The sequence below is a fragment of the Rhodohalobacter sp. SW132 genome (assembly GCF_003390325.1).
Taxonomy (GTDB): domain Bacteria; phylum Bacteroidota; class Rhodothermia; order Balneolales; family Balneolaceae; genus SW132.
Genome location: NZ_QUOK01000001.1, coordinates 1 through 57,671 on the forward strand (window position 1 = coordinate 1; position 57,671 = coordinate 57,671).

Below are 57,671 nucleotides of genomic sequence, written 5' to 3' on the forward strand. Positions count from 1 at the left end.
TTTTTGAAAATCGCCTGAACAATCTTCGCGAGCGCATTCTGGATCAGCGCCAGGAGGTGTATTCCGGGCTCGATCTCAGTTTTAAGGCAGAAAGTGCCGAACTCATTCGTCAGCGCGCACTTCAGGCACCTCGTCAAATTTCCACCAATGAGGCAAAAATTCCCCAAATTCCGTTACAAGTTTATCAGTATCGATTTCTGGATGAAGATCAAACTCCATACCTGGTCACGTTTATCGAAAGCGAACCCCGTGAGGCGTTTATGATCGATTTCTCCAGAAACAGACCCGATGATATCCCCTTAGCAAGCTTACTTCGTTCAGATTCCGTGAATGTACTCGTTCCACAGTATGTCCTGGAGCATAGTCTGCAATCGTATGATTCCAGCTGGCTGATTGAAAATATAAAGTCGGATGAAGCTCCGTTCAGGATTCTTAGAAATGAATTTCTGCCCGGTGCACTTACCGTTTTCACATCACCGCACAACAAACGTGGTCAGCGTTCGGTTTCTGCGGAATTAAAAAATATCGACCCGAATTCACAATCTGCCGCTCTCGATACACCCTATCCGAAAAGCACCCGCGGACTCGGAAGTATTCATTACCGTGAACCTGAGCCGCTTTTGGCAAACCCCGATTCACTTCAGCTTGCGGATCTCGTGCTGGGATATGATCTGCGTGAAGAACCATCAGACCACTTCTTACCCTTCACTGTTGCCAATAATCAAACCATTCCATGGCAGGAAACACTTGTACTCCATTTTGAAGTGTATAATCTCGCTGTACAACCCAACGGTTTCTCGCGGTTTGAGCTCACCTACCGTATTCTTCCGATTGATGAGAGCGGGAAGGTTCTCACCGATCAAACCGAGTTTATTCTTACGCTAAACTTTACAAGCGAAGAAAATCGCCTCACTGAAGATCTTGAAATTGAAACGGCAGATCTTAATCCCGGCCTCTACCAGCTGCGTGTTCAAATCACCGATGTACATAACTCGCAGACGATGAACCGTACCACCCGGTTTGAAGTATTGGAATAAGCGTACTATCACCTCATTTTTCAGAATATATGAACATCTTTACCATCATTATCCTGGCCGCAATTTTGATCGATTTTACGCTGGGAATCATCTCAAACCGCCTGAATCTGAAGGCGCTGAGCCGCGAACTCCCGGATGAATTTGAGGATGTTTATGATGAGCAGACATATGCAAAATCCCAGGAGTATACACGCGTAAACACCCGGTTTGGCTTTCTTACCGGCACCGTCGACTTGCTGCTTTTGCTTGCATTTTGGTTTGCAGGCGGCTTTAACTGGCTCGACCAGTGGGCGCGAGGATTTGAATTTGGTGTGATCGGCACCGGCCTGATTTTTATCGGTGCGCTGGTTGTTGCTAAAATAGTCATCTCCCTGCCGTTCAGCGTCTATTCTACCTTTGTGATTGAGGAGCGATTTGGTTTCAATAAAACAGACGGCAAAACATTTGTGATGGACCGCCTGAAAGGAATGATGCTCTCTCTGCTAATCGGTGCACCGCTTTTGGCCGGAATTATCGCCTTTTTTGAATATGGAGGTACCTGGGCCTGGGTTTATGCCTGGCTCGCAGTTACGGCTTTTTCCCTGGTGATGCAGTACATAGCCCCCACCTGGATCATGCCGCTCTTCAATAAATTTGAACCGCTTGAAGATGGAGAGCTTCGGCAGGCAATCGAAGCCTATGCCGAAAAAGTAGATTTTCCGCTGCAGGGCATTTATGTGATGGACGGATCCAAACGATCATCGAAATCAAACGCATTTTTTACCGGCTTTGGAAAAAATAAGAGAATCGCACTTTTTGATACACTGATTGAAAATCACACTACGGAAGAACTGGTGGCTGTTTTGGCTCACGAAATCGGTCATTATAAAAAGAAACATATCGTAAAAAATATGGTGATCAGCACACTCCATACAGGGATCATGTTCGCATTGCTCTCCATTTTTCTGCAGGTGCCCGCGCTGTTTGATGCCTTTTTTATGGAGGAGATGAGTGTATACGCCGGTCTTTTGTTCTTTGGCCTGCTCTACTCACCGGTTGAGACACTGCTCGGTATTTTTATGCAGATGATGAGCCGTAAACATGAGTTCGAAGCGGATCATTATGCGGCATCCACCACAGGCCAGCCGGAACAGATGGTGAACGTGTTGAAAAAACTCTCAAAAGATAATCTGAGTAATTTAACTCCACATCCATTTTACGTATTCCTGAACTACTCCCATCCTCCGGTATTACGGCGGATTGAATCGATCCGGAGATCCGGTTAAAACATTATAATTATGCAAAACCTTCAGGAACCACGTTCTTATCGTGTCATCGACAAAATGTTGCATGGACATCGAATGTGTAATTAATATCGAGTTTTACTGGATCAGGATATGATACAAGGTTAAATCAACCGATTATCTATTTTGAATAGCTCACCCTTTCGATGGCAATAGTTTTGCCGATTGTAAATTAAAAGTGGTTCCGTATATTGGCTCACAATATTGGGGCCCATTGCATTATAGGTTTTAGATTATTGAGTTCTCCATCTCATAACATAACGGATGATTTTTGGATGAAGAAGCTATTTTCAGGCTTTTTAACAGTTCTTCTATCTGTTCTTTTCCTTAGCTGCGGAAGGGAAGAGGTACCACCGCCACCTGATACCGATTCTGAAACGCTCAACCAGCTTTTAAACGGTGCTCCTTTTAGCCGTATTAATCTGCATGAATCGGGTGCTGATACACTTATGTTGCCGGGCGGACAAGTTGTAGACCGTTTTCCAATTGGAGGAGAAACCCGCAGATTCAGAGGCCCGGACCAGGTTGTTGTACATGGCGAACAGCTTGTTGTGTTGGAGTATACCAACCCAGAGCTTTATGTGCTGAATCGAGAGGGAGAATCCATCCGCATTTTGAATAGCGGGGATCAACTTAGCAGACCCACAGCGATTATGAGCGACGGGACCAATCTGTATGTCTATGATGATGATGAGAAAACACTGGCACGTTTTGATTCACAGCTCGAATATCAGGAGTCAGTATCTTTCCGGAACCCGTATTTTATGCCCGGATCCGTTGGAATGAACCGCTCATACATCCTGTATCAGCCTGATGAAGCAACCGGATTTCGCGTTTCAGAAACGGACAAAAAGCTGCTTACAGTTGTTCGGAATGATCAGGCGCACACAACGGCAGAAGAACTGATGCCGCGTATTATTCCTTCCGGCAAGCAACCCGGCGGATTTAACAACCTCACTTTTTCAATCAATCGTGAAAATTCCATTGTTGCTGCATATCCGGCGCTTCCATATATCTTTATCTTCCATGAGTTTGAACACAGTCACACCATTCTATTTGATGAAGAGCCTTTCGCCGCAATTGAGAACCCGCCTCTTTCGCCATTTCAGCCCGTTATGGGGGAAGCTGTAAGTGTCCGCAGTTTGATTGATTATCTCCATATTACAGATCATGGAGATGTTTTGGTTTTCAGTCAGGGTGAGCTATTTCATCTGAAAACCGAAAAATCTGGGACCTACACACTATCCTCACGATACGTGCTGGTTCGGGGTGATACAGGCGAGAGAATCAATTCGCTGAGCAGTATCAGCAACGTTCCCGACGATCCTGACCGGTTTTATGGAACCGGCGATGGAATACTTTTCGGCCTGATTCTGCCCGGATGATTTTATGTGTTCCCCGGGCAGTAACCGGCAATAACAAGTATGTTATTTGAACTTTTTAAACACTACGATACCGTTGTGGCCGCCGAATCCGAATGTATTGCTCATCGCAACATTCACATCTTTTTCGATTGAGTCGCCAAATACAATATTCATACTTTCCGGTACCTCCGGATCGCGGTTTACTGTATTTATCACACCGGGAATCACTCCATCCGTAATCGCCTTGATTGATGCGATAGCCTCTGCCGCTCCGGCTGCTCCCATCAGGTGACCGGTAATCGACTTGGTTGCCGTAATACTGAGATGATCAGGGGTGTCACCAAATACTTTTTGAATGGCTTTGATCTCGCTGATATCGCCTACCGGAGTAGAAGTTGCGTGCATATTCAGGTGATCCACATCTTCGGGATTCAATTCCCCATCCTTCAGTGCGCGTCTCATCCCTTCTGCCGCTCCAAGTCCTTCGGGGTGCGTTGCTGTAATATGATAGGCATCGGCGGTCATAGCTGCACCAGATACTTCTGCATAGATCGTTGCACCGCGGGCTTTGGCGTGTTCGTATTCTTCAAGGATCAGAGTACTGGCACCTTCGCCCATCACAAATCCGTCGCGATCGGTGTCAAACGGCCGGGATGCGGTTGCGGGGTCATCATTTCTTGTACTCATCGCTTTCATCGCTGAAAAACCTCCAAATGAAGCCTCCGTGATCGGCGCCTCGGAACCTCCGGTAATAATCACTTTCGCTTTACCCCACCGGATGTAATTAAACGCATCCATAATTGCGGTGTTGGATGTGGCGCATGCAGATACAGTTGAGTAGTTGATGCCCATCAATCCATATTTCATGGAAATCATGCCGGCGGCCATATTCATAATGAGGCGGGGTACAAAAAATGGGCTGAATCTCGGTTCAAAATCATTGGCTGCGTAGTTCCGGACTTCTTCCTCGAATGTTAACATTCCGCCCTGACCGGTCCCCCAGATTACACCCGTATCAAAAGGGTCCATAGAATCGAAATCAAGCCCTGAATCTTCCACCGCTTCTATAGTAGAAACCAGTGCATATTGGGTGAAGGGATCGGTTCGCTTTATCTCATTTCGATCAAGTTTTTCTTTTGGGTTGAACTCTTTCAGTTCAGAGGCAAAGTGAGTGCGAAATCTCGAAGCATCAAACTTCGTAATTCCGGCTGCGCCGCTTTGCCCCTCTTTTACCGAATTCCAAAAATCGTTTACATTATTACCTACCGGTGTAAGAGCACCGAGACCTGTTACGACAACTCGTTTCATTGTAGACGTTTAAATTTTTTATAGCTGTTACTGAAATCTTTTTGAAAGATAAGACAGAAATGAGTGGTATTGAAATTGTGCCTTACTCAAACAGTGCAAAAGTCAACGGTGGTTGCTGAGAGAAATTTGTTCCGGATCAGATATTATAATTTGTGGCAGGTTGTTATGCAGGCGTATCGTTCCGCTAATGCAAACGGAACGGTTTAAAAAAAACTCTTCCGGAGGAGAACGGAATTTATGTCTGTCTGACCCGAAGATTACCCCTGTAAACGCCGGTTCAGGATAGGGTTTGTCCAGGTTGAGAAACGTCGGGGTGCCATCAGACTGCGTTATATAGTCAGCCGAGACCACAGTTCCGCATACTTCAGCAGGTGTGCCGATGTGTTCCCCGGCCTCTAAAGCAGAGATAGTTATTCCCGGCTCTGGCGGTGCTGACCCCGGATCTATAATGCGTGATAAAACCAGGGCCAGTACCAGCACCAGCGCTACCAGCGGCAGCAAGTACGGGATTGATTTCCGGATCTTCTCAATCAAACTTCAATGGTTACTTGCCACGACTCATTAATATACCAACTACCATAACCAGCGCAGAAATGACTATCGGTATCCAGTCGCCGGTACTCACTGCAACATCAGCACCCAATACTTCAAAAGATTCTGATTCCTGCATATATTCGTATGTGAAAAAGATTACACCCACTAAACCACCAATTGAAAGTATATACCCAAGTATTTTCATTTTTCCTGATTTTATTTAAAGGTTAACAGTAGTATAAGTTATTCAAATAAAATAAGTTTCAAGAATTTTATACAGGTTAAGAATCATTTTTAAAGACCAAAGTTTAAAGGTCAACCTCTTCTTTCGTACCTTTCACGGCTTGATTAAAAAAAATAACCCCATTTAATAAATTTCTTTTCTAAACCGATATGAGTATATCAACCCGTTTTATCGCTTTCTTTTTTTCGTCTGTATTTTTTCTTGTTTCAGTTTCTGTACTTCAGGCACAGGTATTGAATGTTGAGAGTTTCCGCACCCAGGCCGACGCTGATACCACAGCCGCCTGGAACGGAGAAACCGTATTTGATGTGAGTCTGAGCAAATTCAACGAGCAGGTTTTTAAGCTGGGCAACGAGACCAATGCCGCCTATTTCACTGGAAAGCACCGCTATCTCTTTTTAACCAGTGTGGAACTGATCAATGTGGATGGTTCGAGCGTAATCAGCAACGGTTATTTTCACCTGCGCGGCACATTTGTTGAGCAGCGCCGGTTTTCACCAGAAATTTTCACACAGTTTCAATACAATGAAAATCTTGGCCTGAAAGAACGCTTTCTGGCGGGTGGTTCAGTTCGGTACAGGTTTCTGAACCGGGATGATATTCGCGGGAGCGTGGTAACAGGACTGATGTATGAACACGAAAAGTGGGGCACCCAGGAACAGCCTAATATTGTGAATGAATACATCAAGAGCACATCAAACGTCGCTATCCGGGGACAGCTGAGCGAAACCACCCAGCTTTTAATGATCGGATACTACCAGGCCAGGCCCGATCAGTTTCTGAAACCCCGTGTTACGTCAGAGAATCAGCTTAACATGAGAATATCACGCCATCTCACCTATCGCGTTCGATTTACACTTACCTACGATACTGAGCCCGTCATTGATATTCCAAACCTCACGTATACACTACGCAACGGTTTGATAATCTCTTTTTAGACCCAAACCCTATCAACGACATCACAGGCCCCGACCGGCGATCTCCTGTTTTGCTCGGCGAGGCCTATTATCAATGATTAAATTTCATCACTTCCTCCCCTCGTTTCGGTGCTCTGCACCGAAACGCTTACCCATAAAGCTCTGCTTTCTCTCCTCGTTATGGGCGGCATCACTCTTTGTGAGACACAAACCCTGATTAGTCACATCGCGTACCCCGAGCCGCGATCTCTGCCAGATCGCTTGGTTTCCAATCCAAATATGAGCTAAACACCTGAACTCTCAATCAGAGACTCCTTTTTTTCTTTTGAGTACTGTTTAATCTCGTATTCCCGTACGCACGCGGCAGAACGATCAGGAAGCTCCTCCATGTACACCATTGCCTTCGGTTTGTGTGCTTTTAGGTATTTAGCCCCCGTACCCTGCCTGTGTTGGTGCCATCGTCGGATGACATGATTTGTACTGCCGGTATAAAGGCTGCCATTCGTACATCGAATAATATATGTGAACCAGGTTTCTTTCATTTGATTGTGTGGTCGGGTCTTTTCATTAACATCGGGTATAACCACGATGGGGGCAAAGGATTTTTGCAAAGGTAACAAAGGAAGAGTTATTCCATGTCTCTCCTCACAGCGTTCCTCGTTCCGGTGCTCTGCACCGAAACGCTCGCACGTAAAGCTCCGCTTTTCACAATATCAAAGATACCGCACCGTGGCATAATACAATTTATTATCTGAAATCTATCACCTCAAACCTCCTCACGGCGCACTCGGCCCTAAAATCACCGCATTCAGGAACAGGCGATCCGCACCCCGCCAGTAACCGCGGAAGTTGATATCTTCAGCAAAGGCAATGACGCGTCCGGAGCCGACCCGCTCCTCATATGCAAAGACACTGCCGGGGGTTCGTTCAAGATTCTCATCCCAGGCGTGGCCTGAAAGTTTCGATTCGCCTTCTGAAACCAGAATCGGCGTATTTCGGCGGGGTGTTGGAGCGCCTTCGGGTTTTGTATAGATCCGGCTGGAATTGATCAGCGCAGGAAATCCATACGAATATCCGGATGTGAGCCAGTTTTCCTCATCCAGATCCGTCTGAAAAAATGCCCCGGGAACCGTGACTCGCTGAGCATCTTCATTTTCTTCTTTGTCGTACCAAGTGGTTAATTCGGTAAGTTCAAGTTGATTTCGCACGAAATCCGTAGCCGATCCAATGGCCACCAGTGTTCCGCCGTCACGAACCCATCTCTGCAGGCGGCTAATTCCATCCTCACCCAGCATTTCAGCAAACTGACCCGCACTTGAAATCTCGGGAAGTACAATCACGTTGAATCGTTCCAGTTTCGTACTGCCAAGTGAGCGGGTTTTCATCACGATATGGGGAATTTCATAGGTACGATCGAGTGTGTGCCAGGCCCATCCAAAGGAGTAAGCGTCAATCGGGTGATCCCCAATCAGCGCAATCTTCGGTTCTGATATCCGGGTTCCCTCAACAGATCCCAATGGCGGATATCCCTCATCCGCCTGGCCACTGTCAACCGGATCCACATCCAGACCAAACCGATCTCTCAGCTCCGACACTGCACGATGTACATCATCAATATTGCCATCGGTCCGAACGATCACGGTTCCAGATGCGTACGGCTTTTGGTTCACCTGCGTGGGTTTGAAAAGTACATGGATTCGGATATCCTGCTCCCGAAGGTAGGGAATAGCGGATAGCGCCTTCGACTGGTTTCCGTCAATAAGATAAGCGTACCGGGCGCGCTGCAGAGGCGTGTCGCTTCCGGTTTGAACCGGCTCTGTCACCCGTTCGGCGGAGACGGAACTGCTGCTCGTTGTGCTGAATCCCTGCAGGTTGTAGAGCAGCGGCAGCGACCACGATGTGATGTCATAAAAACGCGGATTCTCGCCTCGATCCACCCGCTTACGCGCCTCTTCAAGAAACTCTTCGGGCATCGGTACTTCGGGGTCCAGTATATTTCTGATGAAGCTGTGTCGCGGCTGTGAGGCTTCAATCATGTAGGTGCCTTCTGCAAACGTGTGACTTCCCAACGACTCGCCGTTTCGGTCTGTCGTGTTTCGGATGGATGACTCTCCCGTCAGCCTGTATACCTCTACACCACTTCTCATGAGCAGATTCACGGCTTCAGCCACCAGGTTGGGATCTCCTTCCGGTTTGATCAGGTACCGGACCGTGCCGCTGGTTCCGGCATCAATCGCGCTGACGTTCTGTTGGTAGTAATCCGTAATGAGTTCATGACGACGATCGCTTGAAAGCTTCACCATCGCACGGAACGCCAGGTACTGCTGATGAGCCGCGTCCGCCAGCGTACGAACCGAACCATCTGACAATTGCAGGCCAAAACCACGGCTTGATCCCTGCTCATACAGCATTCCAACCGCTCCCTGGTGAGTCATGTAGGAGGTAAAATAGGCCGGGTAGAAAAAGTTGAAGATCTCACCTTTCGTATACTCCACGTGGTTCTCATCAAAAATATCGGCGTGAGCATTGCCGTAGTGTTCAAACCATCTGCTGGCGTAGTCGGGGAAAAGGGGCGAGACGGGATCAGTCGGAGGATCCACGTAAAACTCAGTGTTTGCTCCCATCTCGTGTGCGTCAACCCCGGCTTGCGGCCTCCACTCGCGGAGAATAGCCGCACGATTCCGGGTCTCGTTATGTGTATGTGCAAACCAGTCGCGGTTTAGATCAAAATAGTAGTGGCTGGTCCGATATTTTCGAGCCTCCCAGCCGTTGAAGTCGTTCGACCAGTCGTCATTATCGGCGTGAACGGTCCGTCCCAGCATTTGATGATTGGTTTGGGCAAACGCATCGCGGCCATCGGAGTTGATGTTGGGATCGAGCACCATCACCGTATTGCGAAGCTGCTCGAGAGTCTCGGGATCATCCGATGTGGTAAAATGCTCCAAAAGCTTTAACACTCCCTCTGTGCCTGAGAGTTCAAACCCGTGAATCGATCCTGCCAGGTAAAGAATCGCCGGCTGGTTTTCGATAATCTGTTCCGCTTCCGATGAAGAGACTGTTCGAGGATCATCCAGCTTTTGCCCGTTCTCTTTGATCTCATCAATCCGTGCGTGGTTATCTGGGTGGGTCAATACAGCACCCATCTGTAGTTTGTGGTTGTAGGTGGTTCCGATTTCAAAAATTGTTACCCGGTCGGAGGCTTCATCCAGGTATTTAAGGTAATCTGCAATCTGGTGGGTTTTTGTGATGCGGTCGCCAAAGTCATGGCCCACAACATCCTGGAAACTTTTTACCTGACCAAAAAGAAGAACGGGGATCAGGGCAAATATTGATAAGAAGAGCGATAAACGGAGTAAGGGTCGTGGCATGCTTTTTATGGTTGATTTACAATTGGAGAGTTCCGCTTACAGAATATTTAATTGAAGGGTAATGTGAAAGGTGAAAATCGTGAAATAATAATCTTTTAGCGTTTTAAAAAGCAGAACCTGCAAGAGTCCGTCAGGTCCTCGCAGAGTTCTATATAAAAGGAATAACGATTTTTTCCGATGAATCTCTTCATAACTCATCCCCCGACTCCAATAATTAACATCACTAATAAAAACTTTCACCTTCAATATTCATCACTTTTGTTTAACCTTGGGGTAGGTTCCATAAAGCCCGTACGAAAGGAATAATCATACAATGCGGGCTGTAAACTACGCTGGAAATCACAAATCAGGTTTGGGATCACGAGCACAATCGTTTTCCAATCCTGATGTTGCTGATCCAAAATCTGCAATAATTCTTTATGAGAAATATATTTTCATTCCTGGTTGTCTTGCTTATAACAGCATTAACTGTCTTTCTGCTATCTATTCCCCTTGGGCCGCTGCCACCCGCCGGGGCCTTTTTCCAGCCTACACAAGGGTTTTGGGCCAACGCAGAAACGCGATCGGTAACGGGTGAACTGAATCTAAATGAAGCAGGCTTGAATGAGCCAGTAGATGTCTTTTTTGATGAACGCGGCGTCCCACACATTTTTGCAGAGAATGATGAGGATCTCTATTTCGCCCAGGGATATGTAACGGCGCGGGACCGTCTATTCCAGATGGAGCTGCAGATTCGTGCTGCCGGTGGTAAACTGGCGGAATGGCTCGGGCCGGATCTGATTGAGCACGATCGCCATCAGCGAAGGCTGGGCATGCTTTACGGAGCGGAACAGGCGATGGAAAAGATTGGTGAAAATGATACCGTCCGTACTGTAATCGAAGCGTATGCTGCCGGAGTAAACGCGTATATCAATACTCTGACCTACGAATCCTACCCGCTGGAGTATAAAATTCTGAATGTGAAACCGGCCGGGTGGGAGCCGATAAATACCGCTCTTCTGCTCAAATATATGACCCAGATGCTGGCTGGCCGTTCCGATGATTTCAGGACCAGCAACACAATGGCTTATTTCGGCGAGGAGTTTGTTGATGAATTTCTAAGTACCCGCCCATCGCTCATGGATCCAATCATTCCGCCGGAAACCGAATGGGAGTTTTCCGCCGAGTTGCCGGAACGGCTTGGCACACTCTATCAAGCCGGGTTCACAGAGCAGATTGAACCCTGGCAGCCCGATCCGCTAAACGGCAGCAACAACTGGGTGGTGGACGGCTCAAAAACGGAAGGCGGGTACCCAATCCTATCCAACGATATGCACCTGAACATGAGCCTGCCCTCCATATGGTACGAGGTACAGCTTCGAACTCCCGATTCCAACGTGTATGGGGTTAGTCTGCAGGGCACACCCACGGTGATTGTCGGGTTTAATGAACAGATTGCCTGGGGTTCCACCAACACCGGCGCTGATGTAATGGACTGGTATGAAATCACATTCCGGGATGAAAGTAAAAACGAATATCTGCATGACGGGGAGTGGAAACAGGTCAGCCTCCGCACAGAAACAATCGCTGTAAAAGGTAGAGAAGCCGTAACCGATACGATTCGTTTCACCCATCACGGGCCGGTTTATGAAACAGAACAGGAGACACCGGTCAGCCAGACGATCCAGCACGATCATGCACTGCGATGGATTGCTCACGACCCGTCCAATGAACTGATCACCTTTTATATGCTCAATCGAGCCGGGGATGTTGATGATTTCCGCGAAGCATTCCGAAACTATCAGGCACCGGCACAAAACATGAATTATGCCGGTGTGGATGGCAACATCGCAATGCAGACCGGCGGGCGCTTTCCGCTGAAGTGGGAATACCAGGGAAGGACTGTTAGTGACGGATCGGACTCTCGCTACGACTGGGGCGAGTACATTCCGTTTGAACAAAATCCATATTCGATCAATCCCGAGCGCGGATTTTTGAGTGCTGCGAATCAATTTCCAACAGCAGAAAACTACCCGCATTACCTGGGTGAGGCGTTTGCACCTTATGAACGGGGACGACGAATCAATGACCTGCTTCGGGATATGAACTCCATTACCGTTCAGGATTTTGATGAGATGCTGATGGATGAATTTAGCTACCACGCTTACACGCTTCTGCCCGTTTTGCTCGAACACATAAACGAATCAGCCCTGGATGACAGTCAATCAGGGCTGCTTAACCTGCTCCGTAACTGGAACTATCAAAACACGGCGGATCAAATAGAGCCATCTGTTTTCAGGCAATGGTGGCTGGAGTTAAACCGTGCCATCTGGGACAATAAGTATGATACTGAATTCCCGATGCGAAGACCGGATCGGGATAAAACCGTGGATCTTATTACACAAGATCCGGACTCTGACTGGTTTAATAATGTAGATTCAAATGAACGGGAAACTCTGGCTGATTTAGCTCTCTCTTCATTTACAGAAGCGATCGACCATCTCTCTTCACGATATGGCGAACCCGGAGAGCCCTGGCATTGGGGATATGTAAACCGGACTCCCTTAAACCATATCGGCCAGATTCCAGGGATGGGGATCGAAAACGTATTTACCGGCGGAGGTGCTGAATCAATCAACGCCATCCGCGGCAGTCATGGTCCTTCCTGGAGAATGGTTATGGTGCTTGATCCGGCTGGGGTGCGGGGTTACGGCGTCTATCCCGGCGGACAAAGCGGCAATCCGGGTTCTAAAACCTACGATGAGTTTGTAGAAATCTGGCAGGCAGGTGGCCTTTACGAACTGCAATTTCTGAGAGAAAAACCATCAGAAAAAGAGGGATTTCCGCTGATCATTCGGTTTGAGTGAATCAGTCCTGATTTTAAAAAATAAAAAAAGCCGAAGGAGATTTAACTCCTTCGGCCTGAATAATCCACAATATAGTGTCCGGTTTACCGGCCGTCTATATTGTGCTTTGGTTACGAGTAAAGATTAATCAGAATAAAAATTTCAGCCATTGCTTCCAGGTCAAGCTCAACCAGATCTTCGCTCCGGCTTTCAACTTCTGACTCCACACTGCTGGTAAATGTAGTGTAGATATCACCCAGCAGATTTGCATCAATTACGCCGGAAATTGCATTTTCAAATACAAACTTAGCTCCGCCGTTTGAATTGATTTCCGCATCAATATCAACAATCACCTGAGCTTCCACGTTGGAGTCATTCTCCATCGCTGTTCGCACTTCTTCGTGATACGCTTCAAATGCAGCTTCAATCTCTGATGAAGCTCCGCTGCTTGCTTCAATTTCAGTTTTCAGATCTGCACCCGCATCTGCGATTGCTGATACTGTAGTTTCTGACATGCCGGATGCTTCTGCATTCGTCTGGGCAGCAAAGTCAACCGCTGTAGCAGCATAGAGAGACGCAGACGCTCGAACGGAGTTTTGAATCTCTTCAGATTGATTGGAAATGCTGTTATGGAGCGCATTTTTCTGCATGTGAATCATAGTAGCAACTTCACCGGCTTGAGCTCCCGCTTCGGTATAGGCATCAATCTTGGCGTCAATCAGTGATTTAAACGCTGCGCGAAGATCCTCGGAATCAGCGGCTGCTTCAGCATTTGTTTCATATTCAAACTGGGCTTCAGCAATCAAATCGGCAGATTGTTCAAGAATTGCTTCGCCGTCACCATCAGCAGCTTCTGCAAAAAAAAACTCGGCTCTCGCTTCTGCATAATTTGTAATTGCGGTGGCGATATCAGCCGATGCCGAACTTTCTGCGTTTATTTCAGCAGCCGTTTCCGGACGGATCACGGTTTCAATATCCGTTTTCCAGACAATGTCTGCATTCCCAACTGAAACAATTTCAGCAAATACAGCCGTTTCAGCAGTTGATTCACCGTTCAAAGGCTTCAGGCGATACGATTGATTGTTTTCGATCTCAGCCGAGATGAATCCCCTCAACTCGCCTTCGCTATGTTCTGCGATCACTACAATCTGATTTGCAGCATTTACATCCACTTGCAGGGAGAATTCACCGGATGCATTTGCTTCTGTTTCCGTTCCCGCAATCGTTTCAAACGACCCGTCAGTCGTAATTCGTGCGGCAGTTACGGTAGTGCCCTCCACGTTAGAGTTGGAGGTTTGAGCTTTCGCCTGGGATTGGTTGGTTTCTATGGATCCGTGGATCGTCGCTTCCTGGTCTTCAGATACACCAGTGCTGCTATCGGAGCAAGCAGCTAGTCCAATTATTAAAATAAAACTTAATATTGTTCCAATTTTATACTTTAAAAACATATAGATGAATCTTTTAGTTTTAGGTTCAATCCCTTCTATAGAAGTTTTGAGATGATGTTCCGATTTCTAATATAAACATGTTTAAGTCATTGAAATTAAATAGTTTATAGCTATTTATAATTAAAAATACTACGAATGGTATAACGAAATTTATTGCAATTAAAATGAATATTTGAGATTGTGAATGGCAATGGCGGAAACAGTCCATTAAGGGCGATAATTAAGTTGGTTCGGCAATAATTATGTCATGCCACGCCCCGGCGTGGCATCTCCTGCCCACTTCCCGAGGCTTAGGGATGCGAGATGACGCCATTGATTAGACTGTTTTTGTGATATCCGTCAAATTTTAGAATCGAACTCATGCCAAAAGTAAATTTCCGGCAGGTATACAGCACTTGAGTAATCAATGAATCATATATAAACTACCGGCACTCGTTTTTTTGAAATTCACTTATCTGTTGCCAATCCGGTATAACAACTGTGGCATATTCTATATAATGTTGTGAATATATATCGCAGGTAAGAGTATTTGAATCAACAGTTTAATTGGGTTTAGACTGAATAGGATGCAATATTTTATCTGATATTCTCCCTTTTCAACTCTATATTGGCTCGCTGAATTGAATCGTGGCAGAAAAAATCTATATCCGGACAGTTATATAGATTGCATTCGATTTCGTATATTAGGGACTTATTTATTCTTTCATTTTTCAAGAACGTATTCGTTCTATATGAGCAAAAAATTTGACGAAGTAAAGCAACTGGCTTATCCAAAGGCTGAAGTTGAAATTTTGAACTGGTGGAAGGAGAACAAGATTTTTGCAAAAAGCCTTAAATCACGGGCTGACGGCATTCCATTCACCTTTTTTGAAGGACCACCTACAGCGAATGGGAAACCGGGCATTCATCATGTAATGGCCCGGACTGTAAAAGATCTGTTCTGCAGATATAAAACGCTGAAAGGTTTCAGGGTTGATCGCAAAGCAGGGTGGGATACCCACGGCCTGCCGGTAGAGATCGAAGTGGAAAAAGAGCTCGGGTTAGACGGCCGTGCACAGGTTCAGGATTATGGTGTGGCAGAATACAATGCCAAATGCCGTGAGAGTGTGCTTAAATACAAACATCTATGGGATGATCTGACCAACCGAATGGGGTACTGGGTGGATCTTGACAACCCGTATGTTACCTTTGAAAACGATTATATCGAATCGGTTTGGTGGGCATTTAAGCAACTGTACGAAAAAGATCTTGTCTACAAAGGATATAAAATTCAATGGTACTCTCCAGGCAGCGGAACCGTTCTTTCTTCACACGAAGTAAGCCTTGGATATAAGGAGACGCAGGATCCCTCGATCTATGTGAAATTCCCGCTGGATGCCGATCCCAATGTTTACTTCCTTGCCTGGACCACTACACCGTGGACTATCATTTCCAATATGGCTCTGGCTGTAAATCCTAAACTCGACTACGTTAAAATAAGGGTTGAGCAGGATGGAAAAGAGGAATTTTTGATTCTTGCCGAGGGTTGTCTTGAGGATGCGATCGATGGTGATTATGAAATTGTAGATCGCTATAAAGGCAGTGACCTTACCGGCTGGATTTATAAACCGGTCTTCGATTACGCCCTGAAAGAGTTTAAGAAAGAGGATGCCTGGCGGGTTGTTGAGGCGGATTATGTAACCATTGATGATGGTACAGGGGTTGTGCATACTGCTCCCGCATTTGGTGCTGATGACTTTGCAACAGCTCAGAAGACCGATATCCCGATGTTCAACCCGGTAAACGCAGAAGGTCGTTTTGAAGATGTGATTGAAGAGTTTGCCGGTCAGTGGTTTAAAGATGCTGATAAAGAAATTAGCCGCGCAATCAAAGAAAAAGGGCTGATGTACAAGCATGAGACCTATCTTCACAACTACCCGTTCGACTGGCGCAAAGGCACACCGCTGATGTCGTACCCGGTGGAGTCTTGGTTTATCAAAACCACCGATGTGAAGCAAAAGATGGTGGATTACAACAAGAAAATTAACTGGAAGCCGGAAAGTACCGGTACCGGACGATTCGGCACCTGGCTTGAGAATAACGTAGACTGGGCCGTATCACGCCAGCGCTATTGGGGAACGCCGCTCCCGATCTGGATGAGCAGTAAAGATCCCGAATACATTGAGTGTGTGGGCAGCGTGGAAGAGCTTAAGAAAAAAGCTGGACTTTCTGATAGTGAAGAGATTGATCTCCATCGTCCGTATATCGACGAGCTGACCTGGGATGCCCCCGATGGCGGCACAATGGTACGTGTGCCGGATCTGATGGATGTTTGGTTTGATTCCGGGGCAATGCCGTGGGCGCAATGGCACTATCCGTTTGAGAATAAAGATAAGTTTAAAGATAACTTCCCGGCAGATTTTATCGCCGAAGGTGTGGATCAGACACGCGGGTGGTTCTACACCCTGCACGCCCTGGGCACCATGTTGTTTGATAAGCCGGCGTACAATAATGTAGTCTCAAACGGGCTTGTGCTCGATGAGAATGGCGAAAAAATGAGTAAATCGAAAGGCAATACGGTTGACCCTTTTGAAATGCTGCAGAACTATGGGGCTGACACGGTTCGCTGGTATATGATGAGTAACTCATCACCCTGGGAAAATCTTAAATTTGGAGAAACCGGCCTGCAGGAAACGCAGCGTAAGTTTTTCAATACCATTGTGAATACATATTCCTTTTTTGCAATGTATGCCAATATCGATGGGTTTACCTATTCCGGCTCACCGCTGCCTAAATCGGAGCGCACCGAGATGGATCGCTGGATCACTTCCCGGCTCAACACGACCATCAAACAGGTGGATGAACATCTGGATGAATATGAACCAACACGTGCTGCCCGGGAAATCGAGCAGTTTGTGGAAGAGCTGAGCAATTGGTATGTACGACGCAGCCGCCGCCGTTTTTGGAAAGAAGGCAAAAGCATCAACAAAACGGCCGCCTACCAGACGCTTTATGAATGTCTGACAAGCCTGGCCAAAATAATGAGTCCGATTGCACCGTTTACGGGCGAATGGTTGTTTCAGAAGCTGAATGATGTAACCGGCAAAGATGAAAAATCGGTACACCTTTCCTTCTACCCAACGGTAGAAGAAACAGCGATTGATAAGCAGTTGGAGCGCCGTATGGAGGTTGCACGGACAGTTACATCTGTAGTATTACGGTTAAGGAATCAGATCGATATCAACGTGCGTCAGCCGCTCTCAAAAATCATTTTGCCGATGGATGAGGAGAACCGCGCAATGGTTGAAGCGGTAAAAGATATAATTTTAGACGAAGTAAACGTTAAGGACATCCGGTTTGTCGACGATGATTCAGGAATAGTGGATAAAACTGCGAAACCAAACTTCCCAAAACTGGGTAAACGTCTTGGTAAACGAATGAAAAGCGTTGCTGCTAAAATCGGCAGCCTGACGAACGAGCAGATCGGAATATTTGAAAAAGCTGGTTCAATTACATTATCTCTGGATGACGAATCTGAAGTGTTGATCAGCAGTGATGAACTGGAGATTCAGCGCACCGGCCTCGAAGGCTGGTCTGTGGAAACTCAGGACGGCATCACCGTTGCACTGGATACCGAAATCTCCGAAGCGTTGCTGAAGGAAGGCATGACTCGGGAATTCATGAACCGGATACAAAATATGCGAAAAGAGGCTGATTATGACGTAACCGATCGTATTGTGGTTGGCTACGAAGGATCAAACCTGCTCGAAGCGGCTATAACTGAACGACTGGAAACCATAAAAACGGAAACTCTTGCAGAACATTTAAAAAGTGAACTGCTCGAATCCCCTGACTTCATCAAAACATGGGATATAGAGGGTGAACCCTGCGAGATTTCTATTCAACGAAAGATTAATAATTAAAGGATAGGCTTATGGCATCTTCAAAAGATACCAAAAATAGCGGACGCGTTTCTCCATATACGGATGAAGAGCTCGAGTATTTTAAAGAGATCATCATAAAAAAACGCGATGAAGCTGAAAATGAGTTGAACACCCTTCAGAGCTCTCTGCGCGAAAGTATGGAGAATGCTTCCGATGAATCGGCGTATTCATTTCATATGGCAGATGCAGGTACAGACGCCCAGGAACGCGAAAAAACCTACATGCTATTCAACAGAACCAAGAAGTTTATCCGTTACCTGGATGATGCATTGGTGCGTATTGAAAACAAAACGTATGGAGTATGTAAGGTGACCGGCAAAAAAATTGCCAAAGGACGCCTGGAGGCAGTACCTCATACACAGCTCAGCATCGATGCTAAATTAAAACGCCGCTAAAAGGAAAGCTTTTGTCGCTACGAAAGAAGAAACTGCTGATACTATTCACACCTGTTCTGATCGTTTTTATACTGGATCAGGTTACGAAACAGCTCGTCCGGACAAACCCGGGCCTTCACCGTGTGAATGTAATTGACGGATGGCTCGCGCTGAATTTTACCAAAAATCCGGGAATGGCAATGGGAATGGACTTTTTGTCAACTCCCGTGATTAGTATCGTAGCGATTGTAGCGACAATTGCAATTTTTGCGTACATCCTCTCCACCATGAAGGATGCAAACTTTGCATACCTGCTCTGTATGGGGTTGATACTGGGGGGAGCGCTCGGCAATATTTCAGACCGTATCTTTATGGGAATTGCAGGCGGATATGGCGGCGTGCTGGATGGTCATGTTGTGGATTTTATTCATTTTAACCTCACCATTGGCGAAACACCCGTATTCCCGTATATCTTCAATGTGGCCGATATTGCCATTACCACAGCAATTATTACCATGCTTGTGTTTCACAAACGGATTATGCCCGTGGATAACGAACCAAAGGATGATGAAATTCAAAGCGGGGAGACTGGGGGCATCGATTTACATCAGGAAAAAACTACCGAAAGAACAGAAGAGATAACGGCAAGCGAACCTGCAGATTCCGCTCCGGATTCTGCATCGGAGAGGCAAAAACCAGAATTGTAAGCGGCACTAAACAATCTGTTGAATTTGATCTGCAAAGAGAGTTAATTCCTACTATGCTAACCTCATGCAGATGCCGCCTTCATGCGAACCGACAGGGAATTAAAAGAACTACTCTATAAAGACGAGGCCGGGTTTTTACTGGCAGCCGCTCCTGTTATTGATAAAGTTGTCAATCGATTTGTTAACAATGGATTTATCCCCCGTCAGGATCGCAGCCAGCTGATGTCGCATATCCATGAATCGCTTTTAGATGGCAAAATCTCAGCCATGCGAAGTCAATTCAACGGCCAGAGTTTGGTTTCAACCTACCTGACCCGAATTGTGTACAATCTCTGTGTTCGGTATGGCAAAAAGAACAGGAAATATAACCAGGTAAACCAATTCCGGGCCGATGAACTGCATCAGAGAATTTCCGGGGACGATCCGCATAAAGAATCCGTACTGATTCAGGAGACAGAGCGGTTGAACTACCTGATCACTCTTTATGGGGAGAAATCGGGACGCCTGGTTCTGCTATTGAAAATGGTGCTGCGCCTGAAAATTACCCGTGAAGATGTGCTCAACCCGTATCCGCATGCAGAACAGGATCTGGCTGAATCGCTGATGGATGAATATCACCAGTTAATTGCCGAACCGGGACTGACAGATCAAAACTTGTTTGCAGGTATTTCCCCCGGCATTAATCGGCTGGATCAAAAGGAGAATTCGCCGGATGCACTTCGCAAATGGATCGCATCAAAACTGGAAGAGCTGGCTGCAGCACTGAATGCTCCCCCCTCCGGGGCAGCCTTTGATAAAGAGTCGGTTAAATTACTGGCTGAACAGTACTTCACAAAACTCCAAACCCGCTGATGCGATGTATCTAATTAAAAAGAGAAAACATGTATTGAGAATCAAAAAATGAGCATCCAAACAGATTCATATTTCAACAAAGATGGAAAGCTGAACGATAATGGCATTGCGCTGTGTGCGGAAGCTGTTGTTCTCGGCAAGATGGGTCAGCTTCCTGAAAGGTTGAGAAAAGCTGCTGAAGAGGACCCGGAAACAAGGAGAGAGATTGCTGCTCTTGCAACCCTTCTGGATAAACAAGAGCTGAAATCAGATTCACACCCTTTTTTTGATGCAGGGCATCAGGCGCGGGTATCTACATTCCCAACGCTCAAAGCAGTGGCTGTGATTTTGATGACCGTAATGCTTGGAACACTGATCGCCTATTTCAGCGGCCAGGTTGACCCTAATGATTCTGATCCGGTTAGGGAAGATTATTCTGAAAACTTTGAGCCCAATGTCTTCTTTGAATCGCTAACCGGTCAGACAACCCGTTCAGATGAACTGGAAATCCTGGAACCTGAACTGGATGCTGAAAAACAGAATGGGATGAATTTCAGATGGGCCGCTGAGCAGGATGAGAATTTTAGCCTGATTATACTATCAAACCGCGGAGATGAAATCATTCGTGCCGATTCACTCCATGATAGTTTCCGGCTGGAACAAGACTTGGTACCCGGACTCTACTATTGGCGCCTTGAAACGGGGGATGAGCTGATGTACGTGGGGAGGTTTACGGTTAGGCGATCAGGTGAGAGGTAATCAGGTGATAGGAGAAAGGTGACAGGTGGTAAGATTTTTGGTTTATGGTGGGATTGGGACACATTTTGTTGAACTGTTGAACTGTTGAACTGTTGAACTGTTGAACTGTTGAACTGTTGAACTGTTGAACTGTTGAACTGTTGGTTATTTTCCAATATGGATAAATCCGCTCCAGAAGCCGGGGAATGAGGTGGTTTCGTGTTCGATCATTCTAAGTTTTGCGAGGCGGAGGGCGTCGCGGGTGGGGTGGCCCTCAAGCAGCTCTTCGTAAAAGGCAACCATCAAGTTTTTGGTCTGCTCATCGTACACTTTCCAGAGGGAAACGAGCAGTTCATCGGCTCCGGCATAGAGCCAGCTTCGAGTCATGGCCATAAGTCCTTCACCCCGGTGAACGCGGCCGATTCCGGTTTCGCATGCGCTCAGAATAACCAGCCCTGCATTTAACTGCATGCCAAGAAGCTCACCTGAATAGAGAATTGGATCACCCGGAGCATCGGGAGAATCGTGAAAAAGAAGACCGGAGAGACTGGGATGCCTGTCATCAATAAATCCATGTGTGGCTATGTGCAGGATTGAATAGTTCTCTGCGGTGGACAAAAAGTTCGTTTTGGAAGCTTCTTCATCCAGGAAACGATCGAACGTGAAGCCACGGCTTTCAACCCGGTCTGAAATTGTAGATATCTCATCCCTGCTAAACGGAAGCGGATTTGCATCGCGGGGATTTAATCCCAGGAAAAGCTCGCGTAAACTTCCATTTTCTACCGACAACCCCGGTTCATCAAATGTCATCGCTGATGCTTCATCTGAGGAAGTACTATCAAATACCGGCGCAAATCCGGCGATTCGAATCTCGCTGGTGTCGGCAACGGTGAAAGGATTTAAATCTGAATCCGGCTCACGATTCAAAAACAGGTCTGCGGAATATTGATATGAAATCGAGACATCTTTGACCAGGTAGGAAAAGGCCGAAAAATCTGTGGCCCGATCGGCAGGCGGATCTGAAGTGAGCAACGCTTCAAATGGAATGGTATAGAGTGGACCGTCGGGAATGATAGTGAGTGCATTTTTTCCCTCTAAAAGGTTTTCAAAAGAAGAGGTAAGTGTACGGTAGAGATCCGAGGCCGGTTTAATAAAGGCGGCAGGATCAGCCATCGAAAGCGATCTTCGTAGCTTTAAAATATCTGCCTCGGTGCCGGCTAGGTCTATTTTTCCAAAGTGGTTGTTTTCGGGGTCTATCGCAAAGGAAAACAGGTGATCACTTCCGAAAAAATAGCTGACAAACAGTTCATCATCATGCAATTTATCGCCGATCTCTGCAGGTGAAATAGAGGTTTTATTGTGACGAAGATCGTAGTAGTTGGGGTATTTTTGTTCCAGGTGGCGGACAAGTTGACTGTACTCCTCTCGTGCGTCAAAAAGCAGCGATCTAAAATCTGCATCCTGTTGATCGTGAGCTTCCTGTTTGAACTGTTCGAGGTTGTAAAACCGGATCTGCTCACTCAGGTCCTTTTCACGCAAAAGAAGACTGTCCGGCAAGCCACTATAGGAGATCGCCTGAACATCATAAATCGACTCGCGGAGAAGCGCAGACCGGTTTTGTTCAGATAATTTGAATGCGGTTTCTAAATATGAGGGATCTCCGCTCTCCGTGTAGGCCTGATGGAGGTCGTAAAGTGCATTTTCAAACACGGAGTAGACCGTTTCTGTGAGTCTTATTTTAGACTCATCACTACGGTACTCTCGGCGAAGTTCAGAAGTGGCATCCGCAAAAAGTGTGTAGTGTTTCAGCAGCAGCTCATTATTCGCATTCCGGTTCCGAAGCAAGTCGAGACGGGCACGCAGCGTATGCTGCAACTCAGTCAGTGAGATCATATCATCCAGTTCGGGAAGGTCACTCGGACCTCCCGATTCAAAATCGTAGCTGTTAGCCGTGAGCGATTTTCTGAAAAAATGATCCGCTTCATCAGGAAGTGAAAGCGCAGCGTAAATCTCACCATGTTTGCGGTAAATTGCGGCAAGATCTCCATTCCGTTCACCGAAAAGATCGGCCTGGAGCTCTGCGGCGGCTTCAAGGTGTTGAAGCGCTGACTGTTGGTCATCTTGGTTGAGGTGCAGGTCGGCCAGTGAGTTCAAAAGCAGCACATGCCGATTGCTTTTTTCGCCCCAAATTTCGTCCGACATCACAAGACCTTCACTGAACAGAAGTTCAGCCTCTTCAAAATCCCCGGTTTGAATGGCAATATCACCCAGGCGCCGGATACTGTCGAATAAATCGGGGTGGGTTGAATCAAAAAAATTTCTCCGGATTTCAAGCGATTGCGAATAATATTTCCGGGCTGATGCGGCATCACCCAGACCTTCGTAAACCGCGCCGATCGCTTCATAGGTTGTGGCTGTATGCGGATGGACTTCGCCCAGGTAACCCATGCGGATATCGAGCGCCCGAGTGTAGTAGTCGAGGGATTTTTCATGATCGCCGGTCTGCAGAAAGAGCTGCCCCATCGTAAAATAAAGATGTGAGGTAAGTGAAGGTGACGGGGAATCGAGCTGGTCTAACAAGTCGCGGCTTTGGTAGAGATATTCCATCGCGCGCCGTGTATTCCCGCCGCTCAGCAGTGTGCTGGCAAGGTTGCCGATTATACCAATCGTTTGCTGGCTGGCCTGCGGTTCAGGGCCGAATAACGTTAGCGCCTGTTCATACGACTGCACGCTTTTTTGATATCTGCCCAGTGATTGGTACAAAATCGCCAGGTTGTTGTGGCCGGTTGCTATCCACCCGGGATTTCCTCCCAGTTTTTCGCGGAGAACAACCGACTTCTCACAGTATTCCACAGCTACCGTGGGAAGTCCCATTCCGTGATATCCGCCGCAGATATTTCCGTACGCCCTGGCAACTCTGTAGTGCTCTTCGCCGTGCATATCACGGGCAAGATCGAGCATGCTGAACGATACCTGGATGGCATGCATGTACTCACCCATCATAAAGTGAACCCTGAAAAGATTGTTATAGACCGGGAAGAGTTTCTCCCGGTCCACATCAAACCGTTCAACAGCACTCTGAATATTCAGGAGATTCTTTTTTGCAGACGTATACTCTTCGGTCTGAATATAGAGATCAGCAATTCTCTGGAGTGTGGCTGCATATTGATCATACTCTCCGGAATCTTTAAACGAGTAGGCAGCTATATCAAAATAGGCCAAAGCGCTGTCGATTCGGTTGACCTCAAGGTGTTCTTCCGCCTGTTCAAGAAAGATTTCAGCCGGAGTGGTCGGGTTCTGCGCGGTTGCCGGAAGTACGGCAAAAATGGCCGGAAGCCAGAGGAGTATCAATCCATATAAAATTGAGTAGCTGTTCTGCATAGGATGTGAAATTAAATGAAACGACTGCGTGAAACACTCTCTCTGTTGCTTCCGATACCGGCCGGATCCGTGAACTGCAGATACAGATTTAACCAGCCATGTAAATAATGTAAAAAAATTTCTCCAAAAGTCAGTTTAAAGTTGATCTAATACTAATAACGGCTCTTCAAAGAGAGTGAGACTCGTAAATTAAATCAATCCAATAATGATAAATCGATATTTACGCTTACTGATTTTTGTATTTGTGATACTAAACTTTCCGCTGATGGTTGAGGCACAGCTTTCGCATCCTCAGGATCAAAGCAGACTTTCAAACAGAGTTTTTATACCATCAGCGGAATTAGGACAACTATCTGCTATGGATAATTTTCGGTTTGATCAGAGTATGATATCCGGTTTGAATGTGATGTCAACAGATAATGGCAGTTCCGATGTGATCGAACCAATCGTCACCGCATTTCAATGGGTGTTTGTACCTGAAATTTTCAGATTTGGCGACGGAAGACGAACTATTGTGAACAATAACGGCAGTGTAATCGGTACCAATAATAATACCGCATGGTACTACGATCAGTTCGGCTACACTATAGATACACAACATAATACAATCGTTTGGTCGATCAATAATTTCGGTATCGCAAGTGGATATATCGGAGATTTCCCGCCTTTGGTAAATTCTGAACATATTCATCGCGATGATTTTGGCGCTTTCAGATGGAATAGTAGCCCGAACGTTGAGCCCTTCAGGGAATACGCTTATCAAACACATATCAACGACCATGATGTTGTTGCCGGAATTAACCTTTCGCCGGATGGACATAATGGATTGTTTACAGATCCCGGCGGAAACGTTGCGGGCACTAACGGTTTATACCAACCACGTGTGAATGGTATCAACAACAGGGGACATATCGTGGTGCACTCTTTTACTCAATCCGGAAACGGATTGCTCCATATTATTCGTGACGGCAGTATTACAAATTATGGGAATCTTGGCACGTCTATTGAAGGCGGCCTGAATATCACCGGATTTAATAACCGCGATCAGGTTCTCTATTTTGAGGCAGCACGCAGCCCGAGTGACGATATTGACAGGTCTTATCTTTTTGAGGATGGAGAAATCACACAAATCAATTCCAACGAATTACAGTGGGATAGCTACCACGACCTTAATAATGCAGGGCAGATTGTGGGAGAGTATTTTCATGGCGGGTCCGGCCCACAACGGCGTGCTATATTACTTCAGGATGGTAAATATTATGAATTGACCGAATTGGCCGCAGATTTTCTCGGAGACAACCAGGTACTGACCCGTGCATCAGGTATTTCACAAAATGGCTGGATTGTCGGGAATGCGAGTCGCGGCCCCGCTTCAAGATTTCTGCTCAAGCTTGCGGTACCTGAGATCTATTGGGAAGATCATCCCGATGATGATCAATTTGCAAATATGTTAAACTGGCTTCAGGTGCAGGTCCCCGGTCCGGCCAATGCAGCAGTTTTCGATACGGACTCTGACGAACCCTATTCCGTAGAATTTGCAGCTTCTGGATCAGATAATGATGATGATGACTCAAACGGCTTTGGGGACTGTCCCCCTTATTGTGTTGCCAAGATGGTAAACAGTAGACAAACGCCGGCTCGCCTGATCGTTCGCGATGACGATGTGACATTGAATCTGAACGAAAACGAAATTGAAATTCCCGGAAATCTACATGGGCCCGGACTTACTGTTGGAGAGAGTGAGGGTGATGATGGAAAGCTCTCTTTTAAAAACGGAACTCTTCATGCAGTGGAAGCTGTGATTGGCGTGTTTACGGGCAGTAAAGGTGAGTTAAAAATTTCTGAGAGTTCAGCCAGGATGAATAGCCTGATGACGGTAGTTGGCATAGACGGTACCGGTAAGCTTGAACTATCGAACAGTGCAAAAGCAGATATCAATTCACTGATCGTAAACACTGCCGGATTAGCGGTTGGAGGAGGCCTGCCGGGTAAAGGTGATGTTGAAGTTAAATCGGGAGCGAAACTTGAAGCCTCATCAATTCTAATTGGCGATAAAGGAAAACTGAAATCAGATGAACTAAAGCTTGAACCATTGAGTGGCCAGTCAGAATACCCCGAAATCAGCACAGATGGCGTGGTGAAAACACCGTTTTTATATATATCCGGTGGTGGAAAAGTTGAACCTGATGATACAGTTTCAGTAAAACCGGGAGCAACACTTGCGGGTTTTGGAAAGATAGAGGAGAGTGTTATAAACAGTGGTCATCTCGATCCCGGAATGGTGTTGGATAGTCTCCTTGCTGAACAACAAATGCTGACAACCTTTACTATCGATGGCGATTACATACAGAAAGAAGATGGGACGTTATTCATCACTCTCTCTAACGAAAACGGTGATTTAAAAAACGATGCACTGAAAGTGAATGGCGATGCAAAACTCTCCGGTGCCCTGGTGCTTTCTCTAACCTTAGAGAGTGAAATACTCAATGATGGGCGATTTCTTATCCTTGAGGCGGATTCTGTCAGCGGGGAGTTTGATGGATTTTTTGGCCCGGAAGGATTTCCCGATTTTCATATGATCTATGATTCAAACCGGGTCTATATCGAAATCGGTGAAGTCGCAACAACTATTGCGGGGGATGAAGCAGACCAGCTGCCGAATGAAATCGGGCTCTATCAAAACTATCCCAACCCGTTTAATCCCTCAACAACCATACGTTTCGCGCTGCCGGAAAGAAGCAACGTTCGACTTGAAGTCTATTCAATGCTTGGTCAGCGTGTTGCCGTACTGGCAGATGAAAATAAGCAGGCAGGATTCCATCAGGTGGAGTTCAACGCCTCCGGACTCGCCAGCGGCACCTATATATACAGGATGACAGCCGGTGAAGAGGTGATTTCAAGAAAACTGACACTGATTAAGTAAAGACAGTATGTTTTTTCCCAACGCTTTTTTCGAAACTCCTGCCAGAGCCGGTATGAACGGAGCCGCCCATCATCTTTACGTGCAAGATGAAGAACTGATTGCAGGCGGCTGGTTTACCGCATCCAGTGAAACGGAGATAAACTACCTCGCCCGGTGGGATGATGATACGTGGCAGCTGGCAAAACCAGTTTTTAATGAGAATCGATATACAGAATTCAATAACCTGAAAAACCCATGTTTTTAATCACCTTTTACGAAGATAAGCCACAAGACGTGAAGTCAGGTCATGCGGATATTGAAGAGAACAGTATAACAGATTCCGGCGCCGGTTTTTCCGTTACTATTCCAGTAAAATGGGTGCATCAGTCCACATCAAATGCAATTATTCTCGGACATAACACCATTCCGGGAATGGTATTAATATCGCCGGTGGTATCTGATTCAATGGAAAGTCTCAGCAACGAAATTCAGGCGTCTCTGCAACAGAGTGGCGGGGAGTTTGTTCTTCATGCCCGAGATATGAATGTTGAGGATAATAAAACTCTCAAAGTGACGGTCAGCGGATATTCAGGATTTCAGCAAATCTCAGGTTACTCGGTGAACCGGCTTTCGCCGCATGGCGGTGGAATTTCTGTAAGCAATGTTGTGGCTTCACAACTTTACAACGAATCGTATGCCGATCTGGTCGGGGAGATTTTAAGATCACTAAGATTTTTTGTGCCGGAAGAGACGGAAAAAACCCGATACTGGAAAGGCCGGCTAAGCGGTAAACGCATCTCTAATTCATCGGGTAGTTACGGGCAGCAAGGAGGCTGGCACGAACGCAATGAGTTCCATCTCTGCAGTGACGGATCCGTTCATGGGAGCAGCAGTTCTGGAGTTTCCGTTGATGTAGGGTCGGCATACGGTGGCTCACATGGAGGTAGCGGGACAATGCGGGGCAGGTGGCGAATTCGATCGTTCGCGGGGTATCCTGCCATAGAGGCAATGTTTACCGACGGCACCGTGAACCGCGTAGTTCTGGCAGAGCAAAATGGGAATATATTTCTGAATAGTGAGCGGTGGTTTGTAACAAATGACGCAAATTGTGGTTGATAACCAGATTAAAACGTCGTTGAAATGTCAGCGCGGATGGAGAAGAGTTTCGGGATTTGAAATCTATCCGAAGAGACCAGTAATTATCAATCTTAGAATTACCGATTACTCTCTTCAAAATAACGGCGAAGTTCTTCGAGCTCTTCACGACTCCACCCTTCCGGTTCGGTGAGTGCATACCACGAATCGAAATAGTGTTCGGCAGCGTATTCATGGCCATATCCTGTGGGTTCGGTTCCAAGAAGCATATCAACCGCGAGCTGCACCATCGTAACAACCGGGAACCACCGAAGCTGCTCGGAAACATCCGGACCACGCGGCTCATTCATCCAGGCAGGGGCGCGGCTAAAGGAACGCGGCTCAAAAAACGTAATCGGGTCACTGGCATATTGTAAATATGCAATGCGGAACGAACCCCACTCTGCCTCTGCATTATGCAGCCCGCCATTCTGATTGGCAAATCGAACAACCGACCCATCCCGGAATTCAGGCAGCCAGGCGGGCGAACCGGGATTTCGGCGATCGGTGGTCGTTCGCCAGGTGGTTTTTCTGAAGGGCGGCCCCACCCAAAGTGCACCGTGAAACGGATCATCAATGATATCAAACAGATCAAACGAGCGGTCAGAATTGAGAGCGCCCAGGCTAAGGCCATGTAAGTAAAGTCTTGGGCGTGTATCAGCCGGCAGCGATTTCCAGTAGTTGTAGACCTCATTGAATAGGCCCTGTGCCATTTCTACACCATACTCATCACGAAACATCAGCGAAAGCGGACTCGGGAGATAAGAGTACTGTGCCGCAATACTGGCCACATTCCCGCGATGCAAAAATTCAAGTGTGCTGATGGAGGCCGGATCAACCCATCCTGTTCCGGTAGGAGTGATGATCACCAGGATCTCTCGTTCAAATGCATTCACCCGAATCATCTCCTGGAGGGCAAGAGCGGCCCTCTCCTCCACCGATTCTGCTGTGTGCATTCCCACATACACACGAATTGGTTCCATTACCGGTTGATTTGTGAATGACTGAATTTCTTCCGCTGATGGCGTACGGAAAAGGAAACTTCTACCCGTTCGACCCATGTCTTCCCAGCTTAGCAATGAGGCCAGGCTCCCTACTTTCATTGGATCGTCCGGTTTTTCAACTTCCGGTTCAATCAGCGAGTCTACCTGTTCATAGGTTGAATCAGCAGTATGCAGTATTGAAGAGAACAAAACCCCGTCTACAATAGACCAAAACAGGAAAAAAGAGATGATCAGCCCGATTACCATCGAAACCCGCTGCGGCAGAATCAGCTCTATTTTACGGGTAACAAAACGAAAGGTCCAGCGAATAGCGCGGGCAATCATAATTACTGCTAAAAAAACCATGAGCGCGATCGCACCAATGATCAGGGGCTGTCCGCTTGCGGTCTCCTCCATCTGCATGAGTTCCCGAATTGAATTTTGCCAGCCGTTAGCCCGCCACAAGAAAATTACAGCAGTTAGAATACTGATTACTGCAGCAGTAATTTGAAGTTTCTTCTGCGTTTTCTGTTTTGGCTGGGGCATCTGGAAATAGGTATACAGCCAGATAAAAAGCACGCCAATACCATATCCGGCAGCCATAGAGAGACCTGAAACCAGCCCCTGGTAGAAGTCTGTACGTGGAAGAAGGCTTGGGGTCATGGAGAGGGCGAAGAAAAATGTGCCCACCAATAACCCGGATGTAGAAAAGTATCGTTTAAAAATCATTTCAACCTGTAATACGGCTGTCGGCAGTTTTTGTGACGATTGCAACGGAAGAAATTAAGAAAATTGTGGATGCAAAGCTGAATTAGAATAATAGAGTGGCTTCCAGATATATTTTACCTGTCTGAGTTCTGTTTATGTCTTTCTCTTACGGTCTTCAAATTTAAAAAAGTACTCACGTTATCTTGTATTGCGGTCGGTTTACCGGGAACGAAATAAGCAGTATATTGTTTAATATTAAATCAAATAGTTCGGCGCATTGCCGAAACAGATTTTTTTGAACAACAATAAAGGGAAGCAATATGATTTTAGTAACAGGGGCTAATGGTTATCTTGGTTTGGAAACGATACGGAATCTTCGCAGAATTTCGCCCGAAACTGAAGTGTCGGGATTGGTTCGCAGCCGGGAAAAAGGAGAAAAAGTCAGCGAAGCGGGTGCAGAAGTAAAAATTGGTGATTATTTTGATCCGGCATCCCTGGAGAAAGCGTTTAAAAATATTGATGTGCTCCTGCTGATCTCATCCAGCACGATTGAAGATCGGGTAAAGCAGCATGAGAACGTTATTCGTGCCGCTGAAAAGTCCGGGGTGAAACAGCTGGTCTACACAAGCATGGTAAAGGCCAGTGAAAAAATCAGCCCGCTCGCTTATGATCACGCGGAAACGGAAGAGATTTTAGACCGTTCAAATATCGAAACCACGATCAGCAGACACACATTTTATTCCGAACTATTCCCGATGTTTCTTGGAAACGCTCTTGATACCGGGCAGTGGCATTTCCCATCATCAGGTGAGAAAATGAATGTTGCCTTCCGCACAGAAATGGGTGAAGCACTTGCAGGAATTCTTGCAGATCCTGATCCGCATCGTGGGAAAACCTATGAATTGACTTCAGGCAGCGCACATACATTCACCGAACTTTCAGAGATGCTGAGCAACATCTCGGGCAAAAAAATCACCTATACCGACGTGCCGGTAGATTCCTATGTGGAACAGCTGAATAAGGCCGGTCTGCCGGATGAAGTTGTGGGGATGGCTAAACTATCTGCCGAAACCGTGAGCAGCGGTGCCCTTGATATCACAACCAGCGATCTCAAAAAACTGCTTGGACGAAAACCGGCATCGGTTGAAACCTTTATAAAGGAATTTTTGTCGCAGCATTAAGCAAGACAGTATCGGATAAAAATTTACATGACGAACAGCTATATAATTTTATGAACAGACAAACGATTACAGAAACTGAAATGGATTTAATTGATGCCCTGAACTGGCGATATGCTGCCAAACGAATGAACGGGCAGCGGGTTCCGGAAGAGAAAGTAGAACGGATAAAAGAAGCGATCGGTTTGTCGGCCTCATCGATGGGACTCCAGCCCTATTCGATTCTCACCGTTACCGATGATGAGATGAAAAAGAAAATTCGTGCCGCTGCATACAACCAGCCACAGGTGGTTGAAGGCTCGCATATACTTGTTTTTGCAGCCTGGAAAGAGATTAACGATACATACATTGATGAGTACATGGAGAGGATATCTGATGTGCGGGGAGTTTCGCTGGAATCACTGGCTGATTTTCGAAATTCAATCAAAAAGATGGTGGCCGGCAACAGCGAACAGCAGAACCATGAATGGGCTGCAAGGCAGATTTATATCGCGCTGGGAACCGGACTGACCGCAGCCGCTGTTGAAAAAGTTGATGCCACACCCATGGAAGGTTTTGTGCCGGAAAAAGTAGATGAAATACTGGGTCTCCCCGCCCAGGGATTACAAAGCGTATCCCTGCTGGTTCTTGGCTACAGAGATGAAGAGAACGATTTCCTCGCTGGTGAGAAAAAAGTGCGGCGTGAAAAGGAGAAACTTTTTGTGGAAGTATAAGCTAAATGTGTTCATTCCTGATTCGATTGAAATACCTTTGTAACCTGAGTGCTATTTAAAAAAATGGCAAAATCAGTATTACTTAAACTTGATCCTGAATGAAAAACTATCAGTGGATCTAACTGCCGGCAGTGATTTTATAGCGATCACAGACCGGAGTACAAATGTATTTAATCCGACACGACGGCCGGGTCAAGTCCGTGAATATCTGATTGGATTGCAATTTTGTGTCTGGAAATAGATTTAAGGCAGCAATCATCTTTATGAAGAGTTCTTTTTGATTGGGATCTGACTTAAATAATGAGCCACTCATGCAGGGAAAGGACTGCGTATTTCACGCGATTGACTGTAAATGGATGTAAACCGATGCCCAATATTCCCCTTCTCACTCCATTTAAAATGTATTAACGGAATTAAATTTTAACCTTCAATTTGAAATGGTTACCATATCCCGTCTTTCAAAATATTGAAACCATGAGTTGAGTCATGAAATTTGGCAATAAATTGATCTCCATGGAGTGAATTTACTTTTACTGCCGCCATAGAAACGTATAAAACTGGTTTTCGGAAAAATATCATCACAGTTATTTATGTGTGAATCCATTCACAAACTATTCTGAATGAAGTATTGCTGTAAAATCATGGAAATGTATTTACAGCAAAAATATGGCGACACAAAACCAACCGATCCTATCACATCAAAAACAGAATTAGCGAAATACATTAGATGAAAGAACTCTTTAACAACTTCTTTGACAAGTACGGTCTCTCCTTCATTATGGTTGCAAGTTATTTTGGCTCGGGCTCCATTTTTATTGCGAGTCAGGCTGGCGTAGAATATGGCTATTTGTTGATTTGGGCGGTAATTGGAGCCGTTCTTCTCGGGTTTATGGCGCAGGATATGAGTGCACGGCTGGGAATATTCGGGGATACGCTGATGACATTCATCCGAAAAAAACTTGGCAAACAGCTCTCCCTGGTCATAGCACTGTTTCTTTCTATTGGCTGTATCGCATGGACGCTCGCCCTGACCGGTGCGGTGGGAATGAGTTTTGAAGTACTGACCGGCGGGGCTGTCTCATGGCAGCCGCTGGCGGTGGTTACCGGAATCTGCGCCATACTGGTTGGAATTTTGAATTATAACTACGTAGAGAAAGTGATGACAGCCATGATGTTTCTGCTCTTGGTTCTCTATTTGGTCGTAGCCGGAGCCAGCGGCCCAGACATGATGGAGGTAGCGGCAGGGTTTGTTCCCTCTATCCCTGACGTAAACGCGATGCTTCTGGGCGCTGCAATTCTGGGAACAACGGCACTTTGGCCAAATTTCTTTCTCGAATCCATTCTTGTAAAACGAAAAGGGTGGCATTCAAAAAAACACGTGAAAGCGATGCGCACCGACCTGAAGATGGGGTACACGGTGGGAGGAATTATCACTGTGTCTATTATCATTGTGGCAGCTGCAGTGTTGAGGCCGGCGGGGTATACCGAGCTGTCAACTTTTACAGCACCGGGTGAAGCACTCGAGATGGTGCTGGGCCAGTGGGCCATGATTGTGTTTCTTATCGGTGTGATCGCGGCGGCGTTTAACAGCATTGTGCCAATTATGTGGACGGTGCCTTTTATGATTCTTGAAGCACTGGATATTGACCACGAAGATGGCACCAGTAATTTGTTTAAACTCATTTTTTCTGGTGGGATTTTAATCGGGATGTTCTCTCCGCTTGTTGCTCACATCACCGGTTTGAGTGTGGTTGAGATGATTACACTTTTCCCGGCGTATAACGGCGTGTTTGGACTTCCGATTACAGCAGCTCTCCTGTTCTGGGCAGTGAATGACAAAAAACTGATGGGTGTGCATGCAAACGACTGGAAGCTGAATGCGGTCAACAGTATCTTGGTTATTTTCTCAATCTACATTGCAATCAACTCCGCACGGGGTGTTCTCAATGCGATTTTCGGTGGAATGTTAGTGTAAATTAAAAAGGATTTTTATGAGCCTTATGGCGCTCTTTATGTTTCTCGGTGGTAGTTCAATAAGCACGGGAATACTTATTCTACTGATTATTATCGCCCTGATTGGCGGGGTTTGCATCACAACCATAGGCCCCGGCGGGATTTTTGTTACGATCGCACTGTTTGCTCTCCTCCCCCTCGACCCCAGTACAGTTGCAGGTACAGCCAGTGCTACATTTATCGCCACGGGAATTGTGGGGAGCCTGGGGTATTTTCGATCCGGCCAGTTAAAAGGACGTGTGGCAGGAAAAGCAGCTTTTGTGCTGAGCATCGCATCAGTGATCGGAGCGTTCGCAGGTGCACAAATCAACACACTGCTCGATGCATCTACATTTGCAGTTCTTCTTGGCCTGTTTGTGTTTTTTACGGGTGGATTGATTCTGTACCGTCAGCGTAACCAGCTTGAGGCAAATAAAAAATTGAATATTGAAAGTACCCGCGGATTGATCTGGCTGGCCGGAGTGGGAATTGCGGTTGGTTTGCCAGGCGGATTGTTAGGTGTTGGAGGGCCGGTTCTTGCTGTGCCGCTGATGGTAGTGCTCGGCGTTCCAATGCTGCTCTCCGTTGCACTGGCACAGGTACAGTCGATCTTTATCTCCGGAATGGCCACATTTGGGTATATGCTCCACGGTGCGGTTGATTGGGGGCTGGCAGTTTTGCTCACTGTTCCGCTGCTGATCGGAACCGTAACCGGTTGGTACGTAGCTCAGAAAATCAAAGCGAGCCGGCTGCAGGTGGTCCTGGCCCTGGTACTTCTGGTTCTCGGGGTATACCTGGTCGCAGGCGGCGCAACCCCGGGCGGTGGATAAAATCATAAAATTTATAATTATATTTCAGGGTTGAATTAGTTAGAATTTCACCAAATTCAGTCAACCATCATTCCACACCATCCGGATCCATGGATACACAAACCACAGAAAAACGTCTGAAATCAAGGAATATTCAGCCCACAGCCATGCGGCTTCTGGTTCTTGACTTCCTGATCAGGAACAGATCTGCCGTCAGTCTTTCAGATCTTGAAGAGTCGTTTGACCGGTCTGACCGAACCACACTCTACCGAACACTCAAAACATTCCTGGAGCACGGACTGGTTCACCAGATTCATGACGAGAGCGGAACGGCAAAATATGCGCTCTGTGCTGAAGACTGCACCTGTTCGTACCCCGATGACCTTCATCTGCATTTTTACTGCTTATCCTGTGAAAACACCTTCTGTTTTCCGGAGATGGGAATCCCGCAATTCAATCTTCCTGAAAATTTCACCCCATCTCACGGAAATTTTGTGATTTCCGGGCAGTGCCCGTCCTGCCCTGCTTCCTCTTTGCAATAGAGTTGCACCGCCCTGCTTCCTATTTTTCCAATCGAATAGAATTCACATCAAAACAGATTCTTGAAGTTTGGACATGAGCAATCATCACGATCACAATCAAAACGGATGCTGCACAACATCTGAAGAAGCAGCCGGCGGCTCAATCAACAAAAACGCCGTTCTGAAGCACTGGAAACCTGCTATAGGATTCATTCTGCTATCGGCCGGACTGGTGATGGATTATCTCCTGCAGCCGGGCTGGTTTACGGGTCCGGTACGGCTGGCATGGTATCTGGCAGCGTATCTTCCGGTGGGGATTCCCGTGTTGAGGCAGGCTGCGGTTCACCTTAAAAAAGGCGATATTTTTACCGAGTTTTTCCTAATGGGAATCGCAACACTGGGTGCATTCTATATCGGCGAATATCCCGAAGGTGTTGCCGTGATGCTTTTCTACTCTATCGGCGAGGCGTTTCAGCACGGAGCGGCATCGAAGGCTCGTGCAAATATCAAAGCGCTGCTGGATGTGAGACCCGAAGAGGCGCTGCTGCTGCGTGATGGAGATGCCGTAACTGTCCACCCAGGTTCGGTGTCGCCCGGACAGAAAATCAGGGTGAAACCGGGCGAGCGGATTCCGCTGGACGGAACGCTGCTTTCAAAAAGAAGTGCGTTTGATACATCCGCACTGACGGGCGAAAGCAAACCGCGCCATTTTAAGGAGGGCGATTCTGTTCTGGCCGGTATGATCAACCTGAATAATGTGATTGAGCTGCAGGTCACAAAATCGTATGAAAACAGCTCCATCTCCCGAATTTTAAAGATGGTCCAGGAGGCATCCTCCCGAAAGGCAAAAACGGAACTGTTTATCCGCTCGTTTGCAAGGGTATACACGCCGGCCGTGGTCTTTCTCGCGACGCTGCTGGTGATTCTCCCCTCTTTTTTTGTCGACCCCTATATTTTTGATGAATGGCTGTATCGCGGCCTCGTTTTCCTGGTGATCTCCTGCCCGTGTGCGTTGGTCATCTCCATACCGCTTGGATATTTTGGAGGGATCGGCGCGGCGTCCCGCAATGGAATCCTGGTCAAAGGCGGCAACTACCTCGATGCATTGAAAGATGTGAAAACCGTGGTATTCGATAAAACCGGAACACTTACAGAAGGAGTTTTTGCGGTACGGGATGTACATATATCTGATGAGGATCTTCATGAGGTTCTGCCGATGGTGCTCGCTGCTGAGAAAAATTCCACGCACCCCATTGCAAAAGCGATCACAGATACGTTTTCCGGAAAGTTTGCGATGCAGCTGGATGTGGAGAATCAAAAGGAAATTCCAGGACATGGAGTTGAGGCCAGTATTTCCGGCAAAGAGATTCTAATTGGAAACAGGAAGCTGCTGGAGAGCTATGATGTGACGCCAAACGGGCAGCTGCAAGAAGATTCTGCAACCGTAGTCTACGTCGCGGTAGATCGTGTTTATAAAGGCTCGATTGTGATAGCTGACCGGGTGAAAGCGGATGCGGCTGATGCGATCCGTGAACTGAAAAAAGCTGGTGTTCGACAAACGGTGATGCTCAGCGGCGATACTGAAGAGACGGCACAAAGTGTGGGGAAAGCGCTGGGTATTGACCGGGTGTACGGCGGACTCCTGCCGGAAGAGAAAGCTGAGAAACTGGAACAGCTGAAACGGGAATTTCCCGGGGTGATCGCATATGCAGGCGACGGCATTAACGACGCGCCGGTTCTGGCACTCAGCGATGTGGGAATCGCGATGGGTGCCATGGGCAGCGATGTGGCGGTTGAAACGGCCGATGTGGTGATCCAGTCTGATCAGCCGTCACGAATTGCCACGGGCATCAAAATTGGAAAAGAGACACGAAATATCGTCTGGCAGAATATCGGTCTTGCGATGGGGATTAAAATCCTTTTTTTAGGACTCGGGGCGTTCGGGATCGCATCCCTCTGGGAGGCCGTATTTGCCGATGTCGGCGTGGCACTGCTGGCTATTCTGAACGCAATTCGAATTCAGAAGATGGAGTTTTGATGATGGTTTGCGAACCATGACATACCTTGTATCTATCCATTGTTTTCATCAATTCTCCAAACCTCAAACACTTTACTCATACGTATTTTTGCCGATAAGGAGTTGTAGCCACGGGTAATTATTAATTTCAACATCTGGTTCAGAAATGCGAATGTACAGACGGATTGCAGTTCTTTTGGTGATGGCGGCGCTTTGCCTTCCTGGCAGAGCTGCATTTGCTCAATCAGGCGGGGAAATCGACCAGCTGTTTGCTTTGGCTTCAGATGACGGACAGATCGAGCAGATCATCAGCATTCCGGAAGAATATTCCATACTTGCCGATCTTTCACATTTTAGCGATCATGCGGTCAGCGGGTTGAATTCTCCCGGGCTGCTATCGACTGATTTTATGAGGCGTTCGCTCTTCATACCTCAGGTTGAACGGCAGGGACTTGCGGATAGCAGCCGTTCGTTTCTGGATGCACTGCGCAAAAGAAACGAACCTGAGATCGATGGCGAACAGGAGGAAGAGTGGCTGAAAGCGCTGGCAGATTTTGGCGAAAAATCTGATGAGGCCCGGGTTGAATCGTTTCGGAAAATTTTTGAAGCAGTTCTTCAGGAAGAAGAAAATCGTACAAAGGCTGAGGGGATATCTAAACCGGTTCTTGAACTTAGCGGTATAGTGCTTGATGAAACCCGCACGAAAGCTGGCCGAGACTTCTATGAACGGTTCTATTCCGAATTTGATCTTCCAAAAAAAGACGGGCAGATAACTCTCCGTATTGAAGAAAGGGTATTTCCGGGGTCTGGTTCACTCATCTTAATTGAGGTGAACCAAAATGATGCGTTCACTGTGCAGCTTCGGCCCGGAGCCGAACAAGTGGAGCAGGCCGTGCAGCAAGCTATTGAAATAGCAAGCGAGCTGGTTGACCGCAATAATGAAAACTACGCAATCTACTAAACTGAACGACTATGAAAAAAACACTTCTGATAAGCGTCGTATCCGTCCTCTTTTTACTATTTGGCGGAATTGAAAAAGCAACGGCTCAACAATTTGTCTATCAGCCGCTAAATCCGGCATTCGGGGGGAACCCGGGGAATTACGGATGGCTGCTGAACAGCGCGAATACACAAAACCTGTTTGAAGCAACCCGCCAGGCTGGTTTTCAACGCGATCCGCTGCAGGATTTCCAGGATTCTCTGCAGCGCCAGGTCCTTTCACAGCTTACACGCGATATCGTGCGGCGTGAATTTGGCGATGGGGAAGAACTTCAGGAGCAGGTCTTTGAATTCGGTGAATTCAGTATCGAAGTGATCCCGGGCGCAGATGGCGTTCAAATTCAGATATTCAATATCCTAACCGGTGACGAAACAAGAGTAACGGTTCCAAATTTTTAGATTATGAGAGCAACAATTCTGCTACTTACTTCCGCATTTATACTTTCAGTTCTGACCGCCTGCAGCGGAACTATGCGCCCGATGCATACCGAGCCGGCAACGCATGGAACCGTAAGCAAAAGTTATCACTCACTGAAACAACTGCCCGAACCGGAGGAGAAAATCGTGGCGGCTGTCTACCGTTTCCGTGATCAAACCGGTCAGTATAAACCGTCTGACCGGGTAGCAAGCTGGTCGACTGCCGTAACCCAGGGAGCAACGTCTATCCTGATGAAAGCGATGGAAGAGTCCGGCTGGTTTGTGCCGATTGAGCGGGAAAGCATTTCAAACCTGCTGAATGAGCGGCAGATTATTCAGAATATCCGTCAGCAGCATTCGGGCGGACAGGCACCACAGCCGCTCCCCCCGCTTCTTTTTGCCGGGGTGATGCTTGAAGGCGGTATTGTCGGGTACGACACGAACGTAATTACTGGCGGACTCGGCGCGCGCTACCTCGGTACCGGCGGATCGGGCCAGTATCGAAAAGACCAGGTGACCATCTACCTAAGGGCGGTTTCCACCCAGAGCGGACGCGTATTGAAAACGGTTCACACCACAAAATCGATCGTATCACAGCAGCTCGACAGCGGCCTGTTCCGGTTTATTGACACCAACCGGCTCCTCGAAGCGGAAACCGGCTACACCTATAACGAACCTCCGGTGATGGCGGTTACCGAAGCGATTGATGATGCGCTGAAACAACTGATTTTGGAAGGGATTGAAGAGCAGGTCTGGACCGCAAGAGATTATGATGAAGTGCTGGCCTACCGCGAGCAGTTCAATTACGAGAAGAAGAAAGAGGAGCAGCTGAAACGAGATTATTTTGGGATGATTGACCGCCCTGAACTGCGCGGCGGATGGAGTTTTGGAACGAACGCATCGATCGGCAGCGTGATCGGGAATTACAACAATCCGGATATCAACCCCGGCGTTTCTCTGCAGATTGAGCGCGCTATCAATTCAACATTTTCATTTCGGGCTAACGGCCAGCGAACCCGGGTTAGTGCTCCATCAGCCTACTCAAACCCGGTCAATTCTGCGGAGCTGCTGCTGAACGCATACATCACCCCGAGGTATTCACTCTCGCCATTTGTGGCAGCGGGAGGCGGAGCGTTTATTTTTGATAAGAAGTTTGATGATATCAGCGAGCAGATATTTCCCTTCGTAGCTTTACAGGCGGGATTTGATTACCGTTTCAACAATCGGCTTGGGATGAACATCAGCACCAGTTACCGTTACCTGCTCATTGACGGGCTTGATGGCGTCTCCTTTGGAAAGTTCAACGATCAGCACTGGGGTGTGAATGCAGGTGTTACCTGGCGTCCAGGGTTTTTGAACTGATTAAGATGTAGTTGGGTGACTAAAACCTAAGAGAGTATTGTAAACGTTATCCAAATACATCGTCAGCGGTGAGAGTAAGTTTTTCAAGTACCACAGAGGAAAGTTTTTGGGTTCCACTGACGGTTGCAAGTAGCTGAAAAGAGTTCTTTTTTAACACAAGCTGTTCGATTGTTTTTGCTTGTGAATCAACGATCCAGTACTCTTTCACACCATATTTTTCATAGAGGACCGACTTCTTCTGTCGGTCGATGTTTTCAGTGTTATCGGACAAAACCTCCACTACAAGATCGGGAGCATCAACTATATTCTTTTTGGTGATGATATTCAGTCGTTCACGAGCTATGAAAATCAGATCAGGCTGAACGACATCAGTCATCGACAGTACGACATCGACGGGAGCAATAAGGATCTCACCGATTTCATTCTCATTCACAAATGGATCCAGAAGCCGAAATATATTTAAAAGTATTCGCTGGTGCTGAGTGGTTGGTGCTGGTGTCATATACAGTTCTCCCCCAATGATTTGATGCTGATTTCCATCATCGGGCAGACCCCGGTAATCATCGTATGTCGTCAATTGTGATAGTGTAGATATAGGCATTATGATCCCTTTTTATCTGTTATCATATTTTAGATACTAAAAAGACGAAAATCAAATGAAGGTTATTTTATCAGATTCTACATAATTTAAAGTGCCTTCGTCTTCTCCCAGAGGAGACCTGCCTATGGAACAATCGGCAGTCGAATTGCAACTGATAGTTCTTTTTCTAAAAAACAAAACCGCTTATAATTCCGGCACTTCTCGTATTGTGCGTCAAATCAAAAGTAAGTGAAGGTGATACAATAAATAGTAAACGCCTGGTTAGTTCAACGCTCAGTCCCATGTCAACCGCAAGTGATGAGGCCTGGTCCGGTTTGCCGGCAACGAATGGAGAGTAGATATACGATATTCCGGGGTAGAGTGATGCTTTCTCCATCTGCAGCTCCCGCACTACATATGCCCCCATAAACGCAGAAAGTCCTCTCTGAACGTCCGCCTCTTTGGAGTACGTTTTTGTTCCTCCAACAATCGCCTGAAAGGAAAATGGGTTATCTTCCCACTGTTTCAGCGGTGAAAATGTAATGCTGCCGCCTACGTTTCTGAAGGAGTATGGATAACCACCACTAAACGTACCCTCAAAATCAGAGACTGTGAAGGAAAAATCTGTTCCGCGGGCCGGTGACATACCCAGTGCAAATGATCTGCCGTTTAGATCAGAATTGTTTGCTGATAGGCCAAAACCTGCTGAAATACTGCTTCCTTTTTGCTTTGTATAGATGCTTTGTGAAAAAATTTGTTGAACAGAGAGGATAAGCGTGATTGATATCAATAGAAGGAATTTGAAACGCATCTGATTCTCCCCGGAATTTTAACCCGGATCTTGTTAAAGGTGAGCTTAAAAGTGAAATTATGGAGTTTTTAAATCACTTTAAATAGCCTGGAGAGTGATAAAACAAATATTTTTTACAGCAACAAAGCCCTGTTGCAAGATCTCTGTCAAAAATCGCCCACCAAATAATTCACATGGCCGGTTCCCGGCTCCCAGCCGACGGCAATTCCCAAATCAAACTGGAGATTACCTATTTTAAACCGCGTTCGGATTCCGCTGCCAAGTACCGTACGTGCTGAATCTGCGGTATTGTTCAGATCGGCTACGGTCTGGCTGAAGAGCACGAGATAGATATTTGAGAGATATACCGGCAGTAAAAATCCACCGTCATCCGGGTAAATCAAAGGGATCGTATACCGGGTTCCTACAATACCAAGATTCGGAGCGCCCGGCGCAGGCAGGGTTTCAAATAGGTTTGAGATGACGGACTGCGTATCAAAAACGGGCGCCGGTGTTTGGGTATACACCTGTGCCGACAACCGCAGGGATTGATTGAACCGCTGAAGCGGGGCCGCGAAAATATTCACCCCGGCCCGAAATCCTTTTCTTTGGGAAAATGTGCTGGATGCGGTCCCGCCAGGAAGCTGAAGCGTAAACGGCACCGAATTCAGACCGTACCTTGTCTGTGTGAAGAGCTGCACACCCGCATTCGGCTGCAGATCACGTGTATTTTGACGCAGATTGTAATTTAGGGTAGTATTCAGTCCGGCTGAATAGAGCGGATCTCCGAAATCGGAAAGTGGCTGACGGGCATCCGATGGCGACGTAAACCGTGTTTGCGAGACGGTGAACTTCGGTTCAATGAGAAAGGACGAAAATCGCACATTTTGTTCCATTCGGTAGCGAAAAGGAACAGAGAGCGTTGCACCGCGATTTTGAGCAATCGTTGAAAGAAGGGACGTTTCTCCATCGGAAGAGATCTGAAACGTGCTGAGTGACGGGCGGTTGTAGAGTTCAATTTCAAAGCCGGGGTAGCGTCCGGTGTAGCGGTAGGTGCCATCAAACCAAAATGCCCTGGCAAAATGGCTTACTTCAAGAGAGTAGGCGTGGCGACTCATCCGATCGGCACTTTCAAGCGAAATGCCAATCCGGTCGGCAGGATCGTTCATCTGCTCGATGGATGGAAGCCAGATCCTGGGCCGCAGCCATCCGAACCCGGTTCGATAATCTGAACTCTGCCAGTCAGAGCGGTCCGCGTCTTCCTGCCGGTTTAGGAGCGGACGGTCAAGATCATGTTCAACTGCGGCGGTTACGGACCACTCCGACCGGTCGAGCTGCCGGTCGTAAAGCTGTAACACTCCGATTCGAACAGGGAGCTGTTCATTTTCCCGCTGAATAATGTAGGTGAAAATTTCTTCATTCGGATCATAGGAACCCTCGAAAGCGCTGTACCTTGAATCTGTAATTTGGGTGATTTCATCCTGTTCAGCATGATATTCGTAGATATTCATCACACCACCGGCATCCGCCGTAAAAACCAGCCGTTCACCATCGGGCGACCAAACTGGATCAAAAATGGAGGCCCGCTCAAATACAATATCGGGATCATCCCGAAAGAGCACGGTTTCGGAATCGGGATCTTTAAACCAGATCGCCTGAACGCCATGTTTTTTGCCAAGAATTGCGATGGAGCCGTTGCGGCTGTCGCCGGGAGCCACCGCTGTAACTGAGGTGTGATCCGCCATCTCGTAGGTGCGCGTGATTTCTCCCGTTTCAGGATCAACTGTTACCAGACGTCGGGTAATGCCCTCCGTTTGTGTGGCGTATAGACTGCCGCCGCTGAAAGATGGCGAAGCGAGGCGCTGGTTGCGTGTGATCCTCCGTGAGGTGCCGTCGAAAAGATCGAGCTGGTGGAGATCGGCGCGAAACTGGTTGTCGTAAATGGAATCGGTATGATAGCGGGAATAGATCAAAGAGCTGCCATCCGGCGAGAGGGAGTAGTGGTTGTCGCCGGTGATGGTCACTTCATAAAAAAGCCGGCTGTTTGAGCTGCCGGAAGAGTGTTTGTAAAACCCGGTGGTGCGGTTGCAGGATCGTCCGAAAAAGAGGATGTCATCATTGCTGAGTGTGAGCGGACGGTTGGCTCGTCTGCACGTTGCCCGAAAGGGGATCGATTCTGAAAGTGCATCAGTATCCGCATCGAGATCATCAAGCCGCTCTGCTTCCTGCCGGCGTTGATCGGCCATAAAATCGGAGTAGAGGCTGCCGGGCCACTCGCCGGTTGTGGTTCGGAGAGCAAAGCCAAATCCAAAAAACGGCATCTGATAGTGGCGATTGATCGACCGGCGGATTACATCCTCACCATAATTTGAACGCAGCCAGTTGATAAACGCATATCCGCCGATGTAGTGACGATTAAACGGAGGGGTGTAGGTGGTGGTGTGAACGAGCTGACCCATCGACCACGGGTTGCCTGCGCCCATCATGGCGTAGAGCTGATTGTTAAAATAGGGGTAATTTCCTCGGCCGGAAGCAGGCATGGTGTTGTGGCTTTCATGCTCAACGGCAACACCTTCCAGAATACCGAGCGGAGCTGCCGCGTGAATAGAGCGTCGGGCATCGGGTGAAAAGAGCCCCAGTGGTCTGACGATCGACGGCGGATTGGCACTGAAATGAAGGGCGTGTACCAGCTCATGCGGTACAACAGATTCCAGCCAGTCGCCCGATCTGGGGCTCAGCGATTTACCGAGGAACGGCGCGATCTCAATCTCAGACCGGAAGTTGAATGGCGAAACAAATCCGTTGGATCGGTCATTTTCGGGATTTAAAATGACGGGGAAATCACGCAGCTCACCACCAACAAGTCCCTGGATATCTCTATATTCAAGTTCAAGGATCGAGAGCGTCCGTTCGGCTTCCTGGCGGTATCTTTCAGGAAAAATTACACGGAATTGCTCTGTCTGAAGCTGCTGCCAGTTCTGCCCGGGTGAGCGGTATTGAGTGCCGTAAAACTGAGCCTGCAGATCGGCAGTGATCATCAGGAAAAGAAGAGAAAAAAGCAGAGATGTCTTCATTTGTAAAGCTGAACAGTGGGGTTAAAAGCCTGTCATCCAGTATACATAAAATATTGCAAATCCTGTGAGGAACAGGAGTCCGCAGATCGCCAGAAGTTTGAGCCATGCGGGAGGACGGTATTTCTCATCCAGGCCGGAGTGGAAGATGAGCCGGTAGTTTATGAAAGCCAGGATCGGGGCGGTCAGGAAGGAGAGCGTTGTCGCGAGGTCGATCATCAGGCGAAACCTATCTCCCATAAAAAGCAGAAAACTGAGTGATCCGAGTGAGATGGTGATCAGCAGAACCCGGTATTGCAGATTGCCGGGACTGTCGTTTTTTTCTTGTGATTTGAATGAGCGGATCAGCAGGCTGCAGACGCGCGGGTAGGTGTCGGTTACCGTGAAGGTTGTGCTGAACATCGTTGAAAATGCACAGATGGTAATCAGCAGGTAGGACCACTCACCGAGAGTTTGGGTATACAGGCTAATCAGCTGTTGCGAAAAGAGCGCAGCGCTCGGGGCGAAAGCCTGGCCCGTACCGTACATCACCTGGGCGCCGAGTACCAGGAATCCCACGGCAAAAAGGGCCGCACCAAGATACCCGATATTGAAATCGGTTAATGATTCGCGGAGTGTTGGAGTGTAATGGGTCTGCTTTGAACGCTCGAGTGTCCAGATGGAATGCCAGACGGAGGCGTCGATCGGGATCGGCATCCATCCCATCAAAGCAATAAGAAAGGCAACGCCGGAGACGGTCCAGATTTCCGGAGCCAAAAAATCTGTGGTTGTAGATGGTTCCGCTTTGAAAAGTGCGGCACAAACGGCAATAAGTGTGGAAACCGCAAGTACGACGATAAAGAGTTTAATCACGCCATCGAGTACGGCATAACTGTTTTTAAAAAGAAAGAGCAGGCAGATGGCCAGGATGATTGCGCTCCAGACTCCGGGCGAGAGCGCTATGCCGGTAAGCTCGGCCGCTAAACTTGCGGTAACTACGGTAACGGCCGCCTGGATGGCAAACATGGTTCCGGTTGTAAAGAGAATAAAAATCCAGATCGCCCACGATCCGAGTTTTTTATATCCGTCGATCATGTGCCGGCCGGTGGCAATGGCGTAACGCGGACCGAATTCCAGAAATGGATATTTAAACAGGTTGGCCAGCAAAACGGCCCATATGAGAGCATAACCAAACTCTGCACCTGCCCGGGTGGATTGCACAAGATGGGAAACTCCAATCGCGGCAGCGGCCATTAATAATCCGGGACCGAGGCTTTTTTTTAAATTACTACTCATTATTTTGAAACAAATGCTTTTGAGTTCAATTGGAACCATTATAGTAAAGTTTTTTTTGTACTAACAAAGCAAATATCTACACATAACGCCAACTCACACAAGAGGTAAAGAATGGTAAGTGAAAAAACGGTTGATGAAATCCTTGAACAAAACGGAAACCCGCTTATAACCCTGTCTATGCCCACTCATAAAAAAGGGGAAGAGGTGAAACAGGATCCGATTCGTTTTAAGAACCTGCTCACGAAAGTACAGGAACGACTCGATGAAATGGGAATGAAGCAGGCGGAATATGATAAACTGCTCAAAAAAGCCCACAATTTGCTGGAACAACCGCGATTCTGGACCCACCAGGATCATGGGCTGGTGGTTTATATTGCGAAAAATCATTTCAGCTACTATAAGCTTCCCTATGATGTGGAAGAGCGGGCATACGTAAATACCCATTTTTTAATTACACCGATACTGCCCATGGTAAGTATGGACGGAGTTTTTAACGTGCTGGCAGTTAGCAGAAGTAATGCAAGATTGCTTCAGTGCACCCGAAATGAAGTGCGTGATATCACACCGGAAGGTGCAAATACAAGCGTTGACGACTACCTGGAAGAAGCGCCTGAACAGGAACTTCAGTTCCATACCGGTGCCGAAGGAAACGACGCGATGTTTTTCGGACACGGAGCAGGAGATGAAGACCGCAGGATTGTGGTTGAACAATACTTCCGTGAACTGGAAAAAAATATCACGGATATGCTGAAGCAGTCCAATGATCCGCTGGTGATGGTCGGACTGGAAGATAATATCGCATTCTACAAAAAAATCAATAACTATAACCGGACAGTTGATAATATCATAGATGCAAATCCTGATGAAATGAAAGACGCCGAGTTAAAAAGTGCCGGTTGGAAAGTGATCCAGGAGCATTTCCTGAAGGATATGTACCGCTCTCTGGAACAGTTTTCAGAACATAACAATGAGAAGGTTTCGAATAACATAGCCGACGTTATAGAGTCAACGGTGATGGGGCGTTCGAAAACTATTTTCATCACCCGCGGGGAAGATCGCTGGGGACATTATGATGAGGAGAAACACGAAGTTCACCTCACAGATGAGCCTTCAAACGGTGATGTGGACCTGCTGAACTGGCTTGCTGCGAAAGGACGTGAAACGGGGAGCAACGTATATATGCTTCCGCGCGATCAGATGCCGCTGAAAGCCACCGTAGCAGCTGAATTCCGGTTCTGAGTGGATTCAAAACGTAATCAATTAAAAAAATGCAGTGTCGATTTGGTTCGGCACTGCGTTTTTTTGTTAAATACAGATTTAGTAACCATATAAAAAACGATCTGATATCTATTTGAATTTACATTTTTTTTGCCATTTTTAGAGTGTTAATACTCAACTAAACAGGTAAGAAAATGGCGCAAAACATTTCCCGTAAAGATTTTTTGGTCAGGGCAGGATCGGCACTGGCAGTTTCATCCATAGGTTTTCCATCCATCATTATTCCCCGAAAAAATGAGAAACTGGGAGTAGCCCTGGTGGGGCTTGGGAATTATAGTACCAACCAGCTGGCCCCCGGTCTTCAGGAGACAGAACACTGTGAACTTCGCGGAATTGTCACTGGTTCACCCGAGAAAATTCCGGTTTGGCAGGAGCGGTATGGCATAAAAGACAGCAACGTCTATAATTATGAGAATATGCACCAGATCGCTAATAATGATGATATTGATATCGTGTATATCGTCCTGCCGAACAATATGCACGCTGAATACTCAATCATAGGGGCCGAAGCGGGTAAACACGTATGGTGCGAAAAGCCGATGGCTATGAATGCTGAGGAGTGCAGGGAAATGATACGTGCGGCCGAAAGAAACAGGGTGCAATTGACCATTGGTTACAGAATGCAGCACGAACCCAACACCCAAACCATCATAGGGTATGGCCAAGACGAAACCTATGGCGAGATTACAGAGATTCGCTCCGGTGGCGGATTTAACGGAGGCTTTCTGGAAGGGACCTGGCGAACGGTTGCCAATATGGGCGGTGGTGCCATGTACGATATGGGCGTTTATCCGCTGAATGCAGCCCGTTACTCTTCCGGAATGGAACCGGTTGCCGTTCGTGCAAAACAGTGGACTGACAGGACCGATATATTTCCCAATGTGGATGAACACATGGATTTTGATCTTGAATTTCCTGACGGAATGATTGCAAACTGTAAAACCAGTTTCGGTAATAACATGAACTATCTTGAGGTCGACTGCACGGATGGCTGGTATCGGCTGGAACCATTTTTATCTTATACTGGCGTCCAGGGAGAAACCAGCAGCGGCACAGAGCTTCCTGAAGATCCCAATCATCAGCAGGCGCGCCAGATGGATAACGATGCCCTTGCCATCAAAAACAGCACACAACCTGTCGTACCGGGCGAGGAAGGGCTGGCCGATATGGTTGTTGTGGATGCCATTTTTAAATCTGCTGCCAATGGCAATGAATGGGTTGAGTTGTAATTATTTCGAGGCAAAAACAGGCTTATAAAGTACCGTTCGATATCTGGCTATCTGCATAATCCACGGCCCGGGCAGTAAGTGCCATGTAGGTGATGCTTGGGTTTTGAGTTCCGGCGCTGGTCATACAGGAGCCGTCCGTCACAAAAACGTTGGGAACTTCATGCAGCTGATTCCAGCGATTCAGTACGCTCGTATCCGGGTCGTGCCCCATTCGTGCGGTACCCATTTCGTGAATGCAGGCTCCAACTGCAGTGGCGTTGTTGCTTGATGTAATATTCACACATCCTGCGGCTTCCAGCATCTCTACCGCGCACTGAACCCCGTGCTCGCGAAGTTTCTCCTCATTCTCACGCAGTTTAGCATCAAACGTGATGATGGGAATGCCGTACTGATCGGTTTTATTGAAATTGAGGTACATTCGATTTTCATGATAAGGGAGCAGCTCACCAAAACAGGTCATCCTGATTTGCCAGGATCCCGGCTGAAAGATGATCTCTTTCAGCTCTTCACCAATCACACCCTCCGGATATTCGGGAATTCGCTGGGCTGAACCCTGGTAACCGAATCCACGCAAATAATCACTCTGTTTTGTCTCTTCATCCAGGTTTGTAAACCTCGGGATATAAAACCCAACAGGCTTGCGGCCCGAGTAATAGGAATCTTCCAGCTTAGGAAGGATTCCCGCTGCACCCATTCCATAATGGTGGTCCATCATGTTATGGCCCAGTTCACCGCTTGAATTGCCCAGCCCGTTGGGAAACGCTTCTGAGCGGCTGTTCAGTAAAATTGCTGTAGATCCCACCGTACTGGCGCAGCAAAAAATAATTCTCGCTGATATTTCAATCTCTTCTTTGGATTCGGCATCAATCAAACGAACACCGGTGGCATTTCCGGAATCTTCATCATAAACGATCTCTTTCACAATACTGAACGGGCGAACCGTTAGATTTCCTGTCTCCTCAGCAACCGGCAGAGTAGCCGACTGACTGCTGAAATAAGCACCGAACGGGCAGCCGCGCCAGCAGCGGTCACGCACAACGCACTGTCCCCGATTTCCTTTATGCACTTCGGGATCATATTCCGAAAGGTTTGCGACACGCCCGGGTGTTACCACACGGCCGGGGTATTTTTGCGCTACGGATTCCCGCAAATGCTGTTCAGCCGCGTTCAGGGGGAAGGGTTTTAAAAATTTTCCGTCGGGAACCTGCTTCAATCCCTCTGCCTGACCGCTGATGCCAACAAAAGGCTCTACATAGTCGTACCACGGCTCAATATCTGCATAGCGAATCGGCCAGTCGATGGCAATTCCCTCTTTTTTATTGGCTTCAAAATCAAGATCACTGAAGCGATAGCAGTGCCGCCCCCACATCAGTGAACGGCCGCCTACATGATGGCCGCGAATCCAGTCAAAACGCGCATCTTCCTCATATGGATATTCATCATCTTTATTGATCCAGTGCTTATTATCCTGACGAACCCACCAGGGGAGCCGGTCCTGTTTATTATAGTGCTGCTCAATTTCTTCACGGGGTACCCTGTTTTGATAAGGGAGCTCCCAAATGTCATCGTTTGCCGTAGGATACTCTCCGTGCCTTACCATGCGTCCGCGTTCGAGTACAATGGTTTTGTATCCCTTCTTACAGAGCTCCATGGCTGCATAACCGCCGCTGATTCCCGAACCAATTACAATAGCATCAAAATCTTTTGAATCTGATTTTTCCATATTATATCGTCCAGGCTCTGTTATTTACTTCATCAATGGTTATAGTGGGTCTGTAATCTCCCGGTATGGGAAGGTAGTTGAGATAATTTTTACCGATCTCCTCGGTTGTCAGATAATACGCAATCGTCTGCTGTTTAAGCTCTGTATACGCACGTTTAGCGGATGATGTGCAAACTCCGTTGTTCAACTCGATACTCCGCACCAGTTCTACCCGCTCCGATTGGCTCAGATTCAAAAAATTCCGGTCGTCAAGAAAGAGTTCTAGCTCTTCCCACTGTTCTCTGAAGCTGGTTTTAAAATCCATATCGAATACCAGGCCTATCATGGTATCAATGGTATGATGAACGTTCACATCCGTTGCGGAGGGGCTGTCGGTTCGCGGAAGGATTGTATCGGCCATCAAAGAAACCCGTTCAAATGCATCTTCTCCGAAAAAGTGCAGTTCAGACGTGTCTGTTTCCGGCTTTGAGCAGCCGGATAAAAAAACCGATGTAAAAGAAGCGGAAAGGGCACCGCCTGTTATAAGGGCGGTGTATTTGAGCATTTCGCGTCTGTTCATAGAAGCAAGGCTAAATGTGGCTGTAAATCATAGATAACAACTCATAAGAGAGCTGTTTATTTCGATAGTGCAAAATATATCAACACAGAAACTGTTAAGCCAATCTATTAAAAAATCGATAAACATCAAGCAGAAAATGGCCGGAAGGCTCTGTGTTATATTGCTGATTGTGCGATCTGTTTACCCGCCCACTAAACTCATCAGAAAATACGTACTCAGTCCCAGGTAGATCGTCACACCGGTGATATCGGTAATGGTCGTCAGTACCGGGCCGGTCATCATTGCGGGATCGCCGCCCCACCGTTTGATGAGAAAGGGGAGCGTACCTCCTACAATTCCGGCAACGAGCACGTTAATTCCAAGCGCGGCGCCGGCAACCAGGCCGAGTATCATATTGGCCTGAACGATATATGCAATCACTGCGAACAGCGCACCAAGTGCAAGCCCGTTAATCAGCCCAACGACAATCTCCTTCTTTGCTGCCCGCCAGTATTCGCTGAGACGAACTTCTCCCAAGGCGATACTCCGAATCGAAACCGATAGCGCCTGGATACCCACGTTTCCGCCCATGTCGGTAATCATTGGAAGAAAAATAGCCAGAGCGGCAATGGCCTCGATGGTTGCTTCAAAAGAGGCGATAACCGCAACTGCACCAAGGTTCAGAAACACATTACCGGCCATCCACGGCAGGCGCTTTTTCACGGATCCAAGCGGCGGTGTATAAAACGATTCGTCAGCAGAAGCAGCACCTATATGCATAAACATATCGGCCATATTTTCTGATAAAATTTCAATCGCATCGTCCAGCAGAAGCACGCCAGCGATGCGATCTTCTTCATTCAAAACAGGAAGCATCTGGAACCGGCGATTTCTGAGCAGCTGAGCGGATTCCAGAGCATCGTCATCAGTGTACACCGCAACCACATTTTGAGTCATGATTTCATCCACAAGCTTTTTAGGGTTGGTGCGGATCAGGTCTTTCATGGATATAACGCCTTCGGGTGTCCCCTTTTTATTCACAACAAAAACGTAATTTTTATTCTCAATCTGCACCGGTGCATCTTTTATGGCAAGCATTGTATCCGCAATACTCGCCCCCTTTTTCACAGCTGTAAAATGGGAGTTCATCACCGCGCCAACCGTACCTGATTCGTAGCGCATCAGGTCACGAATCATCGCCTCCAGGTTCGGGTTGATCATGCTGAAAAGCTCTGAGGCTTCATCCTGATCCATGAGCTGCATAATATCGGCGGCATGATCGATCGGGATGTCATCAAGCAGTGTAGAGCCAATTTTCGGATCCATCTGTTCCAGAACCTCAACGGACATTTCCGGTGAGAAATGAGCCAGGATTTGCCCGGCCTGTTTTTGATCGGCTTTTTCCAGGAATGGAATTATTACATTGTAATCACGATTGGTAAGCACCTGTGCAACCCGACCTGCTGAAATGTTTTGGGCGCTGATTACTGCTTCATCAATTTTGTTTTCAGCAAGATGCGCTTCAAAAGTTTCGCGGTAGGATTGAAGAATATCCGGTTCAAGAATCATGATTTCGCCTGGATTTTAGATTGGTTAGCCGGTAATAATTAGAAATATTGATACCGATTGCAGGGCAGAATACGATATATGTCAAATGTATTGCCAAAAATATTGAGGCGTCTTAGTAGACAGGCAGCGACGGGTCAATTTTTTTAGACCACTCGTTAATTCCGCCTTTCAGGTTTGAAACCTGGTCAAACCCGTTCTCCATTAGCAGGGTGCAGGCTTTTGCACTTCGGGCGCCGGAACGACACATAACTACGATTTCCTGGTTTTTATCGAGCTCATCCAGTTGGGAGGGGAGATCATCAAGCGGGATCAGTGTACTATTTTCGATTTTTGAGATGTGCACTTCATGATGCTCACGGACATCAAGCAGAGTAAATGAATCTCCGGAATCTTGTCTTTTCTTCAGTTCTACTACAGTGGTTTCCTGCATGGGATTGGGTTTTTAGAGGGTGATTTTATTTGATAATTGAAATGTCATGCCCCATTCCTCTGAAAGGGCTCCCTTCGGGGGATGATGCATCTCCTTATGTTGTTTGAGTGCTGTTTTTTAAATGATCAGAGAACGGATTTTCATCAAGGAAACTTTAATTTTTAAGTTTTACAGGAATTGTTGTGGACGACGAAAATCTGTAGGAAAATGATAGAATTAAGGGCAATAAACCATCAACCGTTCCGGCCACGAAGTCACGAAAACACGAAGGTTTCACGAAGGCTAATAATTTGATTATTATACACTTCGTGGTACTTCGAGTCTTGGTGCCCTCGTGGTAAAAAAAATCCATATTTTAAGATTCTCTATTTCTTTCCGACATTGTCAAAGGATATTTAAAAGCTTTAAAAAAATCACCCACAACCCAAAACATTTGGGGCTGTAGAACCAATTTTTATTTTTTATACCGGTCGAGCTTAAACTGACGGCCGAGGTAGAGTTCTTTTGCCTCTTCATCTTCGGCGAGCGATTCAGCGGTTCCTTCACGTAAAATTTTTCCTTCAAACATCAGGTAGGCGCGGTCGGTGATCGCCAGGGTTTCGTGAACGTTGTGATCGGTAATAAAGATGCCAATATTTCGCTTTCCAAGATCCGCCACAATCTCCTGGATATCTTCCACAGCAATCGGGTCAACGCCCGCAAACGGTTCATCAAGCAGGATAAATTTCGGATCGGTAATTAGTGCGCGCGCAATTTCTGTTCTGCGGCGTTCACCACCTGAAAGGCTGATCCCTTTGCTATTCACCACTTTCTGCAGCCCAAACTCCTCAATCAGCTGATCCGCTTTTTCGCGGATCTCTTTTTTGGGCACCGAGTGAAATTCAAGAATCGATTCGAGATTCTGCCGGACAGTAAGATTCCGGAACACGCTCGCCTCCTGCGACAGGTACCCGATTCCCATTCGGGCCCGCTGGTACATCGGTTTTTTGGTCAGCTTCTTGTCGTTCAGGTACACGTTTCCTTTGTTGGGACGGATCACGCCCGTAAACATGTAAAATGTGGTCGTCTTACCCGCTCCATTCGGGCCAAGCAGCCCCACAATTTCACCCTGCTTTACATTGATGGAAACGTGATCTACCACTACCCGGCCGCGATAGCTTTTCACCAGGTTTTCGCTGTAAAGATTAAGCATGGCTTCGGGTGTTTAAAAGTTACATGGAGTAGCCGCCGATCGATTCAATGCAGGCCGTGGTGAGCTTGATGCCCTCTTCAACATCCGTCTTCGATACGGTCTCAACCGTACTGTGGATGTAGCGGGTGGGTGTGGAAATACAGGAAACATGGCTGCCGATTCCAACAAGATACTGCATGCCGGAGGTGTCGGTGCCGCCAGCTGTTAATACTTCACGCTGGTGAGTAATGTTATTTCTGCCGGCCAGCTCTTCAAGAAATTCTACAAGCGATGGCGTGCAGATCACACTTTTGTCCATCACTTTAATAGCGGTGCCCTTGCCGAGTTTTGTACACGCTTCATGATCTCCCGATCCGGGCAGATCATTGGCAATCGTGGTGTCGAGTGCGATGCCGATTTCCGGCTGGATGCGCTGCGCTGCAACACGTGCGCCCCGGATGCCGACCTCCTCCTGAACGGTGAAAACAGCGTAAATATCAGCATTTGTTGATGCGGCCTGTTTCAGGGCTTCAATCAGAATAAATACAGAAATTCGGTTATCGAGCGATTTGCCGGTCAGGCAGTCACCCAGTTCCATCAGTTCACCCATCCGCGTAACGGTGGAGCCATCGCGCACAATCTCTTTCACCCGATCCCCTGAAAGGCCCGTATCGATAAACAAATTTTTCAGTTTCGTTTTTGCTTTCTTCTGCTCATCGGTCTGCGTGTGGATCGGTTTGCCGCCGATTACTCCGGGAACGGTTTCTGTGCCGTGTACCCAAACCCGCTGGTTGACCAGCGTCTCGGGATCAAACCCGCCCAGTGTAGAGAACCGGATAAAGCCGTTGTCGTCGGTATGGGTAGTGATGAGCGAAATTTCGTCCATATGCGCAGCCATCATCACCCTGGGACCATCCCCTTTTTTGCGGGCAATCAGGTTGCCGATCGGATCAGTGAAAACTTCATCCACGTGAGGTTTAATCTGCTCCTCAATGACTTTTCGGATGGGCGTTTCGTGCCCCGGTGCTCCGGGAGTTTCCACGATTTTTTTCAGGAGTTCGAGGTCCATCAATCAGGCGATCTGTAGTTCATCAAAAATGGAATCAAACAGAATCTTGCCGTCCGTATTGCCGAGCACGGATTCCATTGCGCGTTCGGGGTGGGGCATCATACCGAGAACATTGCCGTTTTTGTTCAAAATTCCGGCGATGTTGTCAACCGAACCGTTGAAATTCGACTCTTTGGTGAGGTTTCCATCCGCATCAGAATAGCGGAACAGGATTTGTTCAGCGTCATTCAGCTCTTTAAGGCCGTCATCATCAATAAAATAGTTTCCTTCACCGTGTGATACGGGGATATTCAGGACGTCGCCTTTGTTCAGCTTTGAGGTGAATATCGACCCCGACTTTTCTACGCGGATATTCACATTTTTGCACACAAACCGCAGTTTTTCGTTATGCAGCATGGCGCCGGGCAGCAGGTTTGCCTCCAGCAGAATCTGGAATCCGTTGCAGATTCCCATCACCGGGTTGCCCGCATCCGCATACTCCACAACCGACTGCATGATGGGGGAAAATCGCGCGATGGCCCCTGAGCGGAGATAATCGCCATACGAGAACCCGCCGGGAATAATGAGCAGGTCGATTCCCGAGAGGTCGGTATCTTTATGCCATAAAAATTTGGTTGTGGCGCCCATCACTTTGCTCATCGCGTGGTAGGCGTCGTGGTCGCAGTTGGAGCCCGGGAATACAATTACGCCGATCTGTTTTGACACGTTCTTATCCTTTAATTTCTGTAATTAGTTGAATTTCCTGCAATACTGAATTGATTTTCAGGCACTCTTCGAAAGCCCCTTCATACACCAGGGCCTTGCCGTCATTATGTACTTTCAGGGTGATCTCTTCCGCCTTTTCGTGGCTGCAGCTCAATGCTTTGATGAGCTGATTGATCACCTCGTCGAATGTGTGGACGTCATCATCGTAAAGAATCAGCCGCCAGGGAGTGGCTTCCGATTCCTCCTCCTCCGTTGCAACCATAACCTCCACTTCAGGTGCTTTTTTGGGGGATTGCTCCCCTGCCTGCATCCTATGTAAGTGAAAGGGATGTATCATTCCGTAACAGGTTTTGTGATTTCAATCTCGTAATCTTCCATCACTTCATTAGCCAGGAGTTGTGTGCAGGCGTTTTCGGCAATTACTAAGGCCTCTTTTTCGGATTCTGCATCGATATCGAGTTCAATAAATTTCCCGATACGGACACCCTCCACGCTGTTAAGCCCCAGGTTGTGGAGCGCGTGGTGCGCCGCTTTTCCTTTTGGATCGAGGATGGATTTGCGAAGTGTAATATTTACGTTTGCTTTATACATAGAATGAATTTTCAGCGGTTTGATGACAACCTGAAAGTTAACCTTTATTCACGTCAGCCGCTACCTGATGTTGAATCGTTTCGATAAGTTCGCTCCGGCTATGTTTGCTGCAGTCGAGCCACGTGAGAAACGGCCATCGCCGCAGCCAGGTGATCTGCCTCTTGGCATAGCGCCGGGTTGCCGTTTTAAAATCTTTGATCATCTGTTCGCGGTCGATTTCTCCATTCAGATATTGAATCACCTGTTTGTAACCTACCGTTTGCAGCGCCTGAAGTTCCGGGGAATATCCTTTGGCCAGAATTGATTTTGTCTCCTCAACAAGGCCGTTTTTAATCATCTCATCACAACGCTCCTCAATTCTTTGATGGAGTATTTTTCGCGGCCAGTGCGTGGCAAAAACCTGGATATTATCCGGCTGCCGGAATTTGTTTTTGGTGTGATAGGAAGAAAACGGCTTCCCGGTCTGCATCCAGACATCCAAAGCACGGATGATCCGCCGGTGGTTGGTGCCGTCGGCTTTTTCGGCGTATTCGGGATCAACCTGCTGCAGTTTTTTAAAAAGGGCGTCAACCCCGTGCTGATCCAGTTCCGCTTCAAGCTGTTTAATATTTTCCCGGTTTGATGAGGGCATGTCATCCAGCGGACGAACCAGGCTCTGCAGATGCAAGGTGCTGCCGCCGCAGTAGATCACCGTGTTGCCACGCGATTCAATCTCATCTGCCCACGTTTCTGCACGGCTGTGAAACTGCATGGCGGAATCTTCTTCATCGAGATCGAGGTTAGAAATGTTGAAGTGCTGAACCGCATCGAGCTGCTCTTGCGTCGGTTTCGCCGTTCCAACGTTGATTTGCCTGTAACACTGACGCGAATCCACGGAGATAATTTCACCGCCAATCTGCTCAGCAAGTGCTACAGCCAGAGAACTTTTTCCCGATGCCGTCGCCCCGGCGATCATTATTCGCTGTTTCATGAATCGGTTTTTGGTTACTGCTATGGTGTCATCGGATGAGTTTTAATCTGAGTTCGATTCATAAATATTTCATTTATTCGGTATCAAGTCTCCCCTAAAAAGGGGAGATTTAGAGGGGTGTTCATCGGTTTATTCACAGATCTGATGGACATCCCCCCCAATCCCCCTTTTCAAAGGGGGACTTTCTTAACTCTAATTCAAGAATCGAACTCAGGTTTTTAATAAAAATCGAACCACACCGGATCAAAATCTAAATTATGAATATCTCATCCGATGACTAAGGTACTGTATTAGTGGATTGATAATTAGCCTGAATGAGATCAGATCGTAACTCTCAAAGAAATCCGGTGGGTAACTCCGAGAACGCTGGAAGCACCACCAAAGTTGGCAAATCCGTAATCCACAAAAATTGCGCGCAGGTGGAGTCCGGCGCCGAGGGTGGGTGAAATGTAGACGCTTCTGTCGGGATCGGTGGTGACATCCGTGAGCCCGGCGCGAAGGCTGAGCCGGTTTTTGTAAGTTGATTCCACACCAAGATGCGGTTCAAAACTTACTCTGCCAAGATTGATAAAGTACGCCCGGCGATTTTCGAAGCGAACATCTACATCGGCAGCTGCGGTGACCAGAAAGTCGCCGAATTCCCGGGAGTGTCCGGCACCAAGTTT

At 47.3% G+C, this 57,671-nt stretch carries 47 protein-coding genes (1 of these 47 running past the window's edge); 24 read left to right on the plus strand and 23 right to left on the minus strand.

Translation table 11 applies throughout. The features are described from left to right. The 3 genes from DYD21_RS20940 to DYD21_RS00015 form a co-directional block, all read left to right on the plus strand. Positions 1 to 1,037: hypothetical protein (locus tag DYD21_RS20940; protein ID WP_158551353.1), on the plus strand; the 1,037-nt coding region annotated here is incomplete at its 5' end. A gap of 29 nt (positions 1,038 to 1,066) precedes the next feature. Continuing rightward, on the plus strand, positions 1,067 to 2,302 hold the full coding sequence (locus DYD21_RS00010) for a M48 family metallopeptidase (protein WP_116030606.1): 1,236 nt from the start codon (positions 1,067 to 1,069) through the stop codon (positions 2,300 to 2,302). A gap of 293 nt (positions 2,303 to 2,595) precedes the next feature. Then, positions 2,596 to 3,705: a hypothetical protein gene (locus tag DYD21_RS00015; RefSeq protein ID WP_116030607.1), complete on the plus strand. Its 1,110-nt coding sequence runs from the start codon at positions 2,596 to 2,598 to the stop codon at positions 3,703 to 3,705. Positions 3,706 to 3,747: 42 nt separating this feature from the next. Here the strand turns inward: DYD21_RS00015 and fabF are convergent, their stop codons facing one another. The 3 genes from fabF to DYD21_RS00030 form a co-directional block, all read right to left on the minus strand. Beyond that, positions 3,748 to 4,992 carry a beta-ketoacyl-ACP synthase II gene (gene fabF, locus DYD21_RS00020; protein ID WP_116030608.1) on the minus strand — a complete coding sequence of 415 codons (1,245 nt, stop codon included), beginning with the start codon at positions 4,990 to 4,992 and terminating at the stop codon, positions 3,748 to 3,750. Between the two features lie 102 nt (positions 4,993 to 5,094). Next, positions 5,095 to 5,526, minus strand: coding sequence for a hypothetical protein (locus tag DYD21_RS00025; protein WP_147303449.1), 432 nt, complete (start codon positions 5,524 to 5,526; stop codon positions 5,095 to 5,097). 10 nt (positions 5,527 to 5,536) lie between these two features. Then, the gene (locus DYD21_RS00030; RefSeq protein WP_116030611.1) at positions 5,537 to 5,731 is read right to left on the minus strand and encodes a hypothetical protein; all 195 of its coding nucleotides are present in this window, start codon (positions 5,729 to 5,731) and stop codon (positions 5,537 to 5,539) included. 188 nt (positions 5,732 to 5,919) lie between these two features. On the opposite strand from DYD21_RS00030, the gene DYD21_RS00035 reads away from it, so the two are divergent. Then, positions 5,920 to 6,708, plus strand: coding sequence for a DUF481 domain-containing protein (locus DYD21_RS00035; RefSeq protein ID WP_116030612.1), 789 nt, complete (start codon positions 5,920 to 5,922; stop codon positions 6,706 to 6,708). A gap of 263 nt (positions 6,709 to 6,971) precedes the next feature. Here the strand turns inward: DYD21_RS00035 and DYD21_RS00040 are convergent, their stop codons facing one another. Both DYD21_RS00040 and DYD21_RS00045 read right to left on the minus strand, forming a co-directional pair. Further along, a complete protein-coding gene (locus DYD21_RS00040) occupies positions 6,972 to 7,229 on the minus strand; it encodes a GIY-YIG nuclease family protein (protein ID WP_116030614.1) in 258 nt (85 codons plus the stop codon). A 234-nt stretch (positions 7,230 to 7,463) separates the two neighbouring features. Beyond that, positions 7,464 to 10,055 (minus strand): M14 family zinc carboxypeptidase, encoded by a 2,592-nt coding sequence (locus tag DYD21_RS00045; RefSeq protein WP_116030616.1) that lies wholly within the window; start codon positions 10,053 to 10,055, stop codon positions 7,464 to 7,466. A 419-nt stretch (positions 10,056 to 10,474) separates the two neighbouring features. On the opposite strand from DYD21_RS00045, the gene DYD21_RS00055 reads away from it, so the two are divergent. Then, on the plus strand, positions 10,475 to 12,901 hold the full coding sequence (locus DYD21_RS00055) for a penicillin acylase family protein (RefSeq protein WP_116030620.1): 2,427 nt from the start codon (positions 10,475 to 10,477) through the stop codon (positions 12,899 to 12,901). Positions 12,902 to 13,011: 110 nt separating this feature from the next. On the opposite strand, the gene DYD21_RS00060 is transcribed toward DYD21_RS00055, so the two are convergent. Beyond that, positions 13,012 to 14,328 (minus strand): hypothetical protein, encoded by a 1,317-nt coding sequence (locus tag DYD21_RS00060; protein ID WP_116030622.1) that lies wholly within the window; start codon positions 14,326 to 14,328, stop codon positions 13,012 to 13,014. Between the two features lie 731 nt (positions 14,329 to 15,059). On the opposite strand from DYD21_RS00060, the gene ileS reads away from it, so the two are divergent. The 5 genes from ileS to DYD21_RS00085 all read left to right on the plus strand — a co-directional run bounded on the left by ileS (position 15,060) and on the right by DYD21_RS00085 (position 20,922). Then, complete coding sequence (ileS, locus tag DYD21_RS00065) at positions 15,060 to 18,230, plus strand: isoleucine--tRNA ligase (protein WP_116030624.1); 3,171 nt, start codon at positions 15,060 to 15,062, stop codon at positions 18,228 to 18,230. Positions 18,231 to 18,241: 11 nt separating this feature from the next. Next, a complete protein-coding gene (locus tag DYD21_RS00070) occupies positions 18,242 to 18,646 on the plus strand; it encodes a TraR/DksA C4-type zinc finger protein (protein WP_116030626.1) in 405 nt (134 codons plus the stop codon). Between the two features lie 11 nt (positions 18,647 to 18,657). Then, positions 18,658 to 19,332: a signal peptidase II gene (locus DYD21_RS00075; RefSeq protein ID WP_116030628.1), complete on the plus strand. Its 675-nt coding sequence runs from the start codon at positions 18,658 to 18,660 to the stop codon at positions 19,330 to 19,332. A gap of 81 nt (positions 19,333 to 19,413) precedes the next feature. Continuing rightward, positions 19,414 to 20,184, plus strand: a complete 771-nt coding sequence (locus tag DYD21_RS00080; RefSeq protein ID WP_116030630.1) for a hypothetical protein — start codon at positions 19,414 to 19,416, stop codon at positions 20,182 to 20,184. 48 nt (positions 20,185 to 20,232) lie between these two features. Continuing rightward, the gene (locus DYD21_RS00085) at positions 20,233 to 20,922 is read left to right on the plus strand and encodes a hypothetical protein (RefSeq protein WP_116030632.1); all 690 of its coding nucleotides are present in this window, start codon (positions 20,233 to 20,235) and stop codon (positions 20,920 to 20,922) included. A 144-nt stretch (positions 20,923 to 21,066) separates the two neighbouring features. Here the strand turns inward: DYD21_RS00085 and DYD21_RS00090 are convergent, their stop codons facing one another. Then, entirely contained in the window at positions 21,067 to 24,282 is a 3,216-nt protein-coding gene (locus DYD21_RS00090) for a CHAT domain-containing tetratricopeptide repeat protein (protein WP_116030634.1), read from the minus strand. A 205-nt stretch (positions 24,283 to 24,487) separates the two neighbouring features. Here DYD21_RS00090 and DYD21_RS21270 point away from each other — a divergent pair, with 205 nt between their 5' ends. Genes DYD21_RS21270 through DYD21_RS00105 form a run of 3 tightly spaced genes read left to right on the plus strand, consistent with a single transcriptional unit; the run spans position 24,488 to position 28,300 of the window. Beyond that, a complete protein-coding gene (locus DYD21_RS21270) occupies positions 24,488 to 27,205 on the plus strand; it encodes a T9SS type A sorting domain-containing protein (protein ID WP_233505453.1) in 2,718 nt (905 codons plus the stop codon). Positions 27,206 to 27,212: 7 nt separating this feature from the next. Next, positions 27,213 to 27,449, plus strand: a complete 237-nt coding sequence (locus DYD21_RS00100) for a hypothetical protein (RefSeq protein ID WP_116030635.1) — start codon at positions 27,213 to 27,215, stop codon at positions 27,447 to 27,449. Beyond that, complete coding sequence (locus tag DYD21_RS00105; RefSeq protein ID WP_116030637.1) at positions 27,440 to 28,300, plus strand: hypothetical protein; 861 nt, start codon at positions 27,440 to 27,442, stop codon at positions 28,298 to 28,300. Before DYD21_RS00100 ends, DYD21_RS00105 begins: the two co-directional genes overlap by 10 nt. Before the next feature lie 98 nt (positions 28,301 to 28,398). Here the strand turns inward: DYD21_RS00105 and DYD21_RS00110 are convergent, their stop codons facing one another. After that, on the minus strand, positions 28,399 to 30,030 hold the full coding sequence (locus DYD21_RS00110; RefSeq protein ID WP_116030639.1) for an alpha/beta-hydrolase family protein: 1,632 nt from the start codon (positions 30,028 to 30,030) through the stop codon (positions 28,399 to 28,401). Between the two features lie 299 nt (positions 30,031 to 30,329). Between DYD21_RS00110 and DYD21_RS00115 the strand changes: the two genes are divergently transcribed. From DYD21_RS00115 to DYD21_RS00155, 9 genes are all read left to right on the plus strand, one after another. Next, a complete protein-coding gene (locus tag DYD21_RS00115) occupies positions 30,330 to 31,190 on the plus strand; it encodes an SDR family oxidoreductase (RefSeq protein ID WP_116030640.1) in 861 nt (286 codons plus the stop codon). 50 nt (positions 31,191 to 31,240) lie between these two features. Then, a complete protein-coding gene (locus tag DYD21_RS00120) occupies positions 31,241 to 31,900 on the plus strand; it encodes a nitroreductase family protein (RefSeq protein WP_233505454.1) in 660 nt (219 codons plus the stop codon). A 727-nt stretch (positions 31,901 to 32,627) separates the two neighbouring features. Next, positions 32,628 to 33,875: an Nramp family divalent metal transporter gene (locus DYD21_RS00125; RefSeq protein ID WP_116030642.1), complete on the plus strand. Its 1,248-nt coding sequence runs from the start codon at positions 32,628 to 32,630 to the stop codon at positions 33,873 to 33,875. A 16-nt stretch (positions 33,876 to 33,891) separates the two neighbouring features. Next, on the plus strand, positions 33,892 to 34,722 hold the full coding sequence (locus tag DYD21_RS00130; RefSeq protein ID WP_199535426.1) for a sulfite exporter TauE/SafE family protein: 831 nt from the start codon (positions 33,892 to 33,894) through the stop codon (positions 34,720 to 34,722). An 89-nt stretch (positions 34,723 to 34,811) separates the two neighbouring features. Further along, positions 34,812 to 35,243, plus strand: coding sequence for a Fur family transcriptional regulator (locus tag DYD21_RS00135; RefSeq protein ID WP_116030644.1), 432 nt, complete (start codon positions 34,812 to 34,814; stop codon positions 35,241 to 35,243). Positions 35,244 to 35,316: 73 nt separating this feature from the next. Then, on the plus strand, positions 35,317 to 37,260 hold the full coding sequence (locus DYD21_RS00140; protein WP_116030646.1) for a heavy metal translocating P-type ATPase: 1,944 nt from the start codon (positions 35,317 to 35,319) through the stop codon (positions 37,258 to 37,260). 145 nt (positions 37,261 to 37,405) lie between these two features. After that, positions 37,406 to 38,200, plus strand: coding sequence for a CsgE family curli-type amyloid fiber assembly protein (locus DYD21_RS00145; protein ID WP_116030648.1), 795 nt, complete (start codon positions 37,406 to 37,408; stop codon positions 38,198 to 38,200). Between the two features lie 11 nt (positions 38,201 to 38,211). Then, positions 38,212 to 38,637: a curli production assembly/transport component CsgF gene (locus DYD21_RS00150; protein ID WP_116030650.1), complete on the plus strand. Its 426-nt coding sequence runs from the start codon at positions 38,212 to 38,214 to the stop codon at positions 38,635 to 38,637. Between the two features lie 3 nt (positions 38,638 to 38,640). Continuing rightward, positions 38,641 to 40,017, plus strand: coding sequence for a CsgG/HfaB family protein (locus DYD21_RS00155; RefSeq protein ID WP_116030652.1), 1,377 nt, complete (start codon positions 38,641 to 38,643; stop codon positions 40,015 to 40,017). Between the two features lie 46 nt (positions 40,018 to 40,063). On the opposite strand, the gene DYD21_RS00160 is transcribed toward DYD21_RS00155, so the two are convergent. From DYD21_RS00160 to DYD21_RS00175, 4 genes are all read right to left on the minus strand, one after another. Continuing rightward, positions 40,064 to 40,618 carry a Uma2 family endonuclease gene (locus tag DYD21_RS00160; RefSeq protein ID WP_116030654.1) on the minus strand — a complete coding sequence of 185 codons (555 nt, stop codon included), beginning with the start codon at positions 40,616 to 40,618 and terminating at the stop codon, positions 40,064 to 40,066. Positions 40,619 to 40,784: 166 nt separating this feature from the next. Beyond that, positions 40,785 to 41,408 (minus strand): hypothetical protein, encoded by a 624-nt coding sequence (locus DYD21_RS00165; RefSeq protein WP_116030656.1) that lies wholly within the window; start codon positions 41,406 to 41,408, stop codon positions 40,785 to 40,787. Positions 41,409 to 41,554: 146 nt separating this feature from the next. Then, on the minus strand, positions 41,555 to 44,461 hold the full coding sequence (locus DYD21_RS00170; RefSeq protein ID WP_116030659.1) for a PD40 domain-containing protein: 2,907 nt from the start codon (positions 44,459 to 44,461) through the stop codon (positions 41,555 to 41,557). Between the two features lie 21 nt (positions 44,462 to 44,482). Further along, on the minus strand, positions 44,483 to 45,733 hold the full coding sequence (locus DYD21_RS00175; RefSeq protein WP_116030661.1) for an Nramp family divalent metal transporter: 1,251 nt from the start codon (positions 45,731 to 45,733) through the stop codon (positions 44,483 to 44,485). A 111-nt stretch (positions 45,734 to 45,844) separates the two neighbouring features. Between DYD21_RS00175 and DYD21_RS00180 the strand changes: the two genes are divergently transcribed. Both DYD21_RS00180 and DYD21_RS00185 read left to right on the plus strand, forming a co-directional pair. Next, on the plus strand, positions 45,845 to 46,972 hold the full coding sequence (locus DYD21_RS00180; RefSeq protein WP_116030664.1) for a hypothetical protein: 1,128 nt from the start codon (positions 45,845 to 45,847) through the stop codon (positions 46,970 to 46,972). A gap of 173 nt (positions 46,973 to 47,145) precedes the next feature. Next, positions 47,146 to 48,240: a Gfo/Idh/MocA family protein gene (locus tag DYD21_RS00185; protein ID WP_116030666.1), complete on the plus strand. Its 1,095-nt coding sequence runs from the start codon at positions 47,146 to 47,148 to the stop codon at positions 48,238 to 48,240. A 22-nt stretch (positions 48,241 to 48,262) separates the two neighbouring features. Here the strand turns inward: DYD21_RS00185 and DYD21_RS00190 are convergent, their stop codons facing one another. From DYD21_RS00190 to DYD21_RS00240, 11 genes are all read right to left on the minus strand, one after another. Then, the gene (locus tag DYD21_RS00190) at positions 48,263 to 49,963 is read right to left on the minus strand and encodes a GMC oxidoreductase (protein ID WP_116030669.1); all 1,701 of its coding nucleotides are present in this window, start codon (positions 49,961 to 49,963) and stop codon (positions 48,263 to 48,265) included. Between the two features lies 1 nt (position 49,964). Beyond that, positions 49,965 to 50,507 (minus strand): gluconate 2-dehydrogenase subunit 3 family protein, encoded by a 543-nt coding sequence (locus DYD21_RS00195; protein ID WP_158551354.1) that lies wholly within the window; start codon positions 50,505 to 50,507, stop codon positions 49,965 to 49,967. Positions 50,508 to 50,702: 195 nt separating this feature from the next. After that, positions 50,703 to 52,070: a magnesium transporter gene (gene mgtE / locus DYD21_RS00200; protein ID WP_116030673.1), complete on the minus strand. Its 1,368-nt coding sequence runs from the start codon at positions 52,068 to 52,070 to the stop codon at positions 50,703 to 50,705. Positions 52,071 to 52,182: 112 nt separating this feature from the next. Continuing rightward, positions 52,183 to 52,500: a rhodanese-like domain-containing protein gene (locus DYD21_RS00205; protein WP_116030675.1), complete on the minus strand. Its 318-nt coding sequence runs from the start codon at positions 52,498 to 52,500 to the stop codon at positions 52,183 to 52,185. Between the two features lie 454 nt (positions 52,501 to 52,954). Then, positions 52,955 to 53,692 carry an LPS export ABC transporter ATP-binding protein gene (lptB, locus tag DYD21_RS00210; RefSeq protein WP_116030677.1) on the minus strand — a complete coding sequence of 246 codons (738 nt, stop codon included), beginning with the start codon at positions 53,690 to 53,692 and terminating at the stop codon, positions 52,955 to 52,957. Between the two features lie 19 nt (positions 53,693 to 53,711). Next, entirely contained in the window at positions 53,712 to 54,740 is a 1,029-nt protein-coding gene (locus DYD21_RS00215; protein ID WP_116030679.1) for a M42 family metallopeptidase, read from the minus strand. 3 nt (positions 54,741 to 54,743) lie between these two features. Then, entirely contained in the window at positions 54,744 to 55,445 is a 702-nt protein-coding gene (purQ, locus tag DYD21_RS00220) for a phosphoribosylformylglycinamidine synthase subunit PurQ (protein ID WP_116030681.1), read from the minus strand. A 4-nt stretch (positions 55,446 to 55,449) separates the two neighbouring features. Further along, the gene (locus DYD21_RS00225; protein WP_233505455.1) at positions 55,450 to 55,782 is read right to left on the minus strand and encodes an ATP-dependent Clp protease adaptor ClpS; all 333 of its coding nucleotides are present in this window, start codon (positions 55,780 to 55,782) and stop codon (positions 55,450 to 55,452) included. After that, on the minus strand, positions 55,779 to 56,036 hold the full coding sequence (gene purS, locus DYD21_RS00230) for a phosphoribosylformylglycinamidine synthase subunit PurS (protein ID WP_116030686.1): 258 nt from the start codon (positions 56,034 to 56,036) through the stop codon (positions 55,779 to 55,781). Before purS ends, DYD21_RS00225 begins: the two co-directional genes overlap by 4 nt. Before the next feature lie 37 nt (positions 56,037 to 56,073). After that, positions 56,074 to 57,006 (minus strand): tRNA (adenosine(37)-N6)-dimethylallyltransferase MiaA, encoded by a 933-nt coding sequence (gene miaA / locus DYD21_RS00235; protein WP_116030688.1) that lies wholly within the window; start codon positions 57,004 to 57,006, stop codon positions 56,074 to 56,076. A 320-nt stretch (positions 57,007 to 57,326) separates the two neighbouring features. Next, a protein-coding gene (locus tag DYD21_RS00240) for a PorV/PorQ family protein (RefSeq protein WP_116033358.1) crosses the window boundary here: on the minus strand, positions 57,327 to 57,671 show its end. Its footprint extends 720 nt past the window's final position; the window shows 345 of its 1,065 coding nt (coding positions 721-1,065); its start codon lies off the right edge, out of view — the gene reads right to left on this strand; the stop codon is at positions 57,327 to 57,329.

Coding starts and splice junctions, on each gene's coding strand:
- ileS (WP_116030624.1), top strand. CDS start 15,060: ATGAGCAAAAAATTTGACGAAGTAAAGCAACTGGCTTATCCAAAGGCT.
- DYD21_RS00070 (WP_116030626.1), top strand. CDS start 18,242: ATGGCATCTTCAAAAGATACCAAAAATAGCGGACGCGTTTCTCCATAT.
- DYD21_RS21270 (WP_233505453.1), top strand. CDS start 24,488: ATGATAAATCGATATTTACGCTTACTGATTTTTGTATTTGTGATACTA.
- DYD21_RS00125 (WP_116030642.1), top strand. CDS start 32,628: ATGAAAGAACTCTTTAACAACTTCTTTGACAAGTACGGTCTCTCCTTC.
- purS (WP_116030686.1), bottom strand. CDS start 56,036: ATGTATAAAGCAAACGTAAATATTACACTTCGCAAATCCATCCTCGAT.
- DYD21_RS00170 (WP_116030659.1), bottom strand. CDS start 44,461: ATGAAGACATCTCTGCTTTTTTCTCTTCTTTTCCTGATGATCACTGCC.
- DYD21_RS00165 (WP_116030656.1), bottom strand. CDS start 41,408: ATGCGTTTCAAATTCCTTCTATTGATATCAATCACGCTTATCCTCTCT.
- DYD21_RS00140 (WP_116030646.1), top strand. CDS start 35,317: ATGAGCAATCATCACGATCACAATCAAAACGGATGCTGCACAACATCT.
- DYD21_RS00035 (WP_116030612.1), top strand. CDS start 5,920: ATGAGTATATCAACCCGTTTTATCGCTTTCTTTTTTTCGTCTGTATTT.
- DYD21_RS00215 (WP_116030679.1), bottom strand. CDS start 54,740: ATGGACCTCGAACTCCTGAAAAAAATCGTGGAAACTCCCGGAGCACCG.
- DYD21_RS00190 (WP_116030669.1), bottom strand. CDS start 49,963: ATGGAAAAATCAGATTCAAAAGATTTTGATGCTATTGTAATTGGTTCG.
- DYD21_RS00105 (WP_116030637.1), top strand. CDS start 27,440: ATGTTTTTAATCACCTTTTACGAAGATAAGCCACAAGACGTGAAGTCA.
- DYD21_RS00015 (WP_116030607.1), top strand. CDS start 2,596: ATGAAGAAGCTATTTTCAGGCTTTTTAACAGTTCTTCTATCTGTTCTT.
- DYD21_RS00100 (WP_116030635.1), top strand. CDS start 27,213: ATGTTTTTTCCCAACGCTTTTTTCGAAACTCCTGCCAGAGCCGGTATG.
- DYD21_RS00155 (WP_116030652.1), top strand. CDS start 38,641: ATGAGAGCAACAATTCTGCTACTTACTTCCGCATTTATACTTTCAGTT.
- DYD21_RS00110 (WP_116030639.1), bottom strand. CDS start 30,030: ATGATTTTTAAACGATACTTTTCTACATCCGGGTTATTGGTGGGCACA.
- DYD21_RS00180 (WP_116030664.1), top strand. CDS start 45,845: ATGGTAAGTGAAAAAACGGTTGATGAAATCCTTGAACAAAACGGAAAC.
- DYD21_RS00090 (WP_116030634.1), bottom strand. CDS start 24,282: ATGCAGAACAGCTACTCAATTTTATATGGATTGATACTCCTCTGGCTT.
- mgtE (WP_116030673.1), bottom strand. CDS start 52,070: ATGATTCTTGAACCGGATATTCTTCAATCCTACCGCGAAACTTTTGAA.
- lptB (WP_116030677.1), bottom strand. CDS start 53,692: ATGCTTAATCTTTACAGCGAAAACCTGGTGAAAAGCTATCGCGGCCGG.
- DYD21_RS00150 (WP_116030650.1), top strand. CDS start 38,212: ATGAAAAAAACACTTCTGATAAGCGTCGTATCCGTCCTCTTTTTACTA.
- miaA (WP_116030688.1), bottom strand. CDS start 57,006: ATGAAACAGCGAATAATGATCGCCGGGGCGACGGCATCGGGAAAAAGT.
- DYD21_RS00160 (WP_116030654.1), bottom strand. CDS start 40,618: ATGCCTATATCTACACTATCACAATTGACGACATACGATGATTACCGG.
- DYD21_RS00010 (WP_116030606.1), top strand. CDS start 1,067: ATGAACATCTTTACCATCATTATCCTGGCCGCAATTTTGATCGATTTT.
- DYD21_RS00055 (WP_116030620.1), top strand. CDS start 10,475: ATGAGAAATATATTTTCATTCCTGGTTGTCTTGCTTATAACAGCATTA.
- DYD21_RS00130 (WP_199535426.1), top strand. CDS start 33,892: ATGAGCCTTATGGCGCTCTTTATGTTTCTCGGTGGTAGTTCAATAAGC.
- DYD21_RS00225 (WP_233505455.1), bottom strand. CDS start 55,782: ATGATACATCCCTTTCACTTACATAGGATGCAGGCAGGGGAGCAATCC.
- DYD21_RS00085 (WP_116030632.1), top strand. CDS start 20,233: ATGAGCATCCAAACAGATTCATATTTCAACAAAGATGGAAAGCTGAAC.
- DYD21_RS00175 (WP_116030661.1), bottom strand. CDS start 45,733: ATGAGTAGTAATTTAAAAAAAAGCCTCGGTCCCGGATTATTAATGGCC.
- DYD21_RS00185 (WP_116030666.1), top strand. CDS start 47,146: ATGGCGCAAAACATTTCCCGTAAAGATTTTTTGGTCAGGGCAGGATCG.
- DYD21_RS00080 (WP_116030630.1), top strand. CDS start 19,414: ATGCGAACCGACAGGGAATTAAAAGAACTACTCTATAAAGACGAGGCC.
- DYD21_RS00115 (WP_116030640.1), top strand. CDS start 30,330: ATGATTTTAGTAACAGGGGCTAATGGTTATCTTGGTTTGGAAACGATA.
- DYD21_RS00030 (WP_116030611.1), bottom strand. CDS start 5,731: ATGAAAATACTTGGGTATATACTTTCAATTGGTGGTTTAGTGGGTGTA.
- fabF (WP_116030608.1), bottom strand. CDS start 4,992: ATGAAACGAGTTGTCGTAACAGGTCTCGGTGCTCTTACACCGGTAGGT.
- DYD21_RS00060 (WP_116030622.1), bottom strand. CDS start 14,328: ATGTTTTTAAAGTATAAAATTGGAACAATATTAAGTTTTATTTTAATA.
- DYD21_RS00205 (WP_116030675.1), bottom strand. CDS start 52,500: ATGCAGGAAACCACTGTAGTAGAACTGAAGAAAAGACAAGATTCCGGA.
- DYD21_RS00145 (WP_116030648.1), top strand. CDS start 37,406: ATGCGAATGTACAGACGGATTGCAGTTCTTTTGGTGATGGCGGCGCTT.
- DYD21_RS00040 (WP_116030614.1), bottom strand. CDS start 7,229: ATGAAAGAAACCTGGTTCACATATATTATTCGATGTACGAATGGCAGC.
- DYD21_RS00120 (WP_233505454.1), top strand. CDS start 31,241: ATGAACAGACAAACGATTACAGAAACTGAAATGGATTTAATTGATGCC.
- DYD21_RS00195 (WP_158551354.1), bottom strand. CDS start 50,507: ATGCTCAAATACACCGCCCTTATAACAGGCGGTGCCCTTTCCGCTTCT.
- DYD21_RS00045 (WP_116030616.1), bottom strand. CDS start 10,055: ATGCCACGACCCTTACTCCGTTTATCGCTCTTCTTATCAATATTTGCC.
- DYD21_RS00135 (WP_116030644.1), top strand. CDS start 34,812: ATGGATACACAAACCACAGAAAAACGTCTGAAATCAAGGAATATTCAG.